The organism is Nocardioides salsibiostraticola, from assembly GCF_054783655.1.
Map to the genome: position 1 here is coordinate 57,296 of NZ_BAAGQD010000004.1, position 57,671 is coordinate 114,966.

Genomic DNA, 57,671 nt, shown 5'->3' on the forward strand with positions numbered 1-57,671 from the left:
CGCTGTTGTTCGCCGCCGCAGAGGCTGGCTCGGTGTTGCTGTTCGACGAGGGGGACGCACTGTTCGGGCGCCGGACCACGGTGCACACCAGCCACGACCGGTACGCCAATCTCGAGGTGGCCTACCTCCTCCAACGTCTGGACACCTTCGACGGGATCGCGATCCTCACCACCAACGCACGCGACAACGTCGATCCGGCGTTCATCCGGCGGATGCGATTCGTGGTGACCTTCCCGTTCCCCGACCCGGCCCAGCGTTCCCGCCTGTGGAGTCTGGCTTTCCCGGTCGGCGTACCCACCGACGGTCTGTCCTACGAGCGTTTGGGGCAGTTGGCGGTCAGCGGCGGCACCATCACCCAACTCGCGGTGCATGCGGCCTTCATCGCCGCCGACGAGGGATCCGCGGTGACGATGCGACACGTCCTGGACGCTGCACGGATCGAATGCGACAAGCTGGAGCGGCCGCTGGCGGCCAGTGAGATCAAGGACTGGGTATGAGCCCGGCTCCGGCGGGTCCACCGGCCAGTTCCACGGCGCTGGGGCTCTCGGGAGCCAGTCAGCCCCTCGAGCCGGGTGTCCGGGACCTGCTGTCCACGTCCTTCGGGCACGACTTCTCGCCGGTCCGTATCCATGCCGGGCCCGAGGCGGCTCAGGCGACGCGCGAAACGGGGGCTCTGGCCTACACCGTCGGCCACGACGTGGTCTTCTCAGCGGGCAACTACGACCCCCTGACCAGCCGGGGACGTGGCCTGATCGCCCATGAACTGGCCCACGTGGCCCAGCACCGCGGTCGCGCCTACGCCCCGAACTTCCTGGTTGCCCACCCCACCGCGTCCGTGCCTGTCGCCGACCGTCGGCTGGAACGGCAGGCCCACACCGCCGCTCGTCTGGCCGGCGGCGGCACCCGTTTGCCCGCCAACTGGGCGTGGGAGAAGGCCCGGAGCCCGTTCGTCGGCAGGACCGAGACGACACCCTCCGGATGGGCGGCACCACCAGCGCCGTACGACGTCGAGTACGCCGGCGGCTCCCGCACCATCACCTCTGAGCAGTGGAGCGCCGAGGACCCCGCGGTTGCGCGGATCAATCTGGGGGAGTTCCGGGTGCCTCAGCGGAAGGGACCCTGGGCCGCGGAGTACGACCGGATCGCCCGAGCAGGCGGACTACAAGCCACGATCGCGGTCGATCCGGCCCGGCGGATCCGGGCCGACATGTGGCAGCAGCGAGCACCCACCTCGCAACTGCGGAACCTGTGGCTTCTGCGCGTCGGTTGGACCGCAGCGCAAGCGGCGCAGTGGTGGCACGACGCCGGGGGCACCGCGAGCGCCGGAGGCGCCTTCTCGCCTGCCACCAGTGGCGGGTCGGCGCAGATCGATCACGTCGTCGAGCTGCAACTCGGGGGCACGAACGTCCCTGAGAACCTCGCCCCCCACACCGGTCCCGACAACGAGGCCAGTGGGCGCGAGATCTGGGCGATGATGCGTGGGGCGGCTCAGAGTGCCGCGACCCAGATCACGGGACGGCCCGGCGGGCGGGCTCTGCGAAGCCTGTCGTTGTCGTTCTCCTCTGCGGCGCAGGACGGCGCCTACGAGAATGCCTCGGCGCTGGCGGCGCTGCCCCAGGCAGCGGATGCTCGCGACGCCGTCATCGCGGCTCGGCGCGGTACGGCGGTCACGGCCCTTCAGGTGCACTTCACGGCCCTGGCCGACAGCGTGGCGGGAACCCGTCCGAGTGCAGAAGACCGCAGCGCCGCGGCGGCTGCTGTCGCCGCACTGTCCGAGTATCCGCTGGCCGCAGGACCGAGCACGGCGACGCTGCGGGTGCCAGCCACACCCGGATCTCAGCCCGACCTCATCGAGAACTCCGAAGTGCCGGCCAATCACGCCGCACGGGAGCTGATCAGCGGGCTCGCCCTGGCTCACTTGACACGTCCTGTTCGTGAGCGGGGGGCACACGTCATCGAGGGGTGGTTGGGAGACGACGAGAAGCATCCGGCGCGCGCGGGCACACGTATTCCGCTGTCTCTTCGCAGCGAAGCCGACAAGAAGATTGCCCTGCGAGTGACCCAACCTGGGGGAGTACTCCGGCTCCAAGGTGGTACCAAACGCCTGTCCTTCACCTATCCCTATCTGTCGGCCGGAACGCTCGACCTCACCACCGACGACGTCGGCAACCTGACGGGCCACGGCTCGCTCATCCCCAGCGTTCCGCTGCTGCGCCGGGTCCCGATCACCGTCGACTGGGACAGCCAGGGATTCCGCGGCTCCGTGCAAGCACCCACCGACCAGCTGTCCCTGCCGCCCTTCCGGATCACCGAGGCCGCGCTCACCGTGAATCTGGCGCCCGAGTTGTCGGCGGGCGGACACGTGGCCTTCGAACTGGGCCGCCACGCGCAGGGACGGATCGAGGCGGGCGCCGACGCCCAGGGGTTCTTCGCCCGCGGCAACGTCACCGCCACCATCCCGGGCCTGGACGCGGCCGAGGGTCGGGTGGAGTACCGCCCCGCCACCGGGCTGAGCGGCTTCGTGGTCGTCCACGCCTCACGGCCCTCGGGATTGGTGCGCTCGGGGGAGGCCCGATTCGACTTCACCCGCACCGGATGGACCGTCGGCGGACAGGTCGATGTGATGTTGCCGGGCGATTCACCGGCTCAGCTCACGGTGCGCAAGGACGGCGAGCGCATCATCTATGCGGGCCGCGCCACCCTGAACGTGCCCGGACTGCGGCCGGTCGACGTCGCGTTGCGCTACGACGGCGAACGACTCTCCGGCACGGCGCGGACAACGTTCACCGTGCTCGGAGCCAACGGTGAGATGGAGTTGCGTTACCGGGAGGGTCGATTCTCCGGGACAGGATCGATCGCCCTGCAACGCGGCCGGTTCTCGGGCCGGCTCGAGGCGACGATGGACCAACAGGGCCGTCTCAGTGGCAGGGGAACCGGGTCCCTGGTCATCCGACCCGGCCTGGTCGCCACGATCGGCATCGAATACGGAACCGACCGACGTCTGAAGACCACCGGGGAACTCCGCTTCCCGCCGTACCGGTTCCTCGAGCCGCGCGGCAACCGGTATCAACTGTTCCAACGCAGCCTGCCCGACATCCCGCTGTTCGCCATCCCCACACCGATCGGCTCTGTCGGTCTGGTTGCCCGCATCGGGGGCGGCATGGCCGCGCACTATCGGTTCGGACCCGGGGAGATCCGAGACATGGTGATCCGGGCGACGCTCTACCCCCTCGAGGACGACCTGCAGGCCGAACTCAGCGCGTCGGCGCGGCTCGTGCTGCCCGCGGAAGCTGGCCTGGAACTCTCGGTGCGTGCCGGTATCGGCGCTTCGGTGGCTATTGCCAGCGCCACCGGTGGGATCACCGTGACCGGCGGCGTGGTGTTGCGCGGTGGTCTGGACGCCAGCGCTTCGCTGACCTATGCGCGGGACCTGCTCACCTTCGACGCGCGGGCTCGGATACAGGTCGAACCGGTCCTCACGCTGCGGATCGAGGCGGACGTCATGATCGAGGCAGTCGCCGCCGGTCCCTGGCGATGGCCTTACGAGTTAGCTTCTTACAGCTATCCCACGGGGTTGACCTTCGGCATGGTCGCACCGTTCAGCTACCGCAGTGACCAGGCCCTCCGCCTTCCGTCGGCGAGCGATATCGAATGGATCGTGCCCCAGATCGACGTCGCCGCGCTGGCCACCCAGATCGGGGGGCAGGTACGACGAGGGATCGGCTTCTGAGGTGCCGGTTTGACAGCCTCGATCATGCTTGAGGGGTGACCTACTCACCCGAGCTCCGTGCATTGGCTGCTGCCCACGACGTGGGATGCGAGTACGAAGGATCCGACCGGAAGATGGTGTACGTCGACCCGGAACTGGTCGTTGCCGTCCTCGAGATGCTCGGCGTGGATGCCTCCACCCCAGAGACGATTCGTCGGGAACTGGACATAGTCCGCGAGCGCTCGGACCGCGTTTCGCTGCCGCCGACGATCGTGATGCTCGAAGGCGACTCACGAGCGCTGGAGGTCCCGGCTCGAGTGCTGCTCGAGGACGGGACCCAGCTACCGGAGAGCGACGCGCTGCCTGGTGACCTACCCCTGGGCTGGCACCGGGTGATCAGCGCGGAGCAGGACGTCACCCTGATCGTCGCTCCGGCCCGGATGCCCGGCATCGATCTCGCCTGGGGATGGATGCTGCAGCTCTACTCCCTGCGATCTGCCCACTCATGGGGGATGGGCGACTTCGGAGATCTCGCCGACTTCGCGCACCGCGCGGCCACCGAACAGGGAGCCGGGGTGATCCTCGTGAACCCTGTCCAGGCCGTCGCTCCGACCCACCCGATCCAGCGCTCGCCGTACTCCCCGGCAAGCCGGCGCTTCGCCAACCCGATCTATCTACGAGTCCAGTCGATTCCGGCCTTCGTCGGTGCCGAGGCGGACACTCGCGCAGCCGTGCTGGCCCAGGCTCCGGAGTCGGACACCGAGCTGATCGATTACGACGCGGTGTGGGAGGCCAAGCTGAACGCGCTGGAGATCCTGTGGGCCACCGGACCCGAGCGCTCGAACAACGACGACCCCGAGCTCGCGGACTTCGCCACGTTCTCCGCCATCGCCGAACAGCACGGGGGTGACTGGCGGGACTGGCCGGAGGAACTACAGGACCCGGCGGGCCAGGCTGTCTCCGGACTGCGGACGAGGCTGGCTGACCGCATCGCCTTCCACTCCTGGCTCCAGGAGCTCTGTCGAGCACAGTTGAATGCTGCTCGAGACGCGGCGCGGGACGGCGGGATGGGCGTCGGAATAGTCCACGACCTTCCCGTCGGCGTCAGTGCAGGGGGCGCCGACACCTGGTCACAGCGTGAGATGTTCGCGCCCTCGGTCCGGGTCGGCTGCCCGGCCGATTCGTTCAACGAACTGGGACAGGACTGGGGCCTTCCCCCGTTCCGGCCGGCCGAACTGGCCCAAGCGGGCTACGCGCCCTTCCGTGAGGTGGTGCGCAGTGTGTTGCGCCATGCCGACGGCATCCGCATCGACCACATCGCCGGCTTGTGGAGGTTGTGGTGGATCCCGCCGGGGGAGCCCGCTCACCGGGGGACCTACGTGCACTACGACGCGGAAGCGATGCTCGCCGTCCTGAGCCTGGAAGCTCACCGAGCGGGAGCGATCATCGTCGGTGAGGATCTGGGCACGGTCGAGAAGATCGTCACCCGCACGATGCACGACCGCGGGATGCTGAGTTCCGCCGTGCTCTGGTTCGAACGCGACTGGGATGCGCCCGGAGAGCCGTTCCTCGCTCCCGCAGACTGGGAACCCGAGACGATGGCGAGCATCACCACCCACGATCTTCCGACCGCCGCGGGGTGGTTGGAGGCCGACCACGTCAGCCTGCGCGCGTCGCTCGACCTCATCGAGGGGTCGGCCGACGAGGCTTTCGCGGCTGCCGCCAGCGACCGATCAGCGCTCATGGATCTCCTCGGTCGTGAGGGCATCCCCACCGAGAGCCCCATTGTCGCGCTGCACGCCGTGATTGCTCGCGCGACCTCACGCCTGGTTCTCAGCGCACCCGCCGACGCCGTCGGGGAGCGGCGGCAGCCCAATCTGCCCGGCACGATCGATGAGTACCCCAACTGGCGCATCCCCCTGACGGTGTCGCTCGAAGAGTTCTTCGAGGACCCCCAGGTCAAAGCGGCGGTCGAACCGCTGCGCGCTGCCCGACCGCACACTGACCCGGGCTGAGCCGGGCCACACCTGACTGGACCAGCAGACACCATAGAATTGGTCGAGCCGAACCGGTCAGTGTTGGCTGGTCATTCAGTCGCCGCAACTGTGGCGACACCAGATCGAGGAGAATCGTGCGCGCCTGGCCCGGAAACGCCTACCCATTTGGTGCCACGTACGACGGCGTGGGCACCAACTTTGCGCTGTACTCCGAGGTCGCCGAGAAGGTCGAACTGTGTCTCTTCGACGACGAGGGCAACGAGACGAGACTGATCCTCGACGACGTGAGCGGGTTCGTTCACCACGGCTACGTTTCCGGGGCAGGCCCCGGGCAGCGCTACGGCTACCGGGTCCACGGACCCTACGAGCCCGAGAAGGGCCTCCGCTGCAACCCCAACAAGCTCCTCGTCGACCCCTACGCCAAGGCGTTCTCGGGCGGCGTCGACTGGCACGAATCGCTGTTCGGCTACGAGTTCGACGACCCGGACGAGCGCAACGACCTCGACTCCGCCGGGCACGTGCCGTACTCGCTTGTCGTGAGCCCGTTCTTCGACTGGGCCAACGACCGGGCTCCCAAGACGCCGTACAACGAATCGGTCATCTACGAGGCACACGTCAAGGGGCTGACCATGCAGCACCCGGGGGTCCCCGAGCACCTCCGCGGCACGTACGCCGGGATCGCGCACCCCACGATCGTCAAACACCTCACCGACCTGGGGGTCACCGCGATCGAACTGCTGCCCGTGCACCAGTTCATCACCGACCATGGCTTGACCGAACGTGGACTGCGCAACTACTGGGGCTACAACACGATCGGCTTCTTCGCCCCGCACGACGCCTACGCCGCCGAACCGGCCGGACAGGTCCAGGAGTTCAAGCGCATGGTCCGGACGCTGCACGAGGCCGGCATCGAGGTGATCCTCGACGTGGTCTACAACCACACCGCCGAGGGCAACCACCTCGGACCGACCCTGTCGATGAAGGGCATCGACAACCAGTCCTACTACCGCCTGGTGGAGGACGACGAGCAGTTCTACATGGACTACACCGGAACCGGTAACTCCCTGAACGTCCGCAGCCCGCACACGCTGCAACTGATCATGGACTCCCTGCGCTACTGGGTCACCGAGATGCACGTCGACGGATTTCGGTTCGACCTCGCCGCGACCCTGGCCCGTGAGTTCTACGACGTCGACAAGCTCTCCACCTTCTTCGAACTGGTCCAACAGGATCCCGTCGTCAGCCAGGTCAAGCTCATCGCCGAGCCGTGGGACATCGGCCCGGGGGGCTACCAGGTGGGTGGCTTCCCGCCGCTGTGGACCGAGTGGAACGCGGAGTACCGCGACGTCGTGCGCGACTTCTGGCGTGGGGAGCCGGCGACCCTGGGCGAGTTCGCCTCCCGGATCACCGGATCGTCCGACCTCTATCAGGACAACGGCCGGCGGCCCTACGCCTCGATCAACTTCGTCACGGCCCACGACGGGTTCACCCTGAACGACCTGGTGTCCTACCAGGACAAGCACAACGAAGCGAACGGTGAGGACAGCCGTGACGGCGCCGACGACAACCGTTCCTGGAACTGTGGCGTCGAGGGCCCGACCGACGATCCGGAGGTCCTGGCCCTCCGGGCGGGTCAGCGGCGAAACCTGTTGGCCACCCTGCTGCTCTCCCAGGGGGTGCCCATGATCCTGCACGGGGACGAGATGGGGCGCACCCAGCAGGGCAACAACAACGCCTACTGCCAGGACAACGAGCTCTCCTGGGTCGACTGGAGCTTGGCGGAGGCCAATGATTCCCTGGTGCAGTTCACCGGGGCACTCACCGAGTTCCGCAAGAACCATCCGGTGTTCCGCCGGCGCAAGTTCTTCGAGGGCAAGCCGATCCGCAAGAAGGACGAACTGCGGGACATCGCCTGGTTCACCCCGGCCGGTGAGGAGATGACCGAACAGAACTGGGACGACGGCTTCGGCAAGTCGATCGTGGTGTTCCTCAACGGTGATGCGATCGCCGACCGGAACGCCCACGGCGAGCGCGTGGTGGACGAGTCGTTCCTGGTGGCCTTCAACGCCCACCACGAGGACATCGAGGCCACGCTGCCGGAGGAGGACTACGGCCCGGGCTGGAGCGTCGTCATCGACAGCGCGTCGGGCACCGTGGGCAGTGCTCCGCTCGGTGACCTTGGTGACGTCGTCGCGGCCGGCGGGACGGTCAACCTCCCGGGCCGCTCGCTCGTCGTACTCCAGCGGGTGTCGCCGTGATGCAGCGGACGGTCGGCTCATGACGGTGCCGTCGTCCACCTACCGGTTGCAGATGCGGCCGGACTTCGGCTTCCAGGACGCCCGAGCGGTCGTTGACTACCTCGATGCTCTCGGTGTCGGCGCCGTCTACGTCTCCCCGGTCCTCGACGCGACTCCGGGGTCGACGCACGGCTACGACGTCACCGATCCGCGGGTCGCGCGGCCGGCTCTGGGCGGAGAGCTGGCTCGGCGGGACCTCACAGGCGCGCTGCGTTCTGCCGCCATGGGGCTGGTGGTCGACATCGTGCCGAACCACATGTCCATCGAGGTGCCTTCGGCCAACCCGTTCTGGTGGGACGTGTTGGCGAAGGGCCCGGCCTCACCGTTCGCGCACTGGTTCGACATCGACTGGAGTCGCAGACGCGTCCTCGTGCCCGTCCTGGGGTCGGACGCCGACGTCGAGAAACTTCAGGTCCACGACGGCGAACTCGGCTACTTCGACCACCGGTTCCCGATCTCCGGCTCCGCCGACGGCACCGCGCAGGAGATCCACGACCGTCAGCACTACGAGTTGGTCGATTGGCGGCGGGGGAACGCCGAACTCAACTATCGACGGTTCTTCGACATCACCACTCTGGCTGCGGTGTCGGTCGAGGAACGAGACGTCTTCGACGCGGTGCACGCCGAGGTGCTGCGCTGGGTGGCCGACGGCGAGGTCACCGGACTGCGGGTGGACCACCCCGACGGGCTCGCCGATCCCACGTCGTACGCCCAGTGGCTGCGAGCCGCTGCCCCCGAGGCGTGGATCGTCGTCGAGAAGATCCTGCACCCCGGCGAGCCCCTCCCGGACGCGTGGCCGGTGGACGGCACCACCGGGTACGACGCCCTCGGTGAGATCTCCGGGGTGTTGGTCGACCCCACAGGGGAGGCGCCGCTGACCGCGCTCGCAGCCGGCCTCGGGCAAGACACCGACTTCGCGAGGGTGGAGGAGACCGCGCGACGGATGGTGACCGATCACATCCTGGTCGCCGAGGTACGACGGATCGCGGGCCTCGTGGCCGGCATCCCGACCGCGTCCGCTCGAGAAGCCGTGGCCGAGATCATGATCGCCTTCGCCGTCTATCGGTCCTATCTGCCTGCCGTGAGCGACACCTGGACCGACGCGATCGCCCGGGCTCGGGAGCGTCGGCCGGACTTGGCGCCGGCACTCGAGGCCATCGACCAGCAGGTCACCGGTGAACCCGGAGGCGAACTCGCCACGCGCATCCAGCAGACCTCCGGCATGGTCGTGGCCAAGGGGACCGAGGACACCACGTTCTACCGCTACACGCGGTTCGCCGCCCTCAACGAGGTCGGAGGCTCGCCGGGACGATGGGGGATCGGCGTCGAGGAGTTCCACCGGCTCGCGACCGCCCGCGCCGCGGATGCCCCGGCGACGATGACGACGTTGACCACCCACGACACCAAACGGTCCGAGGACACCCGAGCCCGGATGCTCGTGTTGGCCGAGGTCGCGGACTCCTTCGCGTCTGCGGTGCGGGACTGGTCGGTCCGCTGCGGTCTGAGCGAACCCTCCCTCGACCTCCTGGCGTGGCAGACCCTGGTGAGCGCCTGGCCGATCAGCGACCAGCGGCTCGTCGACTACCTGCTCAAGGCCGCGCGCGAGTCGAAACTCCGCACGACCTGGACGGAGACCGACGAGCAGTTCGAGGACGAGATCCGGGCGTGGCCCGCCCTGGTCCGCGCGGAGGTAGGTGCCGACGTCGCGGGATTCGTGAGCCGGATCGAGGCGACCGGCTGGACGAACTCGCTGAGCCAGAAGGTCATTCAGCTCACCGCCCCGGGCGTTCCGGACGTCTATCAGGGCACCGAGCTGTGGGACTTCTCGCTGGTGGACCCGGACAACCGTCGGCCGGTCGACTACGACCTGCGCCGTGACCTTCTCGAGCAGTTCGATGCTGGCCTCGTCCCTCAGGTCGACGCATCCGGGGCGGCCAAGATGTTCGTCGTCCAACGAACCCTCCTCCTACGGCGCGACCACCCGGAGTATTTCGACCGATACACACCTCTGGCGGCTGAGGGATCGGCGGCGGACCACGCGATCGCCTATCAGCGCAGCGACGATCTCGTCGTGGTCGCAACGCGCCTACCCGTCGGCCTCGACGAGCGCGGCGGCTGGGGCGACACGATCCTCCGGCTCGGTGGTGCGACGTGGACCGATGCCTTCACCGGTCACCGGATCGACGGCGACGAGGCACGACTGGCCGAGGTCCTCGACCACTTCCCGGTCGCGCTTCTGGTGCGGGACTAGGTTTCCCCCATGCCGTTTTCTGTCTGGTGTCCTGAGCTCGCCCGAGTGCGCGTCGTCGTCGACGGCGCAACCCACGAGATGGCACGTGGCGAGGCAGGTTGGTGGCACAGCGATGTCGCAGGCGTCGACTACGCCTTCCTCCTCGAGGACGACGAGACACCGCTACCGGACCCACGGTCGCTGTGGCAGCCCCACGGCGTACACGCAGCGTCGCGGACCTATGACCACGACACTTTCCAGTGGACCGATCAGACCTGGTCGGGCATGCCACTCGAAGGTTCTGTGGTCTACGAGATGCACATCGGCACGTTCACCGCAGACGGAACCTTCGACTCCGCGGTCCAACGACTCGACCACCTCGTCGACCTCGGCGTGGACCTGGTCGAGGTGCTGCCCGTCAACTCCTTCGACGGTCCCGACGGCTGGGGGTACGACGGTGTCCTGTGGGGAGCGGTCCACGAGCCGTACGGCGGCCCCGACGGTTTCAAGCGCTTCGTCGACGCCTGCCATGCCCGTGGCCTCGGTGTTCTGCTCGATGTGGTCTACAACCACCTCGGACCCTCGGGCGCCTATCTGGGACGCTTCGGCCCCTACTTCGCCGGGCACAACGACTGGGGCCCCGGCCTCAACCTGGACGGTCCGGACTCCGACGAGGTGCGGGCCTACGTCCTGGACAACGCGCTGGGCTGGTTGCGCGACTTCCACGTCGACGGTCTGCGTCTCGACGCCGTCCACGCGCTGGTGGACCGGCGGGCGCTGACCCTGTTGGAGACCCTGTCGACGGAGGTCTTGGCCCTCGCTGAGGCGGCGGGTCGCCCACTCACGCTGATCGCCGAAAGCGACCTGAACGACCCGCGGATGGTCGTTCCCCGGGCCGCCCACGGACTCGGGATGGATGCGCAGTGGTCCGATGACCTGCACCACGCGCTGCACGTCCGTCTGACCGGCGAGACGGAGGGCTACTACGCCGACTTCGAGACACCCGGTGCGCTGTCCAAGACCCTGCGCGGTGCGTTCTTCCACGACGGCACCTGGTCGTCGTTCCGGGGTCGGACGCACGGGCGCCCGGTAGACATCGACGACGTCGCGGGCTCGGCCTTCCTGGCCTACCTGCAGAACCACGACCAGATCGGCAACCGTGCCGCCGGTGACAGAATCTCCTCGACCATCTCACCGGGCCTCCTGGCCTGTGGGGCCGCGATCGTGCTTCTCGGGCCCTACACGCCGATGCTGTTCATGGGGGAGGAATGGGGCGCCTCCACACCCTGGCAGTTCTTCGCCTCGTTCCCCGATCCCGACCTGGCCGACGCGGTGCGCACCGGGCGGCGCCGCGAGTTCAGTCGCCACGGGTGGAAGGAGTCCGACGTACCCGACCCCATGTCGCCGGCCACGTTCGAACGCTCGAAGCTCGACTGGTCCGAGACGACCGGGTCCGGTCACGCCGAGATCCTCGACCTCTACCGACGTCTGATCGCCCTCCGACGGTCCCATCCCGACCTCTCCGACCCCTCGTTGCGCGACTTCCGCGTCGAGGAGGGGGACTCCTGGATGGTCATGCACCGCGGATCTCTCCAGGTCAGAGTCGACTTCGCCGCCGAATCATTCGAGGTGGTCGAGGCTGGGACCGGGCGCCAGATCCTGAGCCACTGACCCATCGGTCCAGCCGACGTCTGGTCTGGCCACCGCTACGCACTGTTTCGACCTCCCTGACCCGCGTCATCTGAAAGGCTTCACCCCATGGCCACGCACCCCACCCCCGACGCCCAGGTGCTCGCGGGTAGACCGTTTCCGCTCGGCGCCCACCCGGAAGCGGGCGGCGTACGTTTCGCGGTGGACAGCAGGGTCGCCGAACGGGTCGAGGTCTGCCTGATCGACGACGACGGCACGGAGCGACGGATCGAATTGCCGGAGCGGACCTTCGGTGTGTGGCACGGGTTGGTCCCCGGTGTGACCCCCGGACAGAAGTACGGCTTCCGCGTGCACGGACCCTACGACCCCGCCGCGGGGATGAGGTGTAACCCCCAGAAGCTCCTCGTCGACCCCTACGCCCGCCGGATCAGCGGGACGGTGACGGACATCGAGGCCGCGCACGGGTACGCCGGTGATCACGAAGGCGTCGAACCCTCGCCGGTGGACTCGTTGGGCAGCGTTCCGCTCAGCGTCGTGACCAGTCCCGGAGGACCAGACACCGGGGTGAAACCGGAGGTCCCCTTCGAGGAGACGGTGATCTACGAGCTACACGTCAAGGGCTTCACCGCACAGCACCCCGACGTGCCGGAGCCGTTGCGCGGCACCTACCTCGGTATCGCCCATCCCGCAGTGATCGAGCACCTCCTGCGGCTCGGGATCACGAGCGTCGAGCTGCTCCCGGTCCAGTCGTTCGCCGACGAACCCTCGCTGATCCGCGCCGGTCGACACAACTATTGGGGCTACTCCCCGCTGGGCTTCTTCGCTCCGCACGCCGGCTACGCCAGCGAGCCCGGTCGTGAGGTGGAGGAGTTCCGCACCATGGTGGCCGCCCTGCACGCTGCGGGGATCGAGGTCATCATCGACGTCGTCTACAACCACACCTGCGAGGGCGGACCGGACGGACCGACGCTGAGCTTCCGCGGCTATGAGGCGCCGGCCTACTACCTGCACGACGAGGACGGTCACATGGCCGACCGGACCGGGTGCGGCAACACCCTCGAGGCGAGCTCGCCCACGGTGATCCGGCTGGTCACCGACTCACTTCGGTACTGGGCGACCGAGTTGGGGGTGGACGGATTCCGGTTCGACCTCGCCAGCACGATGGGACGACCGAACGGTGGTGCGTTCGATCCCGACTCGGCGTTGCTGACCGCGATCACGACCGACCCGGTGCTGTCCCGGTGCAAACTCATCGCCGAGCCCTGGGACGCGACCGGTGAGGGGTACAAGGTCGGGAAGTTCGGTGCCCAGTGGGCCGAGTGGAACGGCATCTATCGCGACACCGTCCGCGACTTCTGGCGCGGCGCCGCAGGAGGTGTCGACGACTTGGCGAGTCGGCTCTCCGGGTCCTCCGATCTCTATGACCACACGTTGCGCCGGCCGTGGCAGTCGATCAACTTCATCGATGCCCACGACGGCTTCACCCTGCGGGATCTGGTCTCGTACGACGACAAGCACAACGAGGCCAACGGCGAGGAGAACCGCGACGGAACCAACGACAACCGCTCGTGGAACCACGGCGTCGAGGGGGAGACCGACGACGTCGAGGTCCTGTCGCTGCGAGCGCGCCAGGCCCGCAACCTGTTCGCCACCCTCATGCTCTCGACCGGTACGCCGATGTTCGTGGCCGGCGACGAGCGGTGGCGGACTCAGGGCGGCAACAACAACGCCTACAACCTCGATGACCCCACCTCGTGGATCGACTGGACGGAGACCGACGAGGCCAACGACATGCTGGCCTTTTCGCGTCGGGTCGTCCACCTGCGCGCCAGCAGCCCTGCGCTGCGGCAACCGGAGTTCTTCGAGGGCCGGACCACGCCGACCGGCCACCCGGACCTGATCTGGTTGCGACCCGACGGCAAGGAACTCGAGACGGCCGATTGGGAGCAGAACGACAGCCGGTTCCTCGGCATGTGGATCGATGGCTCGAACAGTCAATCGCGCACCCGCGAGGGCGAGTTGTTGGCGGACCACTCGTGGCTGCTGCTGATGCACGCGGGCGCCGAGCCGATCGACGTCGTACTCCCGGGGGTCGAGTTCGGGGAAACCTTCGAACCGACACTCGACACGACGAACCCGGATGGGGCGCCGACCTCGGCGGATCCTCTCGCCGCCGGTGGTTCGTTGAGGCTCAGCGCGCGGTCGCTACTGCTGCTCAAGGCCCCCCGCAGTGACTAGTCCACAGCAGATCTCGACCTTTCACGGGTGTCTGTGGACCGAGCCTCGCTGATAGAGTCGATGTGACGCACGCCACCGACGTACGGGAGCCCACCGGATGACTGGCCGACTCGGCATCGACGAAGTACGACCCCTGTCCGGAGACGGCACCTACCCATCGAAGGCGGTGGTGGGCGAGCACGTTCCCATCTCGGCCCTCGTGTGGCGTGAGGGCCACGACGCGGTCTCCGCGACAGTCGTGTGGCGTGGTCCGGGGGACAGCGCCGACCGGACGACCCGCATGTATGAGCAGATCGCGAGCACCGATCTGTTCACCGCCACCATCGTCCCCGAAGCGGTCGGTCTCTGGACCTTCCGGATCGATGCCTGGAGCGATCCTTGGACGACTATCCGTGACGCCATCGTGGTCAAGCTGGGGGTCGGACAGAACGCCGATGATCTCGCCAACGACCTCGAACTGGCCGCTCAACTCCTGGACGAGGTGGCCGGGCGCAAGGATCGTCGCAAGCACAAGTCGACGTTGAACGGCGCCGCCACAGCCCTGCGAGCCTCGGAGCAGCCGCTCGGGGTCCGCACCGGTCCGGTCCTGTCCGACGATGTGCACCAGATCATGCACGCCTTCCCGGTGCGCCAGGTGGTGACCGAGGGGGCGACCCACTCGATCTGGGTCGACCGTGTCCGCGCGGCGTACGGCTCCTGGTACGAATTCTTCCCGCGCTCCACTGGCGGGGTGGACGCCTCCGGTACGCCGATCCACGGGACCTTCAAGACAGCCACCAAGGAACTCGACCGGGTGGCCGACATGGGTTTCGACGTGGTCTACCTCCCTCCGATCCATCCGATCGGGCGGGTCAATCGCAAGGGACCCAACAACTCGTTGACTCCGGGCCCGAGCGATCACGGCTCACCCTGGGCGATTGGGGCAAGCGAGGGCGGCCACGACGCGATCCACCCGGACCTCGGCACCGAGAAGGACTTCCGCGCGTTCGTCAAACGAGCCGCGGCACTGAAGATGGAGGTGGCCCTCGACCTGGCCCTCCAGGTGGCACCCGACCATCCCTGGGTAGAGGCCCACCCCGAGTTCTTCACGACCCTTCCGGACGGCACCATCGCCTACGCCGAGAACCCACCCAAGAAGTACCAGGACATCTATCCACTGAACTTCGACAACGATCGTCAGGCGATCTACGACGAGATGCTGCGGGTCACGCTGCACTGGGTCGAACGCGGCATCCGCGTGTTCCGGGTGGACAACCCCCACACCAAGCCACCGGACTTCTGGGCCTGGTTGATCGACTCGGTCAAAGCCGACCATCCCGACGTCCTGTTCCTCGCCGAGGCGTTCACCCGTCCTGCGCGGCTGTGGGGCCTGGCGAGGCTCGGATTCACCCAGAGTTACACCTACTTCACCTGGCGTATCACCAAGACCGAGTTGACCGAGTTCGGTACCGATCTGCGCGATCACTGGGACGTGGGACGACCCAACCTGTTCGTCAACACCCCGGACATCCTTCCCGAGCACCTGCAGGTCGGCGGTCCGGCGATGTTCGCCATCCGGGCCGCGCTCGCTGCCACGTTGGCTCCCACCTGGGGCGTCTACTCGGGTTTCGAGCTCTACGAGCACGAGGCGGTCAAACCGGGAGGTGAGGAGTACCTCGACTCGGAGAAGTACGAACTGCGTCCACGCGACTACGCCGCCGCGCTCGCCGCCGGAGAGTCCTTGCAGCCGTGGCTGACGCGGCTCAACGAGATCCGGCGTGCGCACCCGGCGCTCCAGCAGATGCGCACGCTCTGCTTCCACCACGTCGACAACGACGCCCTGCTCGCTTACTCCAAGCGCGACCCTGCCACCGGTGACACGGTGGTCGTCGTGGTCTCGCTGGATCCTGTGGGCACGCGTGAGGGAACGCTCTGGCTCGACCTCGCCGCGCTGGGCTTCGGCCCCGGGGAAGCCCTACAGGCCCATGACGAGGTCACCGGCGAGACCTACCAATGGGGCGACTCCAACTACATCCGCCTCGACCCCGCACGTGCGGTGGCGCACGTCCTCAGTCTTTCCCATCACTCGACCGAACGCAGCTGACTTCATGACGCAGAGCTTCCAGTGGCCCGCCAGCATCGGCGAGTTGGACCTACACCTCCTCAGCGAGGGCCGACACGAACGTCTGTGGGAGGTCCTCGGCGCTCATCCTCGGACCTACGACGGACCCGACGGACCCACGGACGGAACCTCGTTCGCGGTCTGGGCCCCGAACGCGCAAAGTGTCCGGGTCGCCGGTGACTTCAACTACTGGGGCGGGGACGAGCACCCGCTCCGACCGATCGGCTCGGGGGTCTGGGACCTGTTCGTGCCGGGGGTCGGGCCGGGCACCGCCTACAAGTTCAAGATCCAGGGCCCCGACGGCGCCTGGCGCGAGAAGGCCGACCCCATGGCTTTCGGCACCGAGGTGCCACCGATGACGGCATCGGTGGTGACGGGCTCCACGCACACGTGGCTCGACGCTGCCTGGACCGCCAAGCGGTCCGAACGCTCGCCGCTGGAATCGCCGATGAGCGTTTACGAGGTGCATCTGGGCTCTTGGCGTCCCGGATTGGGCTACCGGGAGTTGGCCGTGGAACTCGGCGCCTATCTCGCCGACACCGGTTTCACCCATGTCGAGTTGATGCCCGTCGCCGAGCACCCGTTCGGAGGATCCTGGGGGTACCAGGTCACGTCGTACTACGCGCCGACCTCCAGGTTCGGAAGCCCTGACGACTTCCGTTGGTTCGTCGACCAGCTCCACCAACAGGGCTTCGGCGTCATTGTCGATTGGGTGCCGGCCCACTTCCCCAAGGACGAGTGGGCGCTGGCCCGCTTCGACGGGACGCCGCTCTACGAGCACGCCGATCCGCGACGGGGCGAACAGCCCGACTGGGGGACGCTGGTCTTCGACTTCGGCCGTCACGAGGTTCGCAACTTCCTGGTCGCCAACGCGCTCTACTGGTTCGAGGAGTTCCACCTCGACGGCCTTCGGGTCGACGCGGTTGCCTCCATGCTCTACCTCGACTACTCCCGCGAGGACGGGCAGTGGGCGCAGAACGTTCACGGGGGTCGCGAGAACCTCGAGGCGGTGCAACTACTGCAGGAGCTCAACGCGACGGTCTACAAGCACCACCCGCACGTCATGATGATCGCCGAGGAGTCCACGGCCTGGCCGGGGGTCAGCCGGCCGACGGACGGGGGAGGGCTCGGGTTCGGTTTCAAGTGGAACATGGGCTGGATGCACGACACGCTGTCCTACCTCGGCCACGAACCGGTGCACCGTTCGTACCACCACGGTGAGATGACCTTCGCGATCGACTACGCGTTCACCGAGAACTTCGTGCTGCCGTTGTCCCACGACGAAGTCGTCCACGGCAAGGGGTCCCTGTGGGGGCGCATGCCCGGTGATGCGTGGAACAAGGCCGCCGGGGTCCGTGGCCTGCTGGCGTTCATGTGGGCGCATCCCGGCAAGCAGATGCTGTTCATGGGCGGTGAGTTCGGTCAGGAGTCCGAGTGGGCCGAGTCGGAGTCTTTGGCGTGGGCGGAACTCGACGACCCGCTGCACAGTGGGATCCTGCACCTCGTCAGGGACCTCAACGCCACCTATCGGGGGGCCTCGGCGCTGTGGAGCCAGGACAACGTTCCCGACGGTTTCCGGTGGGTCGACGCCAGCGACACCGGCGGGAACGTCATCTCCTTCGTCCGCATCGGAGCCGACGGATCCCAGGTCGTCTGCGTCGCGAACTTCTCCGGTCAACCCCACCACGACTACCGAGTGGGTCTGCCTGCGACCGGCACGTGGCGAGAGGTCATCAACACAGATGCCGAGATCTACGGCGGGTCCGGGGTCGGCAACCTCGGCACCGTGGTCGCCGAGGAGATCCCGGTGCACGGGATGCCGGCCTCGGCAGCGCTGCAACTCCCGCCCGCCGGGGTGCTCTGGCTGGCCCACTGAGCCCCAGCACGGCCCCTTCGATGTCGGGCAGAAGGTGGTCCGGGTTCAGCCGCTGAGAGCTGCGGTGACGACGTCCCGCGCTTCGTCCTGTACTTGCGCGAGGTGCTCGGGACCTTGGAACGACTCGGCGTAGATCTTGTAGACGTCCTCGGTCCCCGAGGGCCGGGCCGCGAACCAGGCCGATTCGGTGGTGACCTTGAGCCCACCGATCGGGGCACCGTTGCCCGGTGCCTCGGTGAGCTTGTTCAGGATCTTCTCCCCGGCAAGTTCGGTGGCCGTCACGTCCTCCGGCGCCAGCGCGGCCAGTTTGGCCTTCTGGGCGCGGTCGGCCGGCGCATCGATCCGGGCGTACGCCGGCTCCCCGTGTTGGGCGACCAGATCTGCGTAGTGCTCGCTCGGGCTGCGACCGGTGGCGGCGAGGATCTCCGAGGCCAGCAGCGCGAGGATCAGACCGTCCTTGTCGGTCGTCCAGGTGCCGCCGTCGCGGCGCAGGAACGAGGCTCCGGCCGACTCCTCGCCGCCGAAGCCGAAGGACCCGTCGATCAGGCCGGGCACGAACCACTTGAACCCGACCGGGACCTCCACCAACGGCTTGTCCAGTGAGTGCGCGACCCTGTCGATCATCGAGGACGAGACCAAGGTCTTGCCGATGCGGGCGGTCTGCGGCCAGTCCGGACGGGCGCCGCCGAACAAATAGCCGATGGCCACGGCGAGGAAGTGGTTGGGGTTCATCAGCCCTGCGTCGGGGGTGACGATGCCGTGCCGGTCGGCGTCGGCGTCGTTGCCGGTGGCGATGTCGTACTGGTCCTTGCGCTCGATCAGCGAGGCCATGGCGGAGGGGGAGGAACAGTCCATCCGGATCTTGCCGTCCCAGTCGAGGGTCATGAACCGCCAGGTCGCGTCGACCAACGGGTTGACCACCGTGAGGTCGAGACGGTGCCGTTCGGCGATCTCGCCCCAGTAGGCCACGCTGGCACCGCCGAGGGGATCGGCCCCGATCCGGACACCTGCCTCCCGGATCCGGTCCAGGTCGAGGACCTGAGGTAGATCGTCGACGTAGGTTCCGAGGAAGTCGTAGGACCCCACGGTTCGACGAGCCTTCTCATAGGTCGTACGACGCACGTCCCCCAGACCGGCAGCGATCAGTTCGTTGGCCCTCTTGGCGATGACGCCGGTGGCGTCGGAGTCGGCCGGTCCGCCGTGAGGCGGGTTGTACTTGAAACCGCCGTCGCCCGGCGGGTTGTGCGACGGCGTCACCACGATCCCGTCGGCGAGGCCGGAGGTCTTGCCCCGGTTGGCGCGGATGATCGCGTGGGAGACCGCCGGAGTGGGGGTGTACCCGTCCCGGTCGTCGACCAGAACCGTGACGTCGTTGGCGACCAACACCTCCAGTGCCGTGGCCCAGGCCGGTTCGGAGAGGCCGTGGGTGTCGCGGCCGATGAACAGGGGGCCGTCGTACCCGGCGTCCTTGCGGTAGTCACAGATGGCCTGGGTGGTCGCCAGGATGTGCGTCTCGTTGAAGGATGTCTTCAGGCTGCTGCCGCGATGACCACTCGTTCCGAACGCGACCTGCTCATCGACGCTCTCCGGGTCGGGGACGCGCGTGTAGTACGCGGTCACCAGGTGTGCGACATCGATGAGGTCCTCCGCACGCGCCGTGGTGCCGGCGCGGGAGTCATTCATCCGGGGACCTGCTGGTCCTTGGCCAACACCGTGAGGCCGTCCTCGACGACGAAGCCTCGGGCCCGGTCTTCTTCGGCGTTCACGCCGATCTGCACCCCGGGCGGAATGACCACGTTCTTGTCGATGATCGAGTTGCGCACCACGGCGCCCTCACCGACGCGCACGCCGGGCAGGAGAACCGAGTCGTTCACCTCGGCGCCGGTGTCGATGTAGCAGGCGGGCGAGAGGACCGAACCGTTCACCGAGCCTCCGGTGACCACGACACCCGGCGACAGGATCGAGTTGACGGTGGAGATCGGCGCTCCGTCGTGTCCCTCCACGAGCTTGGCCGGGGGTTGCGGGCCGTAGCTGGTGTAGATCGGCCACTGGCTGTTGTAGAGGTTGAACACCGGCAGTGGGGCGACGAGGTCCATGTGGGCGGCGTAGTAGGAACCCATCGTCCCGACGTCTCGCCAATAGCCACGATCGCGTTCGTTCGATCCCGGCACCACGTTGTCCTTGTAGTCGTAGACCGCCGACTCGGTGCGGTCGACGAACCACGGCACGATGTCGGCGCCCATGTCGTGCTTGGACCGCTCCAGCTCGGCGTCGCGGGTCACCGCCTCGCGCAGGGCCTCGGCGTCGAAGACGTAGTTGCCCATCGAGGCGAGCACCTCGTGCTTGGCATCGGGCAACCCCACCGGGTCGGTCGGCTTCTCCAGGAACGCGCGGATCCGTTCCGGCGACTTCTCGTCGAGGTCGATCACACCGAACTGGTCGGCCAGCTCGATCGGCTGTCGGATCGCAGCCACCGTGCACCCGGCTCCACTCTCCACATGTGCATCGACCATCTGCGAGAAGTCCATGCGGTAGACGTGGTCGGCGCCGACCACCACGACGATGTCGGGGCGTTCGTCGTTGAGCAGGTTGAGCGACTGGTAGATCGCGTCGGCGCTGCCGAGGTACCACCGTTTGCCGACCCGTTGCTGGGCCGGGACCGGGGTGACGTAGTTGCCCAGCAGCGTGGACATGCGCCACGTCGTGCTGATGTGCCGGTCGAGGCTGTGGGATTTGTACTGGGTCAGTACGACGACCTTGAGGAACCCCGAGTTCACGACGTTCGACAAGGCGAAGTCGATCAGGCGGTAGATGCCTCCGAAGGGAACCGCGGGTTTGGCGCGGTCGGCGGTCAACGGCATCAGGCGCTTTCCTTCACCCCCGGCAAGTACGACGGCCAGAACGTTCTTGCGGTTGGGTGCAGAACTCATAAAGTCGAAACTAGTACGGACAGGCGTTGCGCGTCGACACCCAAAGTGGAAGTTTTGACTTATGCGCATCGACCTTGTCTCCCGTGAGTACCCTCCCCACGTCTATGGCGGCGCTGGTGTGCACGTCGCCGAACTTGTCCGTGCTCTACGTGCCATCGACGATGTCGATGCACGGGTGCACTGCTTCGACGGCCCTCGCGACGAGCCGGGGACGACGGGGTACACCGATCCGATCGGACTGGCGGAGGCCAACGGAGGTATCCGCACGATCGGAGTCGACCTGGAGATGGTGGGCGGCATCGCCGGCGCCGACGTGGTGCACTCGCACACCTGGTACGCCAACATGGCCGGGCACCTCGCCAAACTGCTGCACGGCATTCCCCACGTCATCAGCGCCCACAGCCTCGAGCCCATGCGGCCGTGGAAAGCCGAGCAACTGGGCGGCGGATACGCCGTCTCGAGTTGGGTCGAGAAGACCGCATACGAGGCAGCCGACGCCGTCATCGCCGTCAGCGCGGCCATGCGGGAGGACATCCTGCGCAGCTACCCCGCCATCGACCCCGACGTGGTGCACACGGTGCACAACGGCATCGACACCACCGACTGGGCTCCGGTGCACGCACCGGACCGGGTGCGCGAACTCGGCGTGGACCCCGACCGCCCGAGCGTGATCTTCGTCGGCCGGATCACCCGCCAGAAGGGGCTACCGCTCTTCTTGCGAGCCGCCGCGCAACTTCCGCCCGAGGTCCAACTGGTGCTGTGTGCCGGTGCCCCGGACACCGAGGAGATCGAAGCGGAGGTGCGGGATCTGGTCGACGGGTTGTCTAGTCAGCGCGATGGCGTGATCTGGATCCGCGAGATGCTTCCGCGTCCGGACGTGGTCGCGTTGCTCACCGCCGCGACTGTCTTCGCCTGCCCCTCGATCTACGAGCCGCTCGGGATCGTCAACCTCGAGGCGATGGCGTGTGAGACCGCAGTCGTGGCCACCGCTACCGGCGGGATCCCCGAGGTAGTCGTCGACGCCTCGTCGGCCTCGGGGCAACCGGCCACCGGCTGGTTGGTACCCATCGAGCAGGCGCAGGACGGCACCGGCACTCCGTTGGACCCCGACCGGTACGTCGCCGACTTCGCCGCAGCGTTGGTCGAGGCGGTCAGTGACCCTGAGGTCGCCCGGGAGCGCGGCCTCGCCGGACGGCGGCGTGCCGAGGAGTCCTTCGCCTGGCCTGCCATCGCACAGCAGACCCTGGAGATCTACCGCTCTCTGCTGTGAGTTCCAACCGATCGGCTACACCTTGAGTCGGTTCACCCGCCTGGTGACGTGGTCCCCGGACCGCTCCAGGAAGACGATGTGGCCGAACTCGAGTTGCCACCAGTCGTCGGTCTCGTCGGTCAACGGCTCCGAGGCGAAGATGGCGGACTGGGCTTCCTCCTCGGCACACACGTCGACTTCGTAGGAGCCTTCGTAGTCCTGGAAGTTCCGCCCCATCAGCACGTACATGGGTTCGAGAAGCATCGAGAGGTGGTGATCGTCAGTCCCGGGTCCGGACTTGCGCAGCTCCTTCCAATCGCCGGGGACCTCGGTCCGCCCCTGATCGTCGGAGCCGTAGTTGACCCCGATGATCCGGTCGGGGGAGACCAACGCGATCTTCAGCTTGGTCAGTGCCACCAGGTCCAGCTTCTTCATGGCCGCCACGATGAGTCGCAGCATCTCCTCGAAGCCTCGTTGGACGTCCTCGAAGCTGTCGCCCTCGAGCAGTGAGAGCAGGAGAACGTAGAGAAACTCGGTGTCCGTGGTGCCGGCCATCTGCTTCAGATACACGTCGTTGCAATGGCCAAGCAGCTCTCGCTGCAGAATCTTCCAGTGCGGCAGCGCTCCGTTCTGGGCAAAGATCCAGGGGGTCGAGGTGTAGGAGAACGGGTGACAGTTCTCGTCGACGAGGACGGTCTTGGAGTCGTACGCCGCGGCCCGCACGTGCGCCAGCATCGTGCTGGCCTGCAGGCTCGGGATGATGCCAACAGCGTTGTCGTCGTAGAAGGCGGCCATCGGCCTGCGGTAGAGAAAGGGTTCCTCCGGCTTCAGCAGGTGCTCGCTCCAGGCACCGAACCCCCATCCCGCCAACTGGAGCAGCGGATGCAGCTCCGGATCGAGGGTCTGGTTGACCAGGCTGTTCTCCGGTTTCAACAGCAGACTCTCGAGCGGTAGTTCTGGTCCGATATAGGCGAGAACGCGGCACATGTGTTTCCTCACTGACCCGTCGTGTGGAGGTACGTCTGGCGTCAGGGGTTCCTGACGCAGTCGAGCATCGACTCAGTTGAGTATTGCCAGATCGACCGGCGTCAAACTACTTCACCCACAAGCAGAATCCGCGGCGCGGACAGTGGTGCCCGACGCGGAGTCGGGTCTATCGTTTCCCTTCACCCGCTCGGAGGAGAGAACCATGGTCGACAACTATCCGATCCTCACGCTGGTGCCACCCCTGCTCGCGATCGGTCTGGTGGTGGCTACCCGCAAGGTGTTGTTGAGCCTCGGCCTCGGGGTCGTGGCCGCGGCCCTTCTCATCGAGGGTTTCTCGCCGTGGAGCACAGTCACCCAGGTCCTGGGCACCTTCGGTGACATCTTCTGGCTGGACGGCGAGGTGAACACCGTCAAGGTGTACATCTTGATCTTCACCCTCACGCTGGGGGTGATCACCGCCTTCATCACCATGTCCGGCGGCACCCGCGCGTTCGCCGACTGGGCCCAGGAGCGCATCACGACCCGCCGGGGCGCGACGTTGCTGCCGGCGTTCCTGGGCATGGCGATCTTCGTCGACGACTACTTCAACGCCTTGGCCGTGGGTCAGGTCAGTCGACCCGTCACCGACACCCACCGGGTGTCCCGCGCCAAGTTGGCCTACCTGGTGGACTCCACCTCGGCTCCGGTGGCGGTCCTGGTGCCGTTCTCGAGTTGGGGAGCGTTCATCCTCGGTCTGATCGGGATCGAGGTCGCGGACTCCTCACTGGAGATCAGCGAGATCGGTGCCTTCATGCAGGCGGCTGCAGCCAACTACTACGCCTTCGCTGCGCTGCTGTTGGTCGCTCTGGTGGCGACGATGCAGTTCGACTTCGGGCCGATGCGCGCCGAGGAGCGGCGGGCGATCCTGGAGGGTCAGTGCTTCGACTCCGACGAGGAGATCCCCGGCCAACTCGCGGAGGATCTGCCGGTGCACCGACCCGGTGCCAAACTCGCCCTGATCGTCCCGTTCGCCCTGCTCGTGGCCGGGGTGCTCGGTGGCATCATCTGGACCGGACAGCGCGCGGCGGGCACGTGGTCCGTGGTCGACATCCTGGCCGAGACCGATGTGACTTTTGCTCTCATCGTGGGCGGGTTCCTCGGGCTGGCCGGCGCGATCTACTACTACGCCCGCGACACCTCGGAGAACCCGAAGTTCGGCGGAAGCACCTTCGGTCGCGCCTGGTTCGAGGGGGTGAAGTCGATGATGCCCGCGGTCAGCATCCTGATCCTCGCCTGGATGCTGGGCGCCCTGATCGAGAGTCTCGGCACCGGTGAGTATCTGGCCGGTCTGATCGAGAGTTCCTCGATCTCCCCGTCCTGGCTGATCCCGATCGTGTTCCTCTTGGCTGCCGCGATGGCCTTCGCCACCGGCACCTCCTGGGGCTCCTTCGGCCTGCTGATTCCTCTGGCCGGAGGCATCATCAACTCCCTGGATGCCCCGGAGCTCCTGTTGCCCGCCATGGGCGCCGTGCTGGCCGGGGCGGTCTCGGGCGACCACGCCTCGCCGATCTCGGACACCACCATCCTCAGCGCGACCGGGGCCGGGTGCAACGTGATCACCCACGTGACCACGCAGTTGCCCTACATGATCCTGGCCGCCGTTGCCTCGACCATGGGCTACGTCATGGTGGCAATGACCGGCTCGGTGTCCCTGGGTCTGGCCGTCACACTCGCGCTCACCGGCGCGTTGGCCTTCCTGGCCATGAGAGTCGGGGGACCGGCCGTCGACCCCGCAGAGATGCCGGACCGCGAAGCGAGCGGCGCGGTCTGACCGGGGCCACGAACGACAACCACCTCCGCCCCCAGTTGACGGGGCGGAGGTGGTGGTGCCATTCGGGGGTGACTCGGGTGGTTCAGCGAAGTACGGGGTACTTCTGGACCAGTTCGGTCTTCTCGAGCCTGGAGCCCAGGCCCCATGTCATCCCCGCGCCGACCAGGGCCAGCACGACCAGGGTGACTGCCCCCAACAGGTGGTCGTCCAACACCGGGTTGTTGTCCGGGGGCAGGACCACGGTCCACATCATCACGTAGAGCAGAGCGCCGGAGCCTGCGGCGAGTCGCATCGCCGCTCCGAGAGTGAGTGCCAGCCCGATCCCGAGCAGCGCCAACATGAACAGGGTGTCGGCCCAGGCCGCCCCGGCGATGCTGTTGTAGAAGCCCTTGAAGGGTCCGTCTGCGCCAAAGGCGAGGAAACCCTCCGTGGGGCTGCCGCCGTTGATCCAGGCTGCGTCGCCGAAGCGGTCGAGTACGCCGTCCTGGTTGTATCCGGTGGCGTATCCCAACGCCAACAGCTTGTCGAAGAAGGCCCACAGGAAGGTGAGTCCGAAGCCGATCCGTAGGACCGCGACCGCCCTGGCCGCCGTCTGGGTCAATCCGGTGGAACCCTCGGTGCGAGGGGAAGCAGTGTGCGTGACGCGGTTCTTCTTCGTGACCGACATGGTCATGACCTCCTCAGTTGGTGCTCTCAATGTGTCGCCCATCGAGGTGAACGTTCAGAGGAGGAGGTCACCAGTTGCGGTGTCGTTGGTCCCGCCAGGGTCCCCATCAACAGGGGACTTTGGACACTGCCGGCTCATCCCCGACGGATCTAGCGTCGAGGTGTGAGTACACCCCGTCTCGAACAACTCGAGGGAGCGACATGTTGAATCTCATCGTCCTGGGCGGCGGAACCGCCGGAACCATGGTGGCGAACAAGTTACGGCGGCGACTCGATCGCGCCGGGTGGAGTATCACCGTCGTCGATCAGGACGACAAGCATCACTACCAGCCCGGCTACCTGTTCGTACCGTTCGACGGGTACTCCCGTGACCAGGTCGTCCGGTCGCGCCGCAAGCTGCTCACCGACGGCGTCGATCTCGTCATGGGCACCATCGAACTCGTGGATCCGCTGGACAACACCGTGGTGCTGGAGGGTGGACGGCGACTGCCTTACGACCAGTTGGTCATCGCGACCGGCACGACTCCGCGACCGGATCAGACCGAGGGCATGCTGGGGCCCGAGTGGGGGCGCAGCATCTTCGACTTCTACACCCTCGAAGGCGCTGAGTCGCTCGCTGCGGCGCTCAAGACCTTCGATCACGGCAGGCTGGTCGTCCACGTGACGGAGATGCCCATCAAGTGTCCCGTCGCACCGCTGGAGTTCACCTTCCTGACCGAGTCGTGGTTGCGCCAGCAGGGACTCCGCGACCGCGTGGAGCTGGTCTACGTCACTCCGCTCGACGGAGCATTCACCCAACCGGTGGCCTCCGCCCACCTGGCCGGGATGCTGGACGAGCGAAACGTGCGGGTGGAGACCGACTTCCTCGTCGAGCGAATCGATCAGGAACGCAAGGTCCTCATCTCCTACGACGAACGCGAAGTCCCGTTCGATCTGCTGGTGACGGTCCCGGTCAACATGGGGGCGGACTTCATCGCCCGCTCCGGCCTGGGCGATGAGTTGAACTACGTGCCGGTGGACAAGCACACCCAGCTCTCGACGCAGTTCCCCAACATCTTCGCGATCGGCGACGCCTGCGACATCCCGGCCTCGAAGGCCGGCTCCGTCGCCCACTTCGCGGTCGAGATCTTCGTCGACAACTTCGTCCAACACATTGCCGGGTTGCCGATGACCGGGGCCTTCGACGGCCACGCCAACTGCTTCGTCGAGTCCGGGGACGACAAAGCCCTGTTGATCGACTTCAACTACGACACCCAACCGCTGACCGGCAAATACCCCGTGCCCGTCCTGGGACCGTTGGACCTGCTCAAAGAGACCCGGGCCAACCACCTCGGCAAGCTGGCCTTTCGCTGGATCTATTGGAATGTCCTACTCCCGGGGCGACCCGTCCCCCTACCCGCCCTGATGTCCATGGCGGGCAAGCACCAACCCGACGCATCACCCACCAAGCAGGAGGTCTGACATGCCCGTCACCGTTCTCGGAAGCCACGAGATCCACGTCAACGATGAGGGCTTCATGACGGAGTACGACGAGTGGAGCGAAGAACTCGGCAAGGTTCTGGCGACGCAGATCGGCATCGACCTGGGTCCGGACCACTGGAAGGCCATCGAGTTCTTGCGCGGCGATTACCCCGAGCACGGTGAGACCGCGACGCTTCGACGGGTCTCCACCCTCGGTGGTATCCCGACCAAGCAGTTGTTCTCGCTCTTCCCGAAGAAACCGGCCAAGAAGATGGCCTACATCGCCGGGCTTCCGAAGCCCCGCGGTTGCGTGTGAGTCGACTGAGGAGACAGCCATGACCACCATCCAAGCCAGCCCGATCATCCCCTCGTTCGACGACGAGGCCACGGGTCGCAAGCTCGCGATCATCTGCTCCAAAGGGAACCTCGACATGGCCTACCCAGGCCTGATCATGGCTAATGCCGCCCTCGGCGAGGGAGTGGAGACGCACCTCTTCTTCACCTTCTGGGGCTTCGACATGATCAACAAGTCGACCATGGGCGATCTGAAGTTCTCCATGCTCGGCAACACCGCGACCCACATGCCACAGGGCCTGGGCGGTCTCCCCGGAATGACCGCCATGGCCACCCACCAGATGAAGAAGTCGATCGAGGAAGCCGGCGTACCCGAGGTCCCGGAGTTTCTCCAGCAGATCGTCGATTCCGGTGGCCACCTCTGGGCCTGCCGCATGTCCGCGGACATGCAGCACCTCGAGTCCGAGGACCTCTACGACGAGGTCGAGGCGATCATCAGCGCCGCCGACTTCATCGAGAAGACCGACGGCGCCCAACTGCTGTTCATCTGAGGGCGACCAATCATCCGTGCGAGCAATGAGGAGCACCCATGCAGAAAGAGTCACTGACCGCGCTGGTTCGACACCATCTGGAGAAGGCGGTCTCCGCGTCCAGCGGGCGCAGTGCCCATACCGTCTACGGCGGCCATGAGCACTCGTTGCGCCAGACGCTGATCGCGCTTCAGGCTGGGTCGAGTCTGGACGAGCACGAGAACCCGGGCGAAGCGACCCTGCAGGTTCTGCAGGGTCGCGTCACCCTCGTCGCGGGGGAGGTCCGATGGAACGGCTCACCGGGTGATCTGCTCACCATTCCCGACACCCGGCACTCCCTCGAGGCCGTCGAGGACTCTGCCGTCCTGCTCACGGTGGCGGTTCGGACCTGATCGCGAGATCAACGGACTGAGACGGCGACCTTCCCGTTGGGTCCACCGGCGCGGGCGTACTCGTAGGCGTCGGCGACCTCGTCGAGCGGGTAGGTGCGGTCGAGCACCGGCCGGACCGCACCGCTGTCCAGCAGCGCAGCCAGCTCGCCGAGCTGCTGGCCGTCGGGCTGCATGAAGAACTGGTGGAAGGTGACGTCGCGTGCCTGGGCCAGCCCCTCGGGGGCGTCACCCTTGATCGACACCACGACGCCACCGGGCTTCACCACGTCGAAGGAGCGCGCCAGGGTGTCGTCCCCCATCATGTCGAAGACGAGATCGACCGGCTCGACGACTTCCTCGAAACGCTCCGCTGCGTAGTCGACGACCTGGTCCGCGCCGAGCCCCAGGACGAGGTCCTTGTTCGCGGCGCTGGCGGTGGTGGCCACCCAGGCGCCGGCGTTCTTGGCGATCTGGATGGCCAGGGTGCCGACGCCGCCGGAACCGGCGTGGATCAGCACCCGCTCTCCGGGCTTCAGGTCACCCTTGTCGAACAACGCCTGCCAGGCCGTCAGGCCGGCGAGGGGGACCCCGGCCGCTTCGGCGTGGGAGATCCCCGCGGGCTTCTGCGCCAGATCACCGCTCTTGATGGCGGCATACTCGGCCATCGTGCCGGCCTGCATCCCCGAGGCGCGGGCGAATACCTCGTCGCCGACGGAGAACCCTTCAGCAGCGGACCCGACCTCGACCACGCGTCCGGAGACGTCGTACCCGACGGTCCAGGGGAGGTCGTAGGGCAGCATCTCCTTCATGTAGCCGTCCATGATGATCCAGTCGACCGGGTTGATCGCTGCCGCGTGCACCTCGACCATCACGCTGTCGTCGGGCAGTTCCGGTCGGTCGATCTCCGCGACCTCGGGGGCGTTTCCGTACTCGGCCAAGACGGCCGCTTTCATGGGGGTGCTCATGGTGACTCCTTCGATGGAGAGATGGTGGGGTAGGGGCCGGTCACGCGTCGGTGACCATGACGGACTGGACGTTCACGGATCTTTCGGGTTTCGGGGACGCCGATGAGGACGCCGGTCGAGCGCGCCGAAGCGTCCACCGCGGGCCCGACGCCGATGCGGGTGGATCCTCGCGAGGCGGGCTGGGTGACGCGTTTACGAGACGCAGAAGGAACCGTCATAAGGCATCAGCTATTCCCGCAGCGGCCCGTTCAGGAAGAGTGTGTCGGCCCCCGGGAGTGGAGATTCAGCGATGCGGCCAGAGCAACCGTCGCTCCGGTTCCGGGTCGGTGAGGACCTGTCGATCCCCGACTCCGCCGAAACGCCGGGTGATGCGCTCCTCGCCGTAGGGCGCCCACCCCGGGTCACCGTCACGCACGAAAGCCACCCACGCGGCGTGCATGTCGTCGGCCAACGACTGTGGTGGTTCCTCTCCGGCCAGCGCGTGGCCCTCGGGAACCTGCAGGGTGTCGAAGACGAACCCGACCTCGAGGGCGTGACAAGCACGCAGCACCCCGCTCATCACGGGAGTCGTCCAGCCGAACTCGTAGACGAACGAGTCCTGCCCCAGCGCGGTGCGCGCCTCCGCCAGGCGCAGGGCGGGGATCCGGAAGAACCAGTCGGTGAGGGCAGCGACCATGACGTCTCCCGGGCGGGTCGACCCCGTGCGATCCACGTAGGTCTCGTACGCCGCCTCGGTGGCCCCGAGGAGGGCCACGACGAGTCGAACGCGATCTTCCTCGACGGCCTCGACGATCGGGTAGAGGAACAGCGCGTGCTCGTCGTCGTTGCTCCCGATCAACAGGTCTACCTCGGCGCCCCGGCCGCTGGCGATCAGGTCGTAGGGCACACCGGGAAGCGAGTCCCCGTCGACCACCGGTTCGAAGGGCATCGCGTTCGCCGCGACCTCACCCCACTTGGCCGGATCGGGATCGGCTCCCACCATCGCGTTCAACCGGCGGTGCGCCTCCAACAGATCAGGGAGGGGTACTCCGGCGAACGCCCCGGCGCTGGGTTCGACCTGAAGTAGGTCGGCCAGCGCGGCGGAGATCTTGTCGGCGGTCTCGGTGCTCACCACGTGGTGTCCCGCGCCACTCTGGGCGATCACGCGATGGAAGAGACCACGGGCGGCCGGCATCGCCGTCAGCGTGGTCGCGGCCATCGCTCCGGCCGACTCACCGCAGATCGTGACCCGGGTGGGGTCGCCTCCGAATGCCGCGATGTTGTCGCGCACCCACTCCAGGGCCGCGATCTGATCGAGGAGCCCACGGTTGTCGGGAGCCCCCGGCAGGCGCGCGAATCCGTCGACGCCCAAGCGATAGTTGACGCTCACCGCGACTACTCCGTCACGAGCGAAGGTGGAGCCGTCGTAGATCGGGACCGCGTTCGACCCGTTCTGGAAGGCGCCCCCGTGGATCCACACGAAGACCGGGTGTCCCGCCGTATCGATGCCCGCCGTATCGATGCCTGCCGTATCGATGTCGGCCGGTTCGGCGTCGGGACTCCACACATTAACGTGCAGGCAGTCCTCGCCGGGGAGGTCGGGTTCAGGCAGCAGATCGGCCACCTCCTCGCGGTACGGCGACTTCGGAGCGGTCGCGCCGGGCTCGAGACAGTCCCGGACCTCGGTCCACGGCGCAGGTGGTCTCGGCTCTGCGAACCGGAGGTCACCGAACGGGGGAGCGGCGTACGGCACCGCACGGAAAGTGGCGACGCCGTTCTCCACGATCCCGCGGACGGGTCCGGAAACGGTGTCGACGACGGGTTGTGAAGCGGCGGGGCGATTCGAGTCGGATGACGTCATCGACCCATCATGACTCACCGAGGGTTCGGCGCCAGGCCATCGATGATGGCGACGATCCGATCGGTCAGCGTCAGGTTCTTCTTCGGGTCCAGGGCGTCGGGGTGGGGGTCGGCGAACCGGCCGGCGTCGTTGTCGTAGTACTTCCCGGAGGCGTCGGCGAACTCCTCGTCGAGGGCGGCGCGGACCAGGATGTCGGCGCCGATGGCGATGTCGTTGCCGTCGACCCCGAAGGCGTCCTTGACCATCTTGGTGGCGAGCAGCGAACCCGGGTTCACCGCGACGATCACGGGGCCGCTCTCTTTCAGAGTCCCGGCCAGGTGTGCCGACCACATCGTCAGAGCCAGCTTGCTCTGGGCGTACGCCGCTCCGTCCGACAGCGTGGCCTGCCCGGCGAGAGCTGAAGGGTCGACCGGCGCCTGGGCTGCTGAGGACAGGTTGATCACGCGGCCCGTCGGACCGAACAGCGAGAGCAGACGTTGGGTGAGCAGATACGGGCTGATCGTGTTGACGGCGAAGCGGACGTCCAGACCGTCCGAGGTGGTGGTCACCTCGGTGCGGAAGACCCCGGCGTTGTTGATCAGCACATCGAGTTCGGTTCGCTGCGCGCGTACGTCGGCCGCGAGGCGCTCCACCTCGGAGAGGTCCGAGAGGTCGGCGAGAAGGGTGCTGACCTCACCTCCGCCGCCGACGGCCCGGACGGTTTGCGCGGTGGCCTCCAGTTTGTCCGCGTTGCGTCCGTGCAGGAGCAGATCGTGGCCCTGCGCCGCCAGCCGGGTGGCTGCCGCGAGACCGATGCCGTCGGTGGCCCCGGTGATCAGGATGGTCTTCGTCATGACTGGACTCCTCTGGAGGGGTGGCTGAGCGCTGGCACCCGCAGCTGGGCGATCAGGAGATGCGCACCATGCGGTACAGGTCGTCGGCGGGCAGCCCGTCGTCGGCCACGGCGGTGACCCCGCAATAGTTCAGGGCCACGTTTCCACGGATCGTCGACATGAAGGCGGTGTCGGCGGCGTCGCGCCCCGTGGCGATGCGGACCAGGGACGATCGGGGAGCGAGCGCTGTGGAGTCCACGACGTACCAGCCGCCCTCCACGAACGCCTCGACGACCGCATGGAAGTCCATGGGATCGCACCCGGGGGCGTAGACGGCCGTCAGCCGGGCGGACACCCCCAGGGCGCGGAGCAGCGTGGTCACCAGGTGGGCGTAGTCACGGCAGACTCCGGCACCCTTCAACAGTGTCTGAGCGGCTCCGTCGGTGGGGCCGCTGCTGCCCGGCGCGTACTGCAGCCGGGTGCCGACCCAGGCGGAGATGGCGGGCAGGAGATCCCGGTTGCTCAGGTGGCCGAACTCGGAGACGGCGAACCCGCCGAACTCATCGGAGGTGGCGTAGCGACTCGGGCGCCGGTGGACCGACAGATCCATCGGGTCGGCCTCGGGGACCTGCGCCTCGCCGATCACCACCGCGTTGTAGGTGAGGTAGGACAGACCGTCCGGAAGGGTGAGGACGTGTTGACGGCCGTGGTGCGGCGCCGGGATCTCGATCATGTCGAGGCTTCTGCCGTTGTGCCGCACGCTCAGCTCGTCGCTGACCTCGAGCCCGGGGGATCGGGCCACGGCCACCTGCAGCTCGATCTCACTCTCGCCGTAGGACCACACCTCCATCGAGGCGCTCACCGTTCTCGTCACCATCTGGTCACCGCTTCATTCACTGCGTCATCCTCGCATGCACCCCCTGAGCCGCCCGCGACCCGTTGCGGTCATTTCGGACTGATGGATTCGGCCTGCTCGATCAGGGTGTGATGCACGCCACTAGGGTGTGCGGGTGAACACCGACGATGAACGCCGTGCCGTCGAACTGGTGACGGCCTCCGCCCAGTACACCGAGACCCTGGCTGCGCTCGCCGAGCGCACCGGTCGCACGCAGGAGGACCTCGAGAAGGACGCGCAGACCGCCCTGTGCGAGATGGCGGCGTACGTCGATGAGTCGGCATCCCGGGTCTGGGATCGGATGGGTCGGTGGTTGACCCGTTCCTACGAGGTCGACGTCGATACCGCCGGATTGGACGAGCTGTCCGAACTCGGACGCAAGCACTCGCTGGTGTTCCTGCCCAACCACCGTTCCTACCTCGACCCCCTGGTGTTGCGCGCGGCCATCGACGGGCACGGGTTCCCCGCGAACTACACCCTGGGCGGCATCAACCTGGCCATGTGGCCGCTCTCGGAACTCGGTAAGCGCAGTGGACTCATCTTCATCCGCCGGTCCAGCCGCGAGGACCCCGTCTATCCCGCCATGCTGCGCCTCTACCTGGGGTTCCTCCTGCGTCACCACGCGAACCTGGAGTGGTACTTCGAAGGGGGTCGCACCCGCACCGGCAAGCTGCGGCCGCCCCGGATGGGTGTCCTGCGCTACCTCGTCGACGCGTTCCGGGCCAACGGCCAGTCCGCCGACGACGCCTACCTGGTGCCGGTCTCCATCGTCTACGACCAGCAGCACGAGGTCTCGGCACTGTCGCGTGAGGAGAGCGGAGGAACCAAGACCCCCGAGAGCCTCACCTGGCTGGTGCGTTTCGCTCGGGCGCAGGGACGGCGTCGCGGACGCGTCCACGTCCGGTTCGGGCCGCCCCTCTCCCTGCGCGAGGCCCTGACCGACGCCAGTGCCCGAGCCGAAACCGACGACCTCACCGCGGTCGTCCCGCGGGTGGCCTTCGAGGTCGCCCACCGCATCAACGCGGCGACCCCGATCACCCCGGCCGCACTGGTCACCTTCGGGCTGCTCGACAACGACGGCCGAGCGATGACGCTCGCCGAGACCCTGGCCGTCCTGGAGCCACTGGTCGTCTACGTGCGCAGCCGACAGCTGCCGCTCACCGCCGACGTTGACCTCGGCCGCCCCGAAGGACTCCGCAAGGCGCTGGCCACCCTGGTGCGCGAGGGAGTGGTGGTCGAGTACTCCGGTGGCCTGGAGTCGGTCTATGCGATCGCGCCCGACCGCCAACACGAGGCCGCGTTCTATCGCAACACCGTGACCCACTACTTCATCGACCGCGCGATCCTGGAGGTCGCCCTGGTCCAGGCCGCCGGCGATTGTGACGCCGCCTCCGACGCGGTCGAGGCCACCTGGCAGCGGGCGCTGGCGCTGCGCGACCTGCTGAAGTACGAGTTCTTCTTCGCGACCAAGCGCGAGTTCGACACCCAGATGCGCTACGAGACCGAACTGGTGAGCCCCGGCTGGTCGGATTCCGAGGTGAAGGCGGGGGAGTTCACCGAGGGGTTGTCCAGCACCCACCTGCTGCTGGCCCATCGGGTGATCGGACCCTTCCTGGAGGCCTACTCGGTCGTGGCCGACCGGTTGGTGACCAGGGAGCCAGCCGCGCCGCTGGACGGCGACGGGTTGATCGCCGAGAGTCTCGGGGTCGCCCACCAACGTTGGTTGCAGCACGACCTGCACTCGCCGGAGTCCATCTCCAAGGACCTGATGGGCGGAGCCCTGAAGCTGGCCGGCAACCGGGGCCTGCTCGGGCCCGGGGGAGACGATCTACGCCGAGAACGGCAACGGTTCGCCGACGAGCTGGCCGGTGCAGTGGACGCGATCGCCGTCGTGCGGTCCCTGACGGAAAGAGGCTGACCGTGGCCGACATCGACGACCTCCTCGCGGCGGTGGCCGAGGGTCCTCAAGGACCCGAGGTCGGTGCCTTCTTCGACTTCGACGGCACCCTGATCCACGGCTACTCGGCGGCGCTCTACTTCCGCGAACGCATGGCCAGCGGGGCGGTGAGTCCGCAGGAGCTCATCGGCACCCTCATCGAGGTGTTCAACATGCAGCAGCGCGGTCATGACGTGACCCGGTTGGTGGGGGTCGGGCTGGGGGCACTGCGCGGCACCGCGTTGACCGACCTGGAGACGATGGGTCAACAGCTGTTCCGTTCCCGCATCTCGGGACAGCTCTTCCCCGACGCCCGGCGCCTCGTCCGGGCTCACCTGCGGGCCGGCCACACCGTCGCGCTGGCCTCCTCCGCGACCCGGTTCCAGGCCCAGTCGGCCGCCGAGGACCTCGGCATCGAGCACCTTCTCGTGACCGAGGTCGAGATCCTGGACGGCATCGTGACCGGTCAGGTCGACGGCCCGATCCTGTGGGGTCCCGGCAAGGCGGCAGCGGTCGAGAGCTTCGCCGCCGAGCAAGGTCTGGACCTCGGCGAGTCCTACGCCTACGGCAACGGGGGAGAGGACATCTACTACCTCGAGACCGTGGGGCGGCCCCGGCCACTCAACGCCGACAGCACACTGACCCAAGCCGCCGAGGACCGCGGTTGGCCGGTGCACCGTCTCCACCGACAGCGCCGCCTCACCCCGGCCAACGTCATCCGCTCCACGGCGTCCTTCGCGGGGCTGTTCGCCGGAGTGGCCGCAGGGTTGGGGATGGGACTGCTCAACCGGGACCGGCGTACGGCGCTCACCGTGGCCGCCGCCATCAGTTCCGAACTCGCCCTGGCCGGTGCAGGGGTGAACCTCGAGGTCGAGGGACAGGACAACCTGTGGCGCTCTCGGCCAGCGGTCTTCGTGTTCAACCACCAGAGCCAACTCGACGTCGTGGTCCTCGCTGCGTTGTTGCGCCGCGACTTCACCGGGGTCGCGAAGAAGGAACTGTCCAAGGACCCCACCTTCGCTGCCATGGGCTGGCTCGCCGACGTCGCCTACGTCGACCGCACCGACAAGACCGCGGCCCGGGAGGCCCTCGCGCCTGCCCTGGAGAGCCTCGGCTCGGGCACCTCCCTGGTCATCGCTCCGGAGGGCACGCGGTCGCCGACCCCGCGACTGCTGCCCTTCAAGAAGGGCGCCTTCCACCTGGCCATGCAGGCGAAGGTCCCGATGGTTCCGGTGGTCATCCGCAACGCGGGCGAGATCATGCCCGCCCACTCGATGCTGCTGACCCCCGGCACGGTTCAGGTGCGGGTGCTGGAGCCGGTCCCCACCGACGACTGGACCGTCGACAACCTCGACGAGCAGGTGGCGAAGGTCGAAAAGTTGTACGCCGACGCGTTGGACGACTGGGAGATTTGAGTCGGGGGTGAGTCGGGGGTGAGCCGGGGTGAGTCGGGCTGACTCACCCGGGACACCCTGGGGGCACCGAGGATAGGCTGTGAGCCGATCCCGGAGGTGTCGCTCTATCCCTGTCGTTTCCCCTACGTCGCTCCTGCGCCGTCGCCGTGCCGTGCCTCTTGCCGGCGCCCTCGTGGCCGGTGCCCTGGTGCTATCCGCCTGCAGCGGCACCACCGAACCACCCGCGCAGCGCCCATCGCGCGTCGCCGCCGAGCCATCGGCGCCGCCGGCGACAGAACCGGCCGCCCCACTCGCTCCCCAGCAGGTCCTTGCCGGCACGGCCTTCAGGATCGACCAGGCGGCTATCCGTCGCGCCGAGGCCGAAGCCGCCCGGAAGAAGGCGGCGAGAGCGGCGGCGCGAGTGGCCGCCCGGCAGGCGAAGGCGGCCGCCGCGAACCCGCTGGCCGGCCGTGAGTGGGGGGTCTATCGCGGACCTGCTGAGCAGGCCTGGCAGCCCTACCTGAACGCCTCCGGTGAGACGAAGGAGCTCTTGGGCGAGATCGTGAACACGCCCAAGGCCGGCTGGTTCGGGGCCTGGATCCCCGACGACGTGATCGCCGCCCGGGTGCGCGACTACATCGACAACTCGCAGGCGGGCGATCCCGAGGCCCTGGTGCAGATGGCCGTCTTCCGGATGGAGCCGTGGGAACACGAGGCCTGCCGTCGGCTCCCGAGCGAACGGGAGCGGGCGTCGTACCGCACCTGGATCGATCGCTTCGCTGCGACGGTGGGATCCACCCCGACCGCTATCGTCCTCCAGCCCGACGGCCCGTTCTCCCTGTGCGCACCGGGCGGCCCCGCGGTGCCGGCGAGCCTGATCGCCTACGCCTCCCGGGCGTTCTCCGCCCTGCCCAACACCAGTGTCTACATCGAGATCGGGTCCGCCGACTGGCCGGCTCCCGGGCAGGGTGGTGTTCCGGAGGTGCTGAAATTCCTCCTGCCCGCTGGCATCGAGGAGGCGCGCGGGATCGCCCTGAACGGAACGCACTACAACTCGGTCGAGTCGGACATCGCCCGCGGCGCGGAGGTGGTCGAGGCGCTCGCTGCTCGCGGGATCACCGGCAAGAAGGTCGTGCTCAACACCTCCAACAACGGCAACCCCTTCGACTTCGGCACCTACTCGGGCCCGGACCCCGACAACGCGTTCGTGTGCAACTCACCCACCGACGCGCGCACCTGCGTCACCCTCGGCATTCCGCCGACCACGGATGTGGCGAACCAGCGGTGGGGCCTCCCCGAGCAGGCGCGCCAGGACGCCCGCCAGTACGTCGATGCCTACCTCTGGTTCGGACGACCCTGGCTCTACCGCCAGAACCAACCCTTCGTGATGGAGCGCGCCGTCGGCCTCGTGCGCTCGAGTCCCTACTGATCTGTGATGAGCACCCGAGATGATGGGGCCATGATCCCCGACCCGGACCCCGCCGTCACCGAAGTGGGGGAACGCCTGGCCGCGTGGTTGGAAGGCCTGGGTCTGACCGACCACCTGGAGGCCGCTGGTCTCCCGCTGCTGGAGCGCGACCAGGGCGGACGGGCGATCTGGACCGATCCCCGGACCGGGAAGGTGCTGACGTCCGTCCAGCTCGACGACCTCGACCGCGTGCTGCGCAAGCAGGGGACAGAACCCGAGCACGCCGTACCCCTGCCCTTGGTGCAGATCGCCCGCCGGGTGCGACTTCGTGCTCAGCTGCTCGAAACGGACTGGTTCACCTACGCCTCGCTGGCCGAGCGGCGGGGAGCGACGCTGGAGGCCACGCGTTTCGCCGTACACAAGGCGGGCGGTGAGCACCGGCTCCTGGTGGTGACCACCGACGAGGGGGTCATCGTCCCCGCTTTCCAGTTGGACCCGTCGGGTCAGGTGCGCTCCGACCTGATCGCCGTCCTCGAACCCCTGCTGGCGGCGGGGATGGACCCGTGGCGGGTGTGGACGTGGCTGACCCAGCCCGCCGCCCTCCTCGGTGGGCTCGTTCCCGAGCAGGCCGCTGCCGACCAGGAGGACCGGGACATGGTGTTGAACGCCGCGATACGTCTCGCCGAGCGGGTCGCGCTGTCGTGAGCGCCACCGGGCTGCTGGACGGTAGCCTCGGCGTATGGCTGAACCGGATCGTCTGACCCAACCACACGACGCCGACGTCAACGCCTATCTGGCCGGAGTCCAGGACGAGCGACGCCGTGCGGACGCGATCGAGGCCCTCGACCTGATGCGTGAGGTCACCGGCGCGGAGCCGGTGATGTGGGGGCCGTCGATGATCGGATTCGGCACCCAGCACTACACCACAGCTGACGGCAAGGAACACACCTCGTTCGCCGTGGGTCTGGCCCCCCGGAAGGCGGCGCTGACGCTCTACGGCCTGACGTTCTACGGCAGCAACGCCGACCAACTGGAGAAGCTCGGTCCGCACCGGACGGGCAAGGGCTGCCTCTACGTGAAGCGGCTCGCCGACCTGGACCGGGCGGTCCTGGTCGAGATGATCGAGCGTGCGTGGGTCGACAACTCGTAGCGTTCACCTTTGACAACGAGCGGTCCTGATCCGCTCGAGCAGGCGTGACCTCTAGGGATGCCGGTCGTTGAATCTCGGAAGGCGCAAGTTCCCCTACCCCCAGGCCACCCCCCTCGGCCAGTGAAGGACGTGCTGATGTCCGCCAGCAAGCTGAACCCCGCGCACTGCACCGTCACCCGGTTGAACGACTATCAAGCCGCAACGTCCGCGGACGCCAGCGGCAGGGTCCGCGTCGTCCATGATGAGCCCTCACGCCTGTTCGCCCACGCGTTGGTGCACGGCTTCGTCGCCTCCCACGGCGCGGGCGGCCACGTGAGTTTGCGAGATCGTTGTGAGTTCGCCGGCTCCGAGCCGACGGCGCCCACGCGCCACCTCCGGTCGGTTGGCCGACCAGCAGTCTGAACGAACCGCGTCCGTTCCGAGTGGGGCGGTGTCCATTGCCCTTCGGGTTCGATATAACTCTGGTGTGACGCGGGGTGAGCTATGAGTCGGATGTTCATCGTGTCCGGTTTCCACCTGGATCGTGCGTGGCCCGATCTCGGGCTGGCCTTCGGCAAGACGTGGAGGTCCTGGTCCCGGACGCTGCTCTCCGAGGTGGTCGACCGCGCCCAGCTGCTCGAGGCGGACACGATCCTGGTGCTGGGTGACCTCGTGGACCGCGAGACCGTGCTGCCCGACACCCTCGACTTCGCCACGCAGACGCTGGGGTCCTTCCCCGGCACCGTCCTGATCGCGCCCGGTCGCCGCGACTGGGCTGGAGCCGCCGGACCCTACGAGCGGGCCACCCTCGCGGCCAACACCAAGGTGTGGGGCTCTGAGTCCTACGCCGAGTTGCCCGCGGCCCCGGGTGTCTTCGGCAGCGCCTGGACCTCGCCGGCTCCCGACAGTGAGCCGCCGCGGCAAGGTGGACCCACGACCATCCGTCGTATCTGGGTTCGCGCCGGGAGCGAGGGCGTGCCCCTGTCGGTGGAGGCCACCAACGATCTCCTCATCTCCAGTGGACAGACCGCGCGGATCGACGAGGGCGTCCTCGTGGTCCCGCAGTTGGTCTCAGAGGCCGGAGCGGTGCCTCGCGGCCTCCTCCTGGATCTGAGCGACGAGACGGTGGACGCCCGGATCGTCGAGCTGTCCGACCCTCCCGGCGCACGTGTCGACCTCGACGTCACGACGTTGACCTCGACGCAGGCGCTTGATCAGGCGCTGAAGAGCTCGGACCGCGGCCCGACCCCCGTGTATCTGGCGCTGGTCGGCACCCTGGCGCCCGGCGTACTGCTGCCGGGTTCGGGGGGTCCGGTGCCCGGCGAAGCCGTCCACCTCGACCTCTCCGCCCTGACCTACGCCGACCCGCCCCGGCGATCGGGCGACCACAGTATGGTCGCGGAGTTCCTGCGGGCCATGGCCGAATGCCCCGACGATGCCCGCACGCGCCACCAGGTCACCGCCCTGGGACTCCGGGCACTCAACACCGAATCCAACGACCCGACCTCGTGAGGAACTGACCGATGCGGATCGAGGAAGTCCGAGCGAACGCCTTCGGGCCCTATCAGGATCAGACCCTGACGCTCACTCCGGGGATGAACATCTTCCACGGACCCAACGAGGCCGGTAAGTCGTCCTGGTTCGCGGCTCTGTACGCGGGCCTGGCGGGCCAACGCAAACCGCGCACCCACGCGTCGGGGCACACCGAGTTCGCCAGTCGGCACCGGCCGTGGACCGGGTCCCGATGGTCGGCTGGGGTGGTGGTGGCCATGGACGACGGCACCCGTCTGGCCTTCACCCAGGACCTGCGCAGCGGGCGGTCGGAGATCTCCGACATCGACGAGGGTAAGGACCTCACGATCGAGGAGCTCGAGGCTCGCTTCGGCGTCCCGCTCACCACTGAATCCGTGCTGGACGGCACCCGCCTCGTGGGGCTCAACCGGTACTCGGCCCGCGCCACGACCTTCATCGGTCAGGCCGACGTCCTTCGGGTCCTCGCCGACGCCGACGAGTTGCGCGAAGCGATGGAACGGGTGGCGGTGAGTGAAACGGACGGCTTCGACGCCGACGCGGCGCTGAACTGGTTGCGCGAGCGCCGCAGCGAGATCGACGACCCGCTCACCCTCGAACGCCGGACCGGGGACGCCAGGACGACGACCGCACGCGGGCTCGCTCAACTCGCCCGGCTCAACGAGGTGATCGCCGAGGAGTGGGCCGCGGCTCGGGAGAAGGCGCTGTCTCAGCAGGACCTCGACCTCATCCGCAGTGTGGATCGGTGGGCCGACATCAACCGGCTCGCACCGCGCCTGGCGGCCGCTCGGGACCTCCAGACGCAGATCGACGCCACGGGGACGAAGTCGTCCGCCGCCGCGACGGATGCAGATGCGGATGCCGAGGCGGTGACCTCGGCGTACGACACCCTGATCACAGCTCAGGCGCTCCTCGACGAGCACTCGCTAGCGGCGCCGCCGCCGACCTCCCTGGACCTGCCCGAGCAGTTCACCGGGCAGCAACTGGACCAGTACGCCGACCTGCTGGAGTCCTCGCCGCCCCCGGTGGACGAGGCCCTGGCTGCCGAACGGGTGCGCTTGAGGGAAGGGCCGGCGGATGAGGCGGAGGTGGACCTGGCCTGGGTGCGCTACCACGAAACCGTGGAACGCAACGTCGCCGCTCGCAAGGCGCACAAGGCGGCCCTGAAGCAGCACGCCAAGCAGGAGAAGGCCTACCGCGCGGAGCGGGCGGCCTTCGAGAAAGCCAACGGGGTCCGCGCCGCCGTCTCGGAGTGGCAGGTACCGACCTTCTTCGGTGGCGTCCTGATCGCGGAGATCCTGATCTTCGCCTTCGTCTCGAACGTGCTGGGCCTGGTCATCGGCGTACTCGGCATCATCGGGCTCCTGTTCCTTCGCCGTTCCGCAGCCACACCCGGAATCCGCCCGTCCTCCGACCAGGAGGTCGCGGACCTCGAGACGGACGACTCCGCTCCGACCCCACCCGGACCTGCGCCCGCCGAGCCCGACTACGAATCCGAGGACCAGCCCGAAGAGGCGCCTGGCGCGAGCGGAGAGCGGGTTCCGTCCCCACGTCTGCTCGAACTCGATGCCCTGCTGAGCGCTCAGGAGGCGGAGCTGGCGCGGCAACAGGCCGAGCGCGACGACGTGGTGGCCTCGCTCGAGCAGGCCGGCATCGAACCGAGCCCATCTGCCATCCGTGCCCTGATCCACCACATGGAGGAGAACGCGACGGTGCGGGCCACCCGCGAGGGCTACACCGTCGCGACCCGCCACCTGATCGCTCGACGAGACGTCGCGGCCACCGCATTGGCGGGCCTGTTGCAACGCCGGATCGTCGCACCGGTGGACCAGGAGCAGGTGACGACCCTCATTGGGGCCTACGAGGACGCCGCGGAGACGCGGCCCACGCCAGGTGCTCACGGTGAACTGATCGCTCGGCTCGACCAGTTGCTCGACGGCAGCACGATCGACGAGTTCGAGGAGCGACTCTCCACCCTCGAGACCGACGCCGGTCCGGAACCCTCCTCTGTGCCACCGGACATGGAGTCCTTCCGGGGCCGCGCCCGGGACCGGCACGACCAGGTCACCGAGAGGCTGGGCGACTTCCGAGGACAGCGCGCGGGCCTGAGCCAGTCGCTGCCCGCGCCGGCCGAGCTGATCGAGGCCGAGCGCGAGACCCAACGCCACCTCGCCCGGTCGCAGGACTTCGGGTCGCTACTCGACGCCGCCGAATCCGAGCTACGTCTCGCCCGGGATCGGGCACGGGCGAACATCGCACCCGCCGTCGAGGCCCGGATCCGCCCCTGGCTGCCGCGCGTGACCCGCGGGCGGTACATCGACGCCACCGTCAGCCCCGACGAACTCACGATCCAGGTCACCGACCAGGCCGGGCAGGTCCGCGAGGCCGAGCTGTTGTCGCAGGGCACCACCGAGCAGGTGTTCCTGCTGCTGCGCGTGGCCCTGGCGCAGGTGCTCGGAGGTGGGGTGCAGGAGTCGACGCCCATCGTCCTGGACGATGTGACCGTCCAGTCCGACCAGAGCCGCACGTTCGCGATCCTCGAGTTGCTCCACGAGTTGAGTGCCGACCACCAGGTCGTCATGTTCACCCAGGAACACGAGGTCATCACGTGGGCCCGGGAAAACCTCGACCGGGACACCGACCAACTGATGGCCCTCACCCCGGCGTCGGACCTGACCCACTCCCAACGCGCGTTGCTCTGAGACGCCATGTGGACCATCGAGCCCACGGACCGGCCGGGTGCGTTCCTCGTTCGTAGCCCCGACGGACGAGAGCAGTCCCACGTCGATCTCGACGACCCGACGTACCTCGCCTTCGACTACGTACGCCGCATGGCCGACATCGTGGACACCTACGGGGTGGCGGGGGAGCCGGTGCGTGTCGTTCACGTCGGGGGAGCGGGCCTCACGCTGCCGCGCTACCTGAGTGCGACGCGACCAGGGTCGAACCAGATCGTGTTGGAGCCCGACGAAACCGTCACCGACCTGGTGCGCCGCGACCTGCCGCTGCCCCGGCGCTCGGGGATCAAGGTGCGCGCGGTGTCGGGTCGGGCCGGGGTGTTCGCGCTACGCGACCAGAGCGTGGAGGTGATGGTCCTCGACGCCTTCTCCGAGGGTTCGACTCCGCTCGATCTCCTCAGTGTCGAACAGGTCGAACACGTTGCTCGAGTGATCACCGAGTCCGGGTGGTATGTGCTGAACCTCGCGGGCGGTGCCCCGTTCCAGGGGATCCGCCGAGCGCTCGCTGCGGTGCGGACCGCCTTCCCCCATGTCCTGGTCGGCGCCGAACCCGCGACGCTGCGAGGTCGCAGGGAGGGCAACCTGGTCGTTCTGGCGTCCCGCGCGCCGCTGCCGTTGGCGGCCCTGCGCAAGCGCGCCACGTCCTCGCCGGCGCCCTACCGGGTGCTGGACGACCGGCAGACCAGCGACACCCTGGGCGGTGGGCGGCCCTGGACCGACGCGGAGATCGGGATCCTCACCACGGATTGACGCGGTAGTCCTTCAGGAAGCAGCCGTAGATGTCTTCGCCTGCCTCGCCGCGCACGATGGGGTCGTAGACGCGGGCCGCGCCGTCGACCAGGTCCAGCGGCGCACGCCAGCCCTCGGCGGCGATTCGCACCTTGTCCTGGTGGGGTCGCTCATCGGTGATCCAGCCGGTGTCCACCGCGGTCATCAGGATCTGATCGGTCTCGAACATCTCTCCCGCGCTGGTCCGGGTCAGCATGTTCAACGATGCCTTCGCCATGTTCGTGTGGGGGTGCCCCGGTCCCTTGTAGCGACGGCTGAACTGGCCCTCCATGGCCGACACGTTGACGACGTACCGCCGGCGAGCCTGGGCCGCGCGCATGGCGGGACGCAGATGCGAGATGAGTAAGAAGGGAGCGATGGAGTTGCACAACTGGACCTCGAGCAACTCCAACGGATCGACCTCGTCCACCAGGCGCTTCCAGGAGTTCACGGTCTGCAGGTCCGGGAGGAGACCACCAGCGTCCACGGCGGTCCCCGCGAGGTGCGCCTCGAGCGACGCACTGCCGGCGAGCAACGCGGCCTGGGTCGTAGTGGTGGCGTCCTGGGCGCTGAGGCCCGAGCCGCTGAGCACGTCGACGTCGAGGCCGGCCGCCGCCGCAGCGGGATGCAGTTCGGCGATCTTCTCGAGCGTGACCATGGTCGGCAAGGCCGATCCGACGGGGAGCGGGGCCTCCTCGGCCTCGATCAGCGCGGAGTAGGCGCCGGGGGAGCGGCGTACGGTCTGGCAGGCGTTGTTGATCAGGATGTCCAGCGGCCCGGCCCGACTGACCTCGTCGGCCAGGGCGATGACCTGGGAGGGGTCGCGCAGGTCGATCCCGACCACGGTGAGCCGGTCGATCCACTCGTCCGCATCGGGCATAGCCGAGAACCGGCGTACGGCATCGCGAGGGAAACGAGTGGTGATGGTGGTGGTGGCACCGTCGCGCAGCAGCCTCAGGGCGATGTACATCCCGATCTTGGCCCGGCCCCCGGTCAACAGGGCCGTGCGTCCGGTCAGGTCGGTTCGCTGATCCCGCTTCGCGTGCGACGAGGCTGCGCAGGAGGGGCACAACCAGTGGTAGAACGCGTCCACCAGGGTGTAGTCCTCCTTGCAGATGTAGCAGCCACGGGCACTCAGCAACTCACCCGCGAACGCACCCGAGGCGTTGGACACCAACGGGATCCCCGCGGTTTCGTCGTCGATCCGCTGATCGGAGCCCGTGGCGGTACGGGAGATGACCGCCCGATCGGCCGCGCTCTCGGCCTCCCGCTTGCGCAGGCGCCGTTCCTGCTTGGCCGCTTTGTACATATGCGAGGCGGCGCGTTTGACCACGGTGAGATCGGGGTGATCGGACGGCAGGTGGTGCAGTTGGCCCAGGACCCTCAGCGTCGTGGCGAGATCGTCCGGGTCGATGCTGGCGGAGCGGTCGTCGGGCGGGGTCACCGCGAAAGGATAGGCGGCGGTGCGCCGGGTCCCGCGAGGGCGGTCAGGAACGTACGCCGTCGAGCCGGAACACGAGCCAGATTGCGCCGTCGGCGATGCGCTGGACGACCTGGCCGGCATGACCCGGGTGACTCACCGAGGCGGGCGCGTTGATGGTCTGGGCGGGGGAAGCGGGGGGAGGTGAGGTGAACATCGTGGCTCCTCGGTTCGTGACGGGGGGTGACTTCAGGGGGGGGTCCGAGAACCTCCACTGTCCTCCTGGCGGAACCACCACGACACCGCCGATCGGCCAGACCCCCCTGACCCGTTCGACCGAGTCGCGGGGTCAGGAGGCGGACATCACTCCGAGGGGCGCAGGAGTGAAGCCGGGGAACACAGCGGCGGTGGAGGCGTTGAACCGGCGACTCACGACCTCCGCGAGCACGCTGCGGTAGTCGGTGGTCACCACGAGGTCCGCATCGGAGTCGTTCGTCAGACCGGGCCACGTGCCGTGATAGCCGCCGCGTACGCCGGCACCTGCGAGGAACATGGCGTTTCCGTGGCCGTGGTCCAGGCCGTAGTTGGAGTTCTCGACCACCCGGCGACCGAACTCGCTGAACGCCACCAGGGTGACCTTCGACGCCTGGTCGCCGAGATCGTCGAAGAACGCCGCGATGGAGCCGGCGAAGTCGGCCGCGTTGACCTTCATTGCCCCCCACTCGGGGGTGCCCAGGCCGGAGTGCATGTCCCAGTCGCCCTGGTCCACGGTGATCACCTCGACACCCACGTTGCCGCGGACGATGCGGGCCGCCTCCGAGAGTGCTCCGCCGAGATCCGTGCGGGGGTAGCTGGCCTCACGCGAGGCCTGCTCGCGCACGGGGGTGAAGTCCTCGACCGCGTCGAAGGTGGCCGCCATGCTGCGTCCCATGGGTGAGGTGTCGTCGTCCCACATCGTGTGGAGCGACCGACGGCGCCCGTCGTTGGTGTCGAACCGGTCCTGTCCGGGGAACTCCACGTCGTCGACGTCGGAGGCGGACATCACCGGTTCGGCCCCGTACATCGCGGTGGTCAGCGACGGTCCGAGGCTGAAGCCTTGGAGGGAGGAGTTCCCCGGACGCTCGCCCAGCAGTCGGTTGAGCCAGCCTTGACGCACGGTGGATCCCGGGTTCGCGTCCTCGATCTCCTCCATCGCTGCGAAGTGCGACCGGTTGGGGGCCGGTAGCCCTGCTGCGTGCACTACCCCGACCCGGCCTGCGTCCCACATCGGCAACAGCGGGGCGAGCTGGGGGTGTAGTCCGAACATGCCGTCCTTGGCCAACAACCGGTCGGAGGGGATGGCGATCCGGGGGCGGGCGGCGTAGTACACGGGGTCTGCGTGGGGCACAACGAGGGAGAGCCCGTCGCTGGCTCCACGCATGGACAGCACCACCAGGACGGAGCCGGCGGTGGCGGCGGCCTGAGCGGGTGAGGCGGTCACCACGGCGGAACCGATCGTCGTGCTCAGACCGGCCAGCGCGGCGGTTCCTCCGAGAAGGCCGCGTCGACTCATCCGGGTGTACTCCGCGCAACAGGCGTCGGGTTTCGGGGTGCGGGGTTCAGTCATGAGCTCACCTGGCCATGTGTGTTGGGGAGTCGAGGAAGGTCACGAGCAAGCGATGGAAGTTCCACTTGATGACCGGGTGGGTGGCGCTGATCACGGTACTCGCCGAAACATCGCCCAACGCCTGGCGACAGGCTGCCTGCAGTTGGCTCGTGGCGGGTTGGTGGAGCAGTTGACGGGACAGGTGGGAGACCAGTTCATCGAAGCGGCACGACGGCGCAGGCATCCACTCGACCGGTTGGCGGTAGGTGGTGCCTTTGCTCGGCCACCAACCACCGGACATGTTCCAGTGCTGGTCCATCGAAGCGATCAGACGTGCGGGGGAGGACCAGGACTCGTTGTCCGCCGGGGCGCCGTCGGGACGGGCCCAATCACCGGGGGCCGCACCGATGGACCGCGCTTGCCACAGGGCGCCGTTGATGCCCCAGTCGTTGGAGGCCGAGTTCGGGGGAGGATCCAGCTTCAGACCCAGCACCCGGTACGTCGCCACGATGTCCTCACCGGGGTCGCGCACCTTCATCCCCGCGGAGCCGCGGAACTCGGTCGAGTCGAGTAGGGCCAGCAGGACAGGCTTGATGGCCGTGTCGTTGTCGAGGTAGACCTGTGCGAGCTGATCCACCAGAGCGTCGGACGGTTGGTCCTTGACGAACTTGACCGCCAATTTGCGAGCGATCCGTCGAGCGGTGCTGGGGTGCCGGGCCAGGAAGCGCAGGTACCTTTCCGCGACCCCGCGCCCGTCAGCAGCCGCGTTCGGGTCCGTGAAGTCCATGACCTGCACCGGTCCGCGCCAGTGGTCCTCGGCTGAGTACCACGAGTTGAAGGTCTTCCACATGTCCACCCGGTAGCCGGTCAGGATGCGTGCGGAGTTCTTCACGTCGGCCTCGCCGTAGTTGCCCCGTCCGACCGTGTGCAGTTCCAAGAGTTCGCGGCCGAGGTTCTCGTTGGGGTGTGCGGCGGTCGAGACGGCGTTGTCGAGGTAGATCCCCATCGCGGGGTGCGTGATCGCGGCGTGCAGCAGGTCGTCGAAGCGCCCCAGCGCATGGGTGCGGATCGTGGAGTCGTACCCCAGTCGGTGGGTGAATTGAGCGTCACCGTTGACCGGCACGTGGAGGTGGTTCAACCAGAAGTCGGTCATCACCTCGGCGACCTGACGCTTGGTGTGCATCCGGCGGGCCAGCAGCCAGCGCTGGTAGTCCTCCATGACCTCCCAGCCGCCCTCGGCGCCCGTGCGCTGACGGTTCCACAGGTCCTGTGGGGACCGCACCAGGCCGGGCCACCACCCCAGAAACGCGTCGGTCTGCTCGTCCGCGATCGTGGCGGGTTCCAGTTGCTGCTCGAACCAGGCTCGGGCGCCGCCGGCGGAGCCGACCTCCTGGGCCAGGGTGTCGTTGATGCCGTAGGAGAACCGGCTCACCACCTGCCGCTCGGACGCACCGAGCAGAGCTGAGGTGGGGATGGGGGAGGACACCACGGGCGGGTTGGTCGCCGGAGCGGCCGGGGGAGCCACGGGAGCGTTGTTCTCCTTGCGCTTGTCGCGCAGACGCTTCTTTCGCTGGCGCCGCTTGCGCTTGCGGCAGCGGCGGCGCTTGTTCTTGTTGCGGAACCGTCGGCAGGACCTCTTGCGGTTGGCGCGACGCTCGGCGGCTGCCGCTTCCTCGCTCGCGACAGCGTCGAGACCTGCGGTCACGGCGATACCAGCGGCACCGGTCGCCGCCAGACGGCGCAACAGCGTGCGTCGAGAATCAATCAGCGTTTGGCTCATGGGGGGAGGCCTCGGATGACGAGATGTGGGGGTGGGGGGATGACGGAGGACCGGGGGGATCTTCACGTCGTCTTCACAACGTAGGTGAGGTTCACGCCACGGAGGCCGCACCCCGGACGGAATAGTCACAAAGGACTAGAGAGTCTGGCCGTTCTGTGACGAGCCTCGCCCTGTCCCGACCGGTCGCGGCATCGTGTCTATGCGTCCGAGGCGGGTACAGTTCGCCGACGGCTCGTGACGCAACGAGTCGCGATCGCGTCCACCGGCCGCCTGACGAAAGGGACCACGAGCACCGCTCATGGATGGTTCTCAACATACGACGTTCTCACCCCACTGTTTCGGGGAGCTCCGAGGATGACCCCGTGGATTCTTCTCGCGGTGGCCGGGCTCCTGATCGTGGCCTGCGGCGTCTTCGTCGCCGCAGAGTTCGCCTTCGTCACCGTGGATCGTGGCCAGGTGGATCGGGCCGCCGAGTCGGGCGACGTCAAGGCACAGGGCGTGCAGACGGCCCTGAAGAGCCTCTCGACCCAGTTGTCGGGGGCACAGGTGGGCATCACCGTGACCAACCTCGGCATCGGATTCCTGGCTGAACCGGCTTTCTCCGAGATCCTCGACGGTCCGCTCCTCGCGGCGGGTCTGCCGCAGGGAGCTGTCACACCCCTGGCCCTGACCCTGGCGCTGACCCTGAGCACGCTCCTGACCATGCTGTTCGGTGAGTTGGTGCCGAAGAACCTGGCCATCGCACTGCCGATGGCCACCGCCAGTGCGACGCAGTTGCCGATGCGATGGTTCACCCGCATCAACCGGGCGCCGATCCGTTTCCTCAACGGGGCGGCCAACGCCGTCGTCCGGAGGCTGGGGGTCGAACCCCAGGAGGAGCTTCGATCCGCACGCAGCTCGACCGAACTCGCCTCCCTGATCCAACGATCGGCCGACACCGGGACTCTGGACCCGGACACAGCGGAGCTGATGGAGCGATCGGTGGAGTTCGGCGTACGCAACGCCGGCGAGATCATGACACCTCGGGTGCGGACCTACACCCTGGAGGAGAACGACCGGGCCAGCGCGGTCATCGAACTGACCCGGGCCACCGGTCACTCCAGGTTCCCGGTGCTCGACGACGGGGACGTGGTGATCGGGACGGTGCACGTGAAGAACGCCGTAGCCCTCCCCACCCACGAACGAGCCACGACCAAGGTCAAGCACCTCATGAACAAGCCCAGCGTCGTACCCGACTCCTTGCGCCTGGATCCGCTGATGGCCCTACTCCGCAACGATGGCTTCCAGATGGCGATCGTCCTGGACGAGTACGGCGGCCACGCGGGAATCGTGACGCTCGAGGACGTCGTGGAGGAGATCGTCGGGGACATCTCTGACGAACACGACGGAGCCGGAGCCCGGGCTCGCCAGCGCAGAGACGGGTCCTGGCTCATCTCGGGGCTGCTGCGTCCTGACGAGGTCGAGGACCTGACCGGAGTGGAACTGCCCGCGGGTGAGGACTACGACACGGTCGCCGGCCTGGTGCTGAAGGTGCTCGGGCGCGTGCCCGATCCGGGCGACGCGGTCGAGATCGAGCTCGTCAACTCATCCGGAGGAGACGACGAGGAAGTTCAGAGCGCAACCCTCATGGTGGAACAGCTCGACGGCCTGCGCATCGACCGCATCTCGATGCGGGTCGACCAACCACCCGGCCAGCAACCGGTGTCCTCACCTGACGACGAGACGGTGACTCCATGAGTACGACGACCGCCCTGGTGATCGCCGTCCTGCTGCTTGCCTTCAACGCCTTCTTCGTTGGAGCCGAGTTCGCACTCATCTCGGCTCGCAGAAGCCAGATCGAACCCAAGGCCCAGCAGGGTTCCCGGATGGCCCGGAGCACCCTGACGGCCATGGAGAACCTCTCGCTGATGATGGCTGGGGCGCAGTTGGGCATCACCATCTGCTCGCTGGGACTCGGTGCCGTGGGAGAGCCAGCGCTGGCCCACCTCCTCGAGCCGGCCTTCGAGGCCGGCGGCGTCCCCGAAGGGTTCCTCCATCCGATTGCGTTCGCCCTGGCCCTGGCGATCGTGGTCTTCCTGCACGTGGTCTTCGGCGAGATGGTGCCCAAGAACATCGCCCTGGCGGGACCGGAGCGATCCGCACTGCTCCTGGGTCCGCCCATGCTCGCCATCGTGCGGGTCCTCCGCCCGGTGATCGTGGCCCTGAACGCCATCGCCAACCTGTGTCTGCGGACCCTGGGGGTGCAACCGCGCGAAGAGGTGAGCTCGAGCTTCACCCGCGACGAGGTCGCGGTCCTCGTCGAGGAGTCCCGCGGCGAGGGATTGCTGGAGGAAGAGGTGTACGGCCGTCTGGCCGGCGCCCTCGGCTTCACCGAGAAGACCGTGGCGACGGTGCTCATGCGGGCCGACACCCTGACGACCGTGGAGCGCGGATCGTCACCGGCCGACGTCGAACTCGTGTGTGCCAACACCGGATTCAGCCGGTTCCCCGTGGCCGGGGCCGAGGGCCAACTCGTGGGATACCTCCACATCAAGGACGTTCTGGACCCCGACGAGGAGCGCAGGGCGCGACCGTTGGACGACAGCTGGATCCGTCCCTTCGCCACCGTCGCGATGACCGACCAACTGCACGTCGCCCTGGAGAAGTTGCGCCGGCGTGGTGCCCACATGGCGCAGGTGGTCGACGAAGCGGGTGCCAGTTTGGGTGTGATCACACTCGAGGACGCGATCGAGGAACTGGTCGGCGAGATTCGCGACGCGGCTCACTTGGAAGAGATGCCCTGACCTGCGGTCCCACCCGTTATGGTCGCACCCGTGGCAGACAAGACAGCGGCGGCGAATGCCGATCGAGTGATGACGCTGCCCAATGTCCTCAGTGCTCTGCGGCTCGCCGGTGTGCCGCTGTTCCTCTGGCTGGTGTTGGGCCCCGAAGAGGACGGTTGGGCCCTGGCCCTTTTGTTCGTGGCGGGGTTCACCGACTTCCTGGACGGGTGGCTGGCCAGGAAGTTGAAGCAACAGTCGACCCTGGGACAGATCCTCGACCCGGTGGCCGACCGTCTCTACATCCTGGCCGTGGTGCTGGGTCTCGCCCTACGCGACGTGATCCCGTGGTGGATGGCCGTCTCGTTGCCGCTGCGGGACGCCCTCATGTGGGGACTCGTCCCGTTGCTGCGGACCCGGGGATACAGCGCGCTCCCTGTGCACTTCCTCGGCAAGGCCGCCACCTTCAACCTGCTCTACGCCTTCCCGTTGCTGCTCCTGGGAGATGGGGACGGCACCGTTGCGGGCCTGGCCGAGGTGTTCGGGTGGTCGTTCGCCATCTGGGGGATCGGTCTCTACTGGTGGGCCGGGGTCCTGTACGCCTGGCAGGTACGCCGCCTGTTGGCCACCACCGAGCCGCTGTCGGCGGTCCGTGATGGCTGAGCGGGGCACCTCACAGCCCACCGGGACCCCGTTGCCCGAGCGCGTGACGATGCCCCTGTTGACCCTGATCAGTCGCCAGGCCCTCGACGAGGACTACGTGCGAGCCGCCGAGCAGCGCACGCTGCGTGGGCTCAGCCCCGCCCCACGTCGACGTTACGCCGCGGCCGTCGCCGTTCTGGTCTTCGGAGTTCTGGCCTCGACCGCTGCCGTCCAGCGCTCACGTGACGTCGCGGTCAACGACGCCGGACGAGCCACCTTGATCAGCCGCATCACCACCGAACGGGAACGGGTCTCACTCCTGCAGGACCGTGTGGTCGAGCTGCGCGAATCGAACACCCGCAACGCGGGAGTGCTGGCGGACCTTGTCGACCGGAACGAGACCACGAACACCCAGGTACGACGCTTCCGGGTGCGCACCGGGATGCTGGCGGTGCAGGGCGAGGGTGTCCGGGTGACGCTCGCGAACGCCCCGGAGGCCGATCCGAGCCAGGTCGTCTACGACGCCGACCTGGCGTTGTTGGTCAACGGTCTGTGGAGTGCCGGGGCCGAGGCCATCGCCGTGAACGGCCAGAGGCTCACCGCGATGAGTGCCATCCGCAACTCCGGCGTCCCTATCGAGATCAATCGCGTGGGCATCGCACCGCCCTACGTCGTCTCCGCGATCGGTGATCGCCGGAGCCTGCAGGCGGACTTCTTCGACACCTCCAGTGGCCTCGCGTTCGCCGACCTGGCCCGTCGCCTAGGCTTCACCTACGCCTTCAGCAACGAAGCCGTGGTCACCTTGCCCAGCGGCCCCAGCCGATACCTACGATTGCGCAACGCCCAGTTGACTCCGGGCTTCGTACCCGACGGAGGGGAGAGTTCGCCATGATCGCTGCTCTCGGCCTGCTCGCGGGGGTCCTCCTCGGTCTGTACTTCCAGCCCGACGTACCCCTCGGACTCGAGCCGTACCTACCCATCGCGGTCGTGGCCGCCCTCGACGCGGTGTTCGGTGGTCTGCGCGCCTACCTCGATGGGATCTTCGATGACAAGGTCTTCGTCGTCTCGTTCCTGAGCAACGTCCTCATCGCTGCCGGCATCGTCTACCTCGGTGACCGTCTCGGCGTTGGTGGTCAACTCTCCACCGGGGTCATCGTGGTCCTGGGGATCCGTATCTTCGCCAACGTCGCGGCCATTCGAAGGCACCTGTTCCATGCCTGATGGAGCAGACTTCCCCACGGCCGAGGAGGCTCAACGACCGCTGCCCCCCGATCCCGGGTCCGAAGAGGTCGACGGCCGGTCACGCCTGGTGAAGGCGTTGGTCAAGCCGGCCCGCACCCAGATGGTGGTCGCGTTGATCCTGGCGTTGGTCGGGTTCGCTGGCGTCACTCAGGTCCGCGCCAACGAGGTGGACGACAGCTTCGCCGGGGTCCGGCAGCAGGACCTGATCGACATCCTCAACGGTCTGGCCGGCACCAGCCAGCGGGCCGAACGTGAACTCGCCCGACTCGAGCAGACCCGCGACGACCTTCAATCCGACTCGAGCCGCCGGCAGGCTGCTCTGGACCAGGCCGAGAACGAGGCCGCGACCCTGAGCATCCTGGCCGGACTGGTGCCGGTGACCGGCCCAGGGATTCGCGTGACGATCAAGGAGGTCACCGGGCAGATCACGATCAGCACCCTCCTCGACGTGGTGCAGGAGACGCGCACCTTCGGCGCCGAGGCCATCCAGTTCAACGGTGAGGTGCGCGTCGTCGCGCAGACGTCCTTCGAGGATGTCGGCGACGCGATCGAGGTCGACGGGGTCAGGCTCACCGCGCCGTACGTCATCGACATCATCGGTGAGCCAGCCGGTCTCGAGGGAGCCATCAACTTCTCTCAGGGGCCCCGGGCGCAGGTCCGTGACGACGGCGGCGAGCTAGAAGTCCAGACCCTGACGTCCTTGGACATCGAGTCCATCCGGCAACCGGTCCCACCTGAGTACGCCGAACCGCAAGTGGGACAGTAACCTCAGGGGCCGTCCGGGACCCAGCGTGGCTTCGCTGCGTTCTTCCCGAGCACCCCGACCTGAGCACCCGACCCGTTGACTGAACGAGGAGCGATCGTGAATCCCGAGGACCTGTCCTACACCGCTGAACACGAATGGATCCGCACCCCGGGGGAGCACGCCGGTTCGGTGCGGATCGGCATCACCGACTACGCCCAGGACGCCCTGGGCGACATCGTCTACGTCTCGCTCCCGGAGATCGGTGAGTCCCTCACCGCCGGTTCGACCTGCGGTGAGCTCGAGTCGACCAAGTCGGTCAGCGATGTCTACGCTCCCGTCACCGGCGAGGTCGTGGCCCGCAACGAGAGCCTCGACGCGACCCCCGAACTGGTCAACAACGACCCCTACGGTGCGGGCTGGCTGTTCGAGATCGTGCCCGGCGACGGTGGCATGCCCGATGACCTGCTCGACTCGGCGGCGTACACCGCCAGCCTCGAGGGCTGACTGATAGGTTCGGGGAACCATCACCCTCAGGCCGCGCTAGAGGGTTGTTGAGACCGACGAATCAACCCGCACACCCCAGAGGACACCGATGTTCTGCACCTCCTGCGGCAAACCGAACCCCGACGACGCGCGCTTCTGCGCCCAGTGCGGTACCCGGATCGCCGAGTCGCCGAGCGGCGACGCCTCCAGCGGTCCTGCCAATGACGCCGCCGAGACGACCGCGACGATTCAGTTCGGCCACGTCACCGCCAGTGGATCCGGGACGGACAAGGTGGAAACGTCGGACCGGGCCCTGAACACCCTCGATGCCGCAGCCGTCGACGCGCTGCCCGCGGGGCACGCGTTGCTGGTGGTGCAGAAGGGCCCCGGCGCAGGGAACCGCTTCCTCCTCGACGCCGACATCATCAAGGCCGGTCGGCACCCCGACTCCGAGATCTTCCTCGACGACGTCACCGTGTCACGTAGCCACGCCACGTTCCACCGCGACGGCGCCACCTTCAAGGTCTCCGACGCCGGGAGCCTCAACGGGACCTACGTCAACCGCGATCGGATCGAAGAGGTGGCGGTCAAGGACGGGGACGAGGTCCAGATCGGCAAGTACCGCCTGGTCTTCTTCGCAGGTCACGAGAGCTCCTGAGTCGTGGCCCGGGCTGAAGCAGCAGGGGCTCCGGGGTCCGGGGCCCGGATGAACATCGGGCAGGTCCTCGACCTGCTCCGCGAGGACTACCCGTCGATCACCATCCCCAAGATCAGGTTTCTCGAGGAGAAATCGCTGATCAAGCCCGAACGCACGCCGGCCGGCTACCGCAAGTTCGCCCAGACCGACGTCGACCGCCTGCGCTACATCCTGCGCATGCAACGCGATCACTACCTGCCCCTGAAGGTCATCGGCGAGCACCTCGACGCCATCGACCGGGGCCTCGAGCCACCGCCCATCGAGGCAGTGGTGCCGACCGTGCCGGTGGTGAGCCTCGCCGCCGACGGGTTGCCGGGCGCAGCGTCCTTCCAGCGTCGGGACAACGTGCGCATCTCGCGCCGTGAGTTGATCAAGATCGCCGAGATCTCCGAAGACCTGCTCACCCAGCTCGAGCAGTACGGCCTCCTGCGGGCCAAGGCAGGGACCGGCCACTTCGACTCCGACGCGCTGGTGATCGCCCGCACCGCCCGGGAACTGTCCGAATTCGGCTTCGAACCCCGTCACCTGCGGGCCTTCAAGACCGCCGCCGACCGCGAGGTCGGACTGGTGGAGCAGGTGGTCGCACCGCACCGCAGCGGTCGCGACGCCGCGGCCCGGGCCCGCGCCGAGGACCAGATCAGCGAGATCGCCGCCCTGTCGGTCCGGTTGCACGCGACCCTGGTCAAGTCGGGCCTGCGCACCACCTGAGCCTGGTCCTGAGCCTCGCTGCTGAACCCGGACCGCCGAGCCGACCCGGCCCCGACCCCGCCCCGACCCAGGCCCGGTGTCGTGGTGGGGAGCGCGGTGTAGCGTTGCGGTGTGCGCGAAGTCGATGTGATGGGTGTCCGAGTCGAGATGCCGTCCAACCAGCCGATCGTCCTCCTGCGAGAGGTTTCCGGGGAGCGCTATCTCCCCATCTGGATCGGCGCCGTGGAGGCCACCGCGATCGCCTTCGCCCAACAGGGCGTCGTACCCCCGCGTCCGCTGACCCACGACCTGCTCAAGGACGTACTCGATGCCACGGGCAACGCGCTGATCGAGGTCCGGATCACCGACGTCAAGGAGGGGGTGTTCTTCGCGACCCTGGTCTTCGCCAGCGGGGTCGAGGTCAGCGCCCGGCCCTCGGACTCGATCGCGCTCGCACTGCGCACCGGAACGACCATCACCTGCTCCGAGGAGGTGCTCGACGAGGCTGGCCTCGCGGTGCCCGCCGAACAGGAGGACGAAGTGGAGAAGTTCCGGGAGTTCCTCGATCAGGTCACCCCTGAGGACTTCGACGGCAGCTGAACAACCCTCACCCTCAAGTAGAGGTTGAGGGTTGTGCGACACGCAGTCGAGCATCGTTGACCGGGGTGCCAAACGGGTCTACCTTGAAGTGTCTTCGTTGTAACTCCACGCGTGTTGTTGTTCCCTTCCCCCGAGTTGCTGACCACGAAGTAGACCCACGGAGGACCGTGTGAACGACCAACATTCCAACCCTGAGTCGGCAGCAGCCGACGCCCAGCGCGCCGGCACAGCCGCCCACGAGCAGGGTCTGTTGTTCACCGACGACGTCTCCCCGCTGCCCAGTGACCAGGGCTACCGCGGACCGACGGCCTGCAACGCGGCCGGTATCACCTACCGTCAGCTCGACTACTGGGCCCGGACGGGTCTCATCGAGCCCACCGTTCGTGGCGCCAAGGGCTCGGGGTCACAGCGGTTGTACTCCTTCCGCGACATCTTGATCCTCAAGGTCATCAAACGACTCCTCGACGCGGGCATCTCGCTGCAGCAGATCCGCACCGCGGTCACCCACCTGCGCGAGCGCGGCACCGACGACCTCACGCGCGTGACGCTGATGAGCGACGGCGCCTCGGTCTACGAATGCACCAGCAACGAAGAGGTCATCGACCTCCTCCAGGGCGGCCAAGGCGTCTTCGGCATCGCCATCGGCGGGGTCTGGCGCGAGATCGAGGGAACTCTCGCGGATCTGCCCTCCGAGCGCGCCACCGTCGAGACCGCACCCAGTGCGGCCGACGAACTCGCCGCTCGCCGCGCGGCTCGCAAGATCAGCTGACCGGTCCTATCGGTGCGCTGATAGGTTGTTCCTGCTGACTATCCCGCACGGGAGAGTCTTCGTCTCCGGTTCCCTGCAGTAGGGGACCGGAGGTAGAAGCGCCGAAGGGGCAATTCCTCCCCGGAACCTCTCAGGCGCCCGGACCGTGCGGACCAGGCAACTCTGAAGCAACCGATACCGGATGTGACAGAGGGGGAGGGCGATCGTTCGACCTGTCCCCAGGCCTACCGAGGAGCCCGCCCGATGTCACATCTGCCCACAGCTTCGTCCTTGTCCGAGCTGGACGCCGCCTCACCATTCGTACGCCGCCACATCGGCCTGACCGAGGCCGACGAGCAGCACATGCTGGATCGTCTGGGGTTCGCCACGCTGGAAGAGTTGATGGCCGCGGCCGTTCCCGGTGGGATCCGACAGTCCGCCGTCCTCGACCTGCCCGCGGCGGCCTCCGAGG

The 57,671-nt window shown here is 67.7% G+C and carries 48 protein-coding genes and 1 riboswitch (2 of these 49 running past the window's edge); of the genes, 36 read left to right on the forward strand and 12 right to left on the reverse strand.

Annotated features, from left to right (window positions below; all coding sequences use genetic code 11):
• The 9 genes from ACYVLV_RS03075 to glgB form a co-directional block, all read left to right on the forward strand.
• Positions 1-497, forward strand: the end of a protein-coding gene (locus ACYVLV_RS03075; protein ID WP_460807604.1) for an ATP-binding protein. It extends 1,483 nt beyond the left edge of the window; 497 of the gene's 1,980 nt are visible here — the last part of the coding sequence; the start codon falls outside the window, past its left edge; the stop codon is at positions 495-497.
• Positions 494-3,730, forward strand: a complete 3,237-nt coding sequence (locus ACYVLV_RS03080; RefSeq protein WP_460807605.1) for an eCIS core domain-containing protein — start codon at positions 494-496, stop codon at positions 3,728-3,730. The genes ACYVLV_RS03075 and ACYVLV_RS03080 overlap by 4 nt, the downstream gene beginning before the upstream one ends.
• A 35-nt stretch (positions 3,731-3,765) precedes the next feature.
• Complete coding sequence (gene malQ / locus ACYVLV_RS03085; RefSeq protein ID WP_460807607.1) at positions 3,766-5,724, forward strand: 4-alpha-glucanotransferase; 1,959 nt, start codon at positions 3,766-3,768, stop codon at positions 5,722-5,724.
• 116 nt (positions 5,725-5,840) lie between these two features.
• A complete protein-coding gene (glgX, locus tag ACYVLV_RS03090) occupies positions 5,841-7,964 on the forward strand; it encodes a glycogen debranching protein GlgX (RefSeq protein WP_460807609.1) in 2,124 nt (707 codons plus the stop codon).
• A gap of 19 nt (positions 7,965-7,983) precedes the next feature.
• Positions 7,984-10,254, forward strand: coding sequence for a malto-oligosyltrehalose synthase (gene treY / locus ACYVLV_RS03095; protein WP_460807611.1), 2,271 nt, complete (start codon positions 7,984-7,986; stop codon positions 10,252-10,254).
• 9 nt (positions 10,255-10,263) lie between these two features.
• Entirely contained in the window at positions 10,264-11,904 is a 1,641-nt protein-coding gene (treZ, locus tag ACYVLV_RS03100) for a malto-oligosyltrehalose trehalohydrolase (protein WP_460807613.1), read from the forward strand.
• 87 nt (positions 11,905-11,991) lie between these two features.
• Complete coding sequence (glgX, locus tag ACYVLV_RS03105; RefSeq protein WP_460807614.1) at positions 11,992-14,121, forward strand: glycogen debranching protein GlgX; 2,130 nt, start codon at positions 11,992-11,994, stop codon at positions 14,119-14,121.
• Between the two features lie 97 nt (positions 14,122-14,218).
• Positions 14,219-16,204, forward strand: a complete 1,986-nt coding sequence (locus tag ACYVLV_RS03110; RefSeq protein WP_460807616.1) for a maltotransferase domain-containing protein — start codon at positions 14,219-14,221, stop codon at positions 16,202-16,204.
• 4 nt (positions 16,205-16,208) lie between these two features.
• A complete protein-coding gene (gene glgB / locus ACYVLV_RS03115) occupies positions 16,209-18,098 on the forward strand; it encodes a 1,4-alpha-glucan branching protein GlgB (protein ID WP_460807618.1) in 1,890 nt (629 codons plus the stop codon).
• Positions 18,099-18,143: 45 nt separating this feature from the next.
• Here glgB and pgm read toward each other — a convergent pair whose 3' ends face one another.
• Both pgm and glgC read right to left on the reverse strand, forming a co-directional pair.
• Positions 18,144-19,781: a phosphoglucomutase (alpha-D-glucose-1,6-bisphosphate-dependent) gene (gene pgm / locus ACYVLV_RS03120; RefSeq protein WP_460807619.1), complete on the reverse strand. Its 1,638-nt coding sequence runs from the start codon at positions 19,779-19,781 to the stop codon at positions 18,144-18,146.
• Complete coding sequence (gene glgC, locus ACYVLV_RS03125; protein WP_460807620.1) at positions 19,778-21,028, reverse strand: glucose-1-phosphate adenylyltransferase; 1,251 nt, start codon at positions 21,026-21,028, stop codon at positions 19,778-19,780. Before glgC ends, pgm begins: the two co-directional genes overlap by 4 nt.
• Before the next feature lie 61 nt (positions 21,029-21,089).
• Here glgC and glgA point away from each other — a divergent pair, with 61 nt between their 5' ends.
• Positions 21,090-22,298, forward strand: coding sequence for a glycogen synthase (glgA, locus tag ACYVLV_RS03130; protein ID WP_460807621.1), 1,209 nt, complete (start codon positions 21,090-21,092; stop codon positions 22,296-22,298).
• 15 nt (positions 22,299-22,313) lie between these two features.
• On the opposite strand, the gene ACYVLV_RS03135 is transcribed toward glgA, so the two are convergent.
• A complete protein-coding gene (locus ACYVLV_RS03135; protein ID WP_460807622.1) occupies positions 22,314-23,264 on the reverse strand; it encodes a class II glutamine amidotransferase in 951 nt (316 codons plus the stop codon).
• Between the two features lie 202 nt (positions 23,265-23,466).
• Between ACYVLV_RS03135 and ACYVLV_RS03140 the strand changes: the two genes are divergently transcribed.
• On the forward strand, positions 23,467-25,074 hold the full coding sequence (locus ACYVLV_RS03140) for a Na+/H+ antiporter NhaC family protein (protein WP_460807624.1): 1,608 nt from the start codon (positions 23,467-23,469) through the stop codon (positions 25,072-25,074).
• Between the two features lie 82 nt (positions 25,075-25,156).
• Here ACYVLV_RS03140 and ACYVLV_RS03145 read toward each other — a convergent pair whose 3' ends face one another.
• Entirely contained in the window at positions 25,157-25,741 is a 585-nt protein-coding gene (locus ACYVLV_RS03145) for a hypothetical protein (protein WP_460807626.1), read from the reverse strand.
• Positions 25,742-25,941: 200 nt separating this feature from the next.
• Between ACYVLV_RS03145 and sqr the strand changes: the two genes are divergently transcribed.
• The 4 genes from sqr to ACYVLV_RS03165 are packed head-to-tail and all read left to right on the forward strand — an operon-like array spanning position 25,942 to position 28,417.
• Positions 25,942-27,201, forward strand: a complete 1,260-nt coding sequence (gene sqr, locus ACYVLV_RS03150; protein WP_460807627.1) for a type III sulfide quinone reductase, selenoprotein subtype — start codon at positions 25,942-25,944, stop codon at positions 27,199-27,201.
• Between the two features lies 1 nt (position 27,202).
• The gene (locus ACYVLV_RS03155; RefSeq protein WP_460807629.1) at positions 27,203-27,517 is read left to right on the forward strand and encodes a TusE/DsrC/DsvC family sulfur relay protein; all 315 of its coding nucleotides are present in this window, start codon (positions 27,203-27,205) and stop codon (positions 27,515-27,517) included.
• Positions 27,518-27,536: 19 nt separating this feature from the next.
• On the forward strand, positions 27,537-28,046 hold the full coding sequence (locus tag ACYVLV_RS03160) for a DsrE/DsrF/DrsH-like family protein (protein ID WP_460807631.1): 510 nt from the start codon (positions 27,537-27,539) through the stop codon (positions 28,044-28,046).
• 38 nt (positions 28,047-28,084) lie between these two features.
• Entirely contained in the window at positions 28,085-28,417 is a 333-nt protein-coding gene (locus ACYVLV_RS03165; protein WP_460807633.1) for a cupin domain-containing protein, read from the forward strand.
• Positions 28,418-28,425: 8 nt separating this feature from the next.
• Here the strand turns inward: ACYVLV_RS03165 and ACYVLV_RS03170 are convergent, their stop codons facing one another.
• The 4 genes from ACYVLV_RS03170 to ACYVLV_RS03185 form a co-directional block, all read right to left on the reverse strand.
• On the reverse strand, positions 28,426-29,361 hold the full coding sequence (locus ACYVLV_RS03170) for an NADP-dependent oxidoreductase (protein WP_460807635.1): 936 nt from the start codon (positions 29,359-29,361) through the stop codon (positions 28,426-28,428).
• A gap of 283 nt (positions 29,362-29,644) precedes the next feature.
• A complete protein-coding gene (locus tag ACYVLV_RS03175) occupies positions 29,645-31,201 on the reverse strand; it encodes a carboxylesterase/lipase family protein (protein ID WP_460807637.1) in 1,557 nt (518 codons plus the stop codon).
• A gap of 14 nt (positions 31,202-31,215) precedes the next feature.
• On the reverse strand, positions 31,216-32,034 hold the full coding sequence (locus ACYVLV_RS03180; RefSeq protein WP_460807639.1) for an SDR family NAD(P)-dependent oxidoreductase: 819 nt from the start codon (positions 32,032-32,034) through the stop codon (positions 31,216-31,218).
• A gap of 52 nt (positions 32,035-32,086) precedes the next feature.
• Complete coding sequence (locus ACYVLV_RS03185) at positions 32,087-32,875, reverse strand: transglutaminase-like domain-containing protein (RefSeq protein ID WP_460807641.1); 789 nt, start codon at positions 32,873-32,875, stop codon at positions 32,087-32,089.
• A 148-nt stretch (positions 32,876-33,023) separates the two neighbouring features.
• Between ACYVLV_RS03185 and ACYVLV_RS03190 the strand changes: the two genes are divergently transcribed.
• The 9 genes from ACYVLV_RS03190 to ACYVLV_RS03230 all read left to right on the forward strand — a co-directional run bounded on the left by ACYVLV_RS03190 (position 33,024) and on the right by ACYVLV_RS03230 (position 43,793).
• Positions 33,024-34,826, forward strand: coding sequence for a 1-acyl-sn-glycerol-3-phosphate acyltransferase (locus tag ACYVLV_RS03190; protein WP_460807642.1), 1,803 nt, complete (start codon positions 33,024-33,026; stop codon positions 34,824-34,826).
• A gap of 2 nt (positions 34,827-34,828) precedes the next feature.
• On the forward strand, positions 34,829-36,259 hold the full coding sequence (locus ACYVLV_RS03195; RefSeq protein WP_460807643.1) for an HAD-IB family hydrolase: 1,431 nt from the start codon (positions 34,829-34,831) through the stop codon (positions 36,257-36,259).
• A 151-nt stretch (positions 36,260-36,410) separates the two neighbouring features.
• Complete coding sequence (locus ACYVLV_RS03200; protein WP_460807644.1) at positions 36,411-37,667, forward strand: glycoside hydrolase family 6 protein; 1,257 nt, start codon at positions 36,411-36,413, stop codon at positions 37,665-37,667.
• A gap of 6 nt (positions 37,668-37,673) precedes the next feature.
• Positions 37,674-38,351, forward strand: a complete 678-nt coding sequence (locus ACYVLV_RS03205) for a hypothetical protein (RefSeq protein ID WP_460807647.1) — start codon at positions 37,674-37,676, stop codon at positions 38,349-38,351.
• A gap of 34 nt (positions 38,352-38,385) precedes the next feature.
• Positions 38,386-38,796, forward strand: a complete 411-nt coding sequence (locus ACYVLV_RS03210) for a DUF1801 domain-containing protein (RefSeq protein WP_460807648.1) — start codon at positions 38,386-38,388, stop codon at positions 38,794-38,796.
• 135 nt (positions 38,797-38,931) lie between these two features.
• Complete coding sequence (locus tag ACYVLV_RS03215; RefSeq protein ID WP_460807650.1) at positions 38,932-39,198, forward strand: hypothetical protein; 267 nt, start codon at positions 38,932-38,934, stop codon at positions 39,196-39,198.
• Positions 39,199-39,279: 81 nt separating this feature from the next.
• Positions 39,280-40,287: a hypothetical protein gene (locus ACYVLV_RS03220; protein ID WP_460807652.1), complete on the forward strand. Its 1,008-nt coding sequence runs from the start codon at positions 39,280-39,282 to the stop codon at positions 40,285-40,287.
• A gap of 11 nt (positions 40,288-40,298) precedes the next feature.
• Entirely contained in the window at positions 40,299-43,007 is a 2,709-nt protein-coding gene (locus ACYVLV_RS03225; protein ID WP_460807654.1) for an ATP-binding protein, read from the forward strand.
• A 6-nt stretch (positions 43,008-43,013) separates the two neighbouring features.
• Positions 43,014-43,793 carry a spermidine synthase gene (locus ACYVLV_RS03230; protein ID WP_460807655.1) on the forward strand — a complete coding sequence of 260 codons (780 nt, stop codon included), beginning with the start codon at positions 43,014-43,016 and terminating at the stop codon, positions 43,791-43,793.
• Here ACYVLV_RS03230 and ACYVLV_RS03235 read toward each other — a convergent pair.
• From ACYVLV_RS03235 to ACYVLV_RS03250, 4 genes are all read right to left on the reverse strand, one after another.
• Positions 43,780-45,255: an SDR family NAD(P)-dependent oxidoreductase gene (locus ACYVLV_RS03235; protein WP_460807656.1), complete on the reverse strand. Its 1,476-nt coding sequence runs from the start codon at positions 45,253-45,255 to the stop codon at positions 43,780-43,782. The genes ACYVLV_RS03230 and ACYVLV_RS03235 overlap by 14 nt on opposite strands.
• Positions 45,256-45,298: 43 nt before the next feature.
• Positions 45,299-45,448 (reverse strand): hypothetical protein, encoded by a 150-nt coding sequence (locus tag ACYVLV_RS03240; RefSeq protein WP_460807657.1) that lies wholly within the window; start codon positions 45,446-45,448, stop codon positions 45,299-45,301.
• 132 nt (positions 45,449-45,580) lie between these two features.
• The gene (locus tag ACYVLV_RS03245; protein ID WP_460807658.1) at positions 45,581-46,837 is read right to left on the reverse strand and encodes a DUF1501 domain-containing protein; all 1,257 of its coding nucleotides are present in this window, start codon (positions 46,835-46,837) and stop codon (positions 45,581-45,583) included.
• A gap of 4 nt (positions 46,838-46,841) precedes the next feature.
• Positions 46,842-48,596 carry a DUF1800 domain-containing protein gene (locus tag ACYVLV_RS03250; RefSeq protein ID WP_460807659.1) on the reverse strand — a complete coding sequence of 585 codons (1,755 nt, stop codon included), beginning with the start codon at positions 48,594-48,596 and terminating at the stop codon, positions 46,842-46,844.
• Positions 48,597-48,950: 354 nt separating this feature from the next.
• Here ACYVLV_RS03250 and ACYVLV_RS03255 point away from each other — a divergent pair, with 354 nt between their 5' ends.
• From ACYVLV_RS03255 to gcvP, 12 genes are all read left to right on the forward strand, one after another.
• Complete coding sequence (locus ACYVLV_RS03255; RefSeq protein WP_460807661.1) at positions 48,951-50,333, forward strand: hemolysin family protein; 1,383 nt, start codon at positions 48,951-48,953, stop codon at positions 50,331-50,333.
• Positions 50,330-51,379, forward strand: a complete 1,050-nt coding sequence (locus ACYVLV_RS03260) for a hemolysin family protein (protein WP_460807662.1) — start codon at positions 50,330-50,332, stop codon at positions 51,377-51,379. Before ACYVLV_RS03255 ends, ACYVLV_RS03260 begins: the two co-directional genes overlap by 4 nt.
• A 69-nt stretch (positions 51,380-51,448) precedes the next feature.
• Positions 51,449-52,018: a CDP-alcohol phosphatidyltransferase family protein gene (locus tag ACYVLV_RS03265; RefSeq protein WP_460807929.1), complete on the forward strand. Its 570-nt coding sequence runs from the start codon at positions 51,449-51,451 to the stop codon at positions 52,016-52,018.
• Complete coding sequence (locus tag ACYVLV_RS03270) at positions 52,011-52,889, forward strand: DUF881 domain-containing protein (RefSeq protein WP_460807663.1); 879 nt, start codon at positions 52,011-52,013, stop codon at positions 52,887-52,889. Before ACYVLV_RS03265 ends, ACYVLV_RS03270 begins: the two co-directional genes overlap by 8 nt.
• The gene (locus ACYVLV_RS03275) at positions 52,886-53,218 is read left to right on the forward strand and encodes a small basic family protein (protein WP_460807665.1); all 333 of its coding nucleotides are present in this window, start codon (positions 52,886-52,888) and stop codon (positions 53,216-53,218) included. Before ACYVLV_RS03270 ends, ACYVLV_RS03275 begins: the two co-directional genes overlap by 4 nt.
• The gene (locus ACYVLV_RS03280) at positions 53,211-54,005 is read left to right on the forward strand and encodes a DUF881 domain-containing protein (RefSeq protein ID WP_460807666.1); all 795 of its coding nucleotides are present in this window, start codon (positions 53,211-53,213) and stop codon (positions 54,003-54,005) included. The genes ACYVLV_RS03275 and ACYVLV_RS03280 overlap by 8 nt, the downstream gene beginning before the upstream one ends.
• Before the next feature lie 96 nt (positions 54,006-54,101).
• Positions 54,102-54,488 (forward strand): glycine cleavage system protein GcvH, encoded by a 387-nt coding sequence (gcvH, locus tag ACYVLV_RS03285; protein ID WP_460807667.1) that lies wholly within the window; start codon positions 54,102-54,104, stop codon positions 54,486-54,488.
• Positions 54,489-54,576: 88 nt separating this feature from the next.
• On the forward strand, positions 54,577-55,125 hold the full coding sequence (locus tag ACYVLV_RS03290; protein ID WP_460807669.1) for an FHA domain-containing protein: 549 nt from the start codon (positions 54,577-54,579) through the stop codon (positions 55,123-55,125).
• 48 nt (positions 55,126-55,173) lie between these two features.
• Positions 55,174-55,872 (forward strand): transcriptional regulator FtsR, encoded by a 699-nt coding sequence (ftsR, locus tag ACYVLV_RS03295; RefSeq protein ID WP_460807670.1) that lies wholly within the window; start codon positions 55,174-55,176, stop codon positions 55,870-55,872.
• 111 nt (positions 55,873-55,983) lie between these two features.
• Positions 55,984-56,451, forward strand: coding sequence for a bifunctional nuclease family protein (locus tag ACYVLV_RS03300; RefSeq protein WP_460807671.1), 468 nt, complete (start codon positions 55,984-55,986; stop codon positions 56,449-56,451).
• Positions 56,452-56,620: 169 nt separating this feature from the next.
• Positions 56,621-57,220, forward strand: a complete 600-nt coding sequence (locus tag ACYVLV_RS03305) for a MerR family transcriptional regulator (protein ID WP_460807672.1) — start codon at positions 56,621-56,623, stop codon at positions 57,218-57,220.
• Between the two features lie 38 nt (positions 57,221-57,258).
• Positions 57,259-57,376, forward strand: a riboswitch (glycine riboswitch).
• 87 nt (positions 57,377-57,463) lie between these two features.
• Positions 57,464-57,671, forward strand: partial view of an aminomethyl-transferring glycine dehydrogenase gene (gene gcvP, locus ACYVLV_RS03310; protein WP_460807674.1) — the 5' end (the start) only. The gene runs 2,693 nt beyond the window's last position; the window shows 208 of its 2,901 coding nt (coding positions 1-208); it begins with the start codon at positions 57,464-57,466; the stop codon falls past the right edge of the window.

Excerpts from the sequence above, each read along its gene's own strand:
- ACYVLV_RS03080 (WP_460807605.1), top strand. The coding sequence starts at position 494 with ATGAGCCCGGCTCCGGCGGGTCCACCGGCCAGTTCCACGGCGCTGGGG.
- treY (WP_460807611.1), top strand. The coding sequence starts at position 7,984 with ATGACGGTGCCGTCGTCCACCTACCGGTTGCAGATGCGGCCGGACTTC.
- treZ (WP_460807613.1), top strand. The coding sequence starts at position 10,264 with ATGCCGTTTTCTGTCTGGTGTCCTGAGCTCGCCCGAGTGCGCGTCGTC.
- glgX (WP_460807614.1), top strand. The coding sequence starts at position 11,992 with ATGGCCACGCACCCCACCCCCGACGCCCAGGTGCTCGCGGGTAGACCG.
- ACYVLV_RS03110 (WP_460807616.1), top strand. The coding sequence starts at position 14,219 with ATGACTGGCCGACTCGGCATCGACGAAGTACGACCCCTGTCCGGAGAC.
- glgB (WP_460807618.1), top strand. The coding sequence starts at position 16,209 with ATGACGCAGAGCTTCCAGTGGCCCGCCAGCATCGGCGAGTTGGACCTA.
- pgm (WP_460807619.1), bottom strand. The coding sequence starts at position 19,781 with ATGAATGACTCCCGCGCCGGCACCACGGCGCGTGCGGAGGACCTCATC.
- glgC (WP_460807620.1), bottom strand. The coding sequence starts at position 21,028 with ATGAGTTCTGCACCCAACCGCAAGAACGTTCTGGCCGTCGTACTTGCC.
- glgA (WP_460807621.1), top strand. The coding sequence starts at position 21,090 with ATGCGCATCGACCTTGTCTCCCGTGAGTACCCTCCCCACGTCTATGGC.
- ACYVLV_RS03135 (WP_460807622.1), bottom strand. The coding sequence starts at position 23,264 with ATGTGCCGCGTTCTCGCCTATATCGGACCAGAACTACCGCTCGAGAGT.
- ACYVLV_RS03140 (WP_460807624.1), top strand. The coding sequence starts at position 23,467 with ATGGTCGACAACTATCCGATCCTCACGCTGGTGCCACCCCTGCTCGCG.
- ACYVLV_RS03145 (WP_460807626.1), bottom strand. The coding sequence starts at position 25,741 with ATGTCGGTCACGAAGAAGAACCGCGTCACGCACACTGCTTCCCCTCGC.
- sqr (WP_460807627.1), top strand. The coding sequence starts at position 25,942 with ATGTTGAATCTCATCGTCCTGGGCGGCGGAACCGCCGGAACCATGGTG.
- ACYVLV_RS03155 (WP_460807629.1), top strand. The coding sequence starts at position 27,203 with ATGCCCGTCACCGTTCTCGGAAGCCACGAGATCCACGTCAACGATGAG.
- ACYVLV_RS03160 (WP_460807631.1), top strand. The coding sequence starts at position 27,537 with ATGACCACCATCCAAGCCAGCCCGATCATCCCCTCGTTCGACGACGAG.
- ACYVLV_RS03165 (WP_460807633.1), top strand. The coding sequence starts at position 28,085 with ATGCAGAAAGAGTCACTGACCGCGCTGGTTCGACACCATCTGGAGAAG.
- ACYVLV_RS03170 (WP_460807635.1), bottom strand. The coding sequence starts at position 29,361 with ATGAGCACCCCCATGAAAGCGGCCGTCTTGGCCGAGTACGGAAACGCC.
- ACYVLV_RS03175 (WP_460807637.1), bottom strand. The coding sequence starts at position 31,201 with ATGACGTCATCCGACTCGAATCGCCCCGCCGCTTCACAACCCGTCGTC.
- ACYVLV_RS03180 (WP_460807639.1), bottom strand. The coding sequence starts at position 32,034 with ATGACGAAGACCATCCTGATCACCGGGGCCACCGACGGCATCGGTCTC.
- ACYVLV_RS03205 (WP_460807647.1), top strand. The coding sequence starts at position 37,674 with ATGAGCACCCGAGATGATGGGGCCATGATCCCCGACCCGGACCCCGCC.
- ACYVLV_RS03210 (WP_460807648.1), top strand. The coding sequence starts at position 38,386 with ATGGCTGAACCGGATCGTCTGACCCAACCACACGACGCCGACGTCAAC.
- ACYVLV_RS03215 (WP_460807650.1), top strand. The coding sequence starts at position 38,932 with ATGTCCGCCAGCAAGCTGAACCCCGCGCACTGCACCGTCACCCGGTTG.
- ACYVLV_RS03220 (WP_460807652.1), top strand. The coding sequence starts at position 39,280 with ATGAGTCGGATGTTCATCGTGTCCGGTTTCCACCTGGATCGTGCGTGG.
- ACYVLV_RS03225 (WP_460807654.1), top strand. The coding sequence starts at position 40,299 with ATGCGGATCGAGGAAGTCCGAGCGAACGCCTTCGGGCCCTATCAGGAT.
- ACYVLV_RS03230 (WP_460807655.1), top strand. The coding sequence starts at position 43,014 with ATGTGGACCATCGAGCCCACGGACCGGCCGGGTGCGTTCCTCGTTCGT.
- ACYVLV_RS03240 (WP_460807657.1), bottom strand. The coding sequence starts at position 45,448 with ATGTTCACCTCACCTCCCCCCGCTTCCCCCGCCCAGACCATCAACGCG.
- ACYVLV_RS03245 (WP_460807658.1), bottom strand. The coding sequence starts at position 46,837 with ATGACTGAACCCCGCACCCCGAAACCCGACGCCTGTTGCGCGGAGTAC.
- ACYVLV_RS03250 (WP_460807659.1), bottom strand. The coding sequence starts at position 48,596 with ATGAGCCAAACGCTGATTGATTCTCGACGCACGCTGTTGCGCCGTCTG.
- ACYVLV_RS03255 (WP_460807661.1), top strand. The coding sequence starts at position 48,951 with ATGACCCCGTGGATTCTTCTCGCGGTGGCCGGGCTCCTGATCGTGGCC.
- ACYVLV_RS03260 (WP_460807662.1), top strand. The coding sequence starts at position 50,330 with ATGAGTACGACGACCGCCCTGGTGATCGCCGTCCTGCTGCTTGCCTTC.
- ACYVLV_RS03265 (WP_460807929.1), top strand. The coding sequence starts at position 51,449 with ATGACGCTGCCCAATGTCCTCAGTGCTCTGCGGCTCGCCGGTGTGCCG.
- ACYVLV_RS03270 (WP_460807663.1), top strand. The coding sequence starts at position 52,011 with ATGGCTGAGCGGGGCACCTCACAGCCCACCGGGACCCCGTTGCCCGAG.
- ACYVLV_RS03275 (WP_460807665.1), top strand. The coding sequence starts at position 52,886 with ATGATCGCTGCTCTCGGCCTGCTCGCGGGGGTCCTCCTCGGTCTGTAC.
- ACYVLV_RS03280 (WP_460807666.1), top strand. The coding sequence starts at position 53,211 with ATGCCTGATGGAGCAGACTTCCCCACGGCCGAGGAGGCTCAACGACCG.
- ACYVLV_RS03290 (WP_460807669.1), top strand. The coding sequence starts at position 54,577 with ATGTTCTGCACCTCCTGCGGCAAACCGAACCCCGACGACGCGCGCTTC.
- ftsR (WP_460807670.1), top strand. The coding sequence starts at position 55,174 with ATGAACATCGGGCAGGTCCTCGACCTGCTCCGCGAGGACTACCCGTCG.